General features: G+C 51.2%; 50 protein-coding genes (2 of these 50 cut by a window edge). 28 read left to right on the top strand and 22 right to left on the bottom strand.

Translation table 11 applies throughout. The features are described 5' to 3' along the window. From AC6I8N_RS25115 to AC6I8N_RS25095, 5 genes are all read left to right on the top strand, one after another. On the top strand, positions 1-3,065 hold the 3' portion of the coding sequence (locus AC6I8N_RS25115) for an efflux RND transporter permease subunit (RefSeq protein ID WP_497831530.1). 70 nt of this gene lie to the left of the window's left edge; 3,065 of the gene's 3,135 nt are visible here — the last part of the coding sequence; its start codon lies beyond the left edge, outside the window; the stop codon is at positions 3,063-3,065. 7 nt (positions 3,066-3,072) lie between these two features. Continuing rightward, positions 3,073-3,804: a response regulator gene (locus tag AC6I8N_RS25110; protein ID WP_497831529.1), complete on the top strand. Its 732-nt coding sequence runs from the start codon at positions 3,073-3,075 to the stop codon at positions 3,802-3,804. Continuing rightward, positions 3,801-5,147, top strand: a complete 1,347-nt coding sequence (locus AC6I8N_RS25105; RefSeq protein WP_497831528.1) for an ATP-binding protein — start codon at positions 3,801-3,803, stop codon at positions 5,145-5,147. The genes AC6I8N_RS25110 and AC6I8N_RS25105 overlap by 4 nt, the downstream gene beginning before the upstream one ends. A gap of 22 nt (positions 5,148-5,169) precedes the next feature. Next, on the top strand, positions 5,170-5,661 hold the full coding sequence (locus AC6I8N_RS25100) for a hypothetical protein (protein WP_208727106.1): 492 nt from the start codon (positions 5,170-5,172) through the stop codon (positions 5,659-5,661). Positions 5,662-5,993: 332 nt separating this feature from the next. Continuing rightward, positions 5,994-6,506, top strand: a complete 513-nt coding sequence (locus AC6I8N_RS25095; protein WP_497831527.1) for a hypothetical protein — start codon at positions 5,994-5,996, stop codon at positions 6,504-6,506. A 226-nt stretch (positions 6,507-6,732) separates the two neighbouring features. Here AC6I8N_RS25095 and AC6I8N_RS25090 read toward each other — a convergent pair whose 3' ends face one another. After that, positions 6,733-7,671, bottom strand: coding sequence for an Rpn family recombination-promoting nuclease/putative transposase (locus AC6I8N_RS25090; RefSeq protein ID WP_497831526.1), 939 nt, complete (start codon positions 7,669-7,671; stop codon positions 6,733-6,735). Between the two features lie 368 nt (positions 7,672-8,039). Here AC6I8N_RS25090 and fliB point away from each other — a divergent pair, with 368 nt between their 5' ends. The 8 genes from fliB to AC6I8N_RS25050 all read left to right on the top strand — a co-directional run bounded on the left by fliB (position 8,040) and on the right by AC6I8N_RS25050 (position 16,218). After that, positions 8,040-9,326 carry a flagellin lysine-N-methylase gene (fliB, locus tag AC6I8N_RS25085; RefSeq protein WP_497831525.1) on the top strand — a complete coding sequence of 429 codons (1,287 nt, stop codon included), beginning with the start codon at positions 8,040-8,042 and terminating at the stop codon, positions 9,324-9,326. Positions 9,327-9,470: 144 nt separating this feature from the next. Further along, positions 9,471-10,163: a GntR family transcriptional regulator gene (locus tag AC6I8N_RS25080; protein ID WP_021183942.1), complete on the top strand. Its 693-nt coding sequence runs from the start codon at positions 9,471-9,473 to the stop codon at positions 10,161-10,163. Between the two features lie 173 nt (positions 10,164-10,336). Further along, positions 10,337-11,368, top strand: coding sequence for a C-terminal binding protein (locus AC6I8N_RS25075; protein WP_497831524.1), 1,032 nt, complete (start codon positions 10,337-10,339; stop codon positions 11,366-11,368). Further along, positions 11,352-12,023 carry an RraA family protein gene (locus AC6I8N_RS25070; RefSeq protein WP_021183940.1) on the top strand — a complete coding sequence of 224 codons (672 nt, stop codon included), beginning with the start codon at positions 11,352-11,354 and terminating at the stop codon, positions 12,021-12,023. Before AC6I8N_RS25075 ends, AC6I8N_RS25070 begins: the two co-directional genes overlap by 17 nt. A 49-nt stretch (positions 12,024-12,072) precedes the next feature. Further along, complete coding sequence (locus tag AC6I8N_RS25065; RefSeq protein WP_497831523.1) at positions 12,073-13,005, top strand: 2-dehydro-3-deoxygalactonokinase; 933 nt, start codon at positions 12,073-12,075, stop codon at positions 13,003-13,005. Beyond that, the gene (locus AC6I8N_RS25060) at positions 12,998-13,630 is read left to right on the top strand and encodes a 2-dehydro-3-deoxy-6-phosphogalactonate aldolase (RefSeq protein WP_497831522.1); all 633 of its coding nucleotides are present in this window, start codon (positions 12,998-13,000) and stop codon (positions 13,628-13,630) included. The genes AC6I8N_RS25065 and AC6I8N_RS25060 overlap by 8 nt, the downstream gene beginning before the upstream one ends. 74 nt (positions 13,631-13,704) lie before the next feature. Continuing rightward, on the top strand, positions 13,705-15,054 hold the full coding sequence (locus AC6I8N_RS25055) for an MFS transporter (RefSeq protein ID WP_021183937.1): 1,350 nt from the start codon (positions 13,705-13,707) through the stop codon (positions 15,052-15,054). Between the two features lie 6 nt (positions 15,055-15,060). Beyond that, entirely contained in the window at positions 15,061-16,218 is a 1,158-nt protein-coding gene (locus AC6I8N_RS25050; protein WP_497831521.1) for a mandelate racemase/muconate lactonizing enzyme family protein, read from the top strand. An 82-nt stretch (positions 16,219-16,300) separates the two neighbouring features. Here the strand turns inward: AC6I8N_RS25050 and AC6I8N_RS25045 are convergent, their stop codons facing one another. Beyond that, positions 16,301-16,534: a HigA family addiction module antitoxin gene (locus AC6I8N_RS25045; RefSeq protein ID WP_497831520.1), complete on the bottom strand. Its 234-nt coding sequence runs from the start codon at positions 16,532-16,534 to the stop codon at positions 16,301-16,303. Between the two features lie 348 nt (positions 16,535-16,882). Here AC6I8N_RS25045 and shiA point away from each other — a divergent pair, with 348 nt between their 5' ends. Continuing rightward, complete coding sequence (gene shiA, locus AC6I8N_RS25040; RefSeq protein ID WP_497831519.1) at positions 16,883-18,193, top strand: shikimate transporter; 1,311 nt, start codon at positions 16,883-16,885, stop codon at positions 18,191-18,193. A gap of 104 nt (positions 18,194-18,297) precedes the next feature. Here shiA and AC6I8N_RS25035 read toward each other — a convergent pair whose 3' ends face one another. Further along, positions 18,298-19,197: a hypothetical protein gene (locus tag AC6I8N_RS25035; protein WP_497831518.1), complete on the bottom strand. Its 900-nt coding sequence runs from the start codon at positions 19,195-19,197 to the stop codon at positions 18,298-18,300. Between the two features lie 377 nt (positions 19,198-19,574). Between AC6I8N_RS25035 and AC6I8N_RS25030 the strand changes: the two genes are divergently transcribed. Genes AC6I8N_RS25030 through AC6I8N_RS25020 form a run of 3 tightly spaced genes read left to right on the top strand, consistent with a single transcriptional unit; the run spans position 19,575 to position 23,097 of the window. Continuing rightward, positions 19,575-20,090: a sugar dehydrogenase complex small subunit gene (locus AC6I8N_RS25030; protein ID WP_497831517.1), complete on the top strand. Its 516-nt coding sequence runs from the start codon at positions 19,575-19,577 to the stop codon at positions 20,088-20,090. A gap of 40 nt (positions 20,091-20,130) precedes the next feature. After that, on the top strand, positions 20,131-21,735 hold the full coding sequence (locus tag AC6I8N_RS25025; protein ID WP_497831516.1) for a GMC family oxidoreductase: 1,605 nt from the start codon (positions 20,131-20,133) through the stop codon (positions 21,733-21,735). A gap of 12 nt (positions 21,736-21,747) precedes the next feature. Further along, positions 21,748-23,097 carry a c-type cytochrome gene (locus AC6I8N_RS25020; protein WP_497831515.1) on the top strand — a complete coding sequence of 450 codons (1,350 nt, stop codon included), beginning with the start codon at positions 21,748-21,750 and terminating at the stop codon, positions 23,095-23,097. Positions 23,098-23,383: 286 nt separating this feature from the next. Here AC6I8N_RS25020 and AC6I8N_RS25015 read toward each other — a convergent pair whose 3' ends face one another. Continuing rightward, a complete protein-coding gene (locus AC6I8N_RS25015; protein WP_497831514.1) occupies positions 23,384-24,163 on the bottom strand; it encodes an AraC family transcriptional regulator in 780 nt (259 codons plus the stop codon). A 98-nt stretch (positions 24,164-24,261) separates the two neighbouring features. On the opposite strand from AC6I8N_RS25015, the gene AC6I8N_RS25010 reads away from it, so the two are divergent. The 3 genes from AC6I8N_RS25010 (at position 24,262) to fhuB (ending at position 29,464) form a co-directional block, all read left to right on the top strand. After that, positions 24,262-26,532 carry a TonB-dependent siderophore receptor gene (locus tag AC6I8N_RS25010; protein ID WP_497831513.1) on the top strand — a complete coding sequence of 757 codons (2,271 nt, stop codon included), beginning with the start codon at positions 24,262-24,264 and terminating at the stop codon, positions 26,530-26,532. 65 nt (positions 26,533-26,597) lie between these two features. Then, positions 26,598-27,470 (top strand): ABC transporter substrate-binding protein, encoded by an 873-nt coding sequence (locus AC6I8N_RS25005; protein ID WP_497831512.1) that lies wholly within the window; start codon positions 26,598-26,600, stop codon positions 27,468-27,470. After that, entirely contained in the window at positions 27,470-29,464 is a 1,995-nt protein-coding gene (fhuB, locus tag AC6I8N_RS25000) for a Fe(3+)-hydroxamate ABC transporter permease FhuB (protein ID WP_497831511.1), read from the top strand. Before AC6I8N_RS25005 ends, fhuB begins: the two co-directional genes overlap by 1 nt. A 74-nt stretch (positions 29,465-29,538) precedes the next feature. Here fhuB and AC6I8N_RS24995 read toward each other — a convergent pair whose 3' ends face one another. The 9 genes from AC6I8N_RS24995 to AC6I8N_RS24955 all read right to left on the bottom strand — a co-directional run bounded on the left by AC6I8N_RS24995 (position 29,539) and on the right by AC6I8N_RS24955 (position 39,012). Continuing rightward, positions 29,539-31,089, bottom strand: a complete 1,551-nt coding sequence (locus AC6I8N_RS24995; RefSeq protein WP_497831510.1) for a UbiD family decarboxylase — start codon at positions 31,087-31,089, stop codon at positions 29,539-29,541. Between the two features lie 11 nt (positions 31,090-31,100). Further along, positions 31,101-31,502: an SRPBCC family protein gene (locus AC6I8N_RS24990; RefSeq protein ID WP_497831509.1), complete on the bottom strand. Its 402-nt coding sequence runs from the start codon at positions 31,500-31,502 to the stop codon at positions 31,101-31,103. 367 nt (positions 31,503-31,869) lie between these two features. Continuing rightward, positions 31,870-32,280: a heme-binding protein gene (locus tag AC6I8N_RS24985; protein ID WP_497831508.1), complete on the bottom strand. Its 411-nt coding sequence runs from the start codon at positions 32,278-32,280 to the stop codon at positions 31,870-31,872. 51 nt (positions 32,281-32,331) lie between these two features. Next, positions 32,332-32,847: an SRPBCC family protein gene (locus AC6I8N_RS24980; RefSeq protein WP_497831541.1), complete on the bottom strand. Its 516-nt coding sequence runs from the start codon at positions 32,845-32,847 to the stop codon at positions 32,332-32,334. Positions 32,848-32,987: 140 nt separating this feature from the next. Continuing rightward, positions 32,988-33,848: an NAD(P)-dependent oxidoreductase gene (locus AC6I8N_RS24975; protein ID WP_497831507.1), complete on the bottom strand. Its 861-nt coding sequence runs from the start codon at positions 33,846-33,848 to the stop codon at positions 32,988-32,990. Between the two features lie 31 nt (positions 33,849-33,879). Beyond that, positions 33,880-34,410, bottom strand: a complete 531-nt coding sequence (locus tag AC6I8N_RS24970; protein ID WP_497831540.1) for an SRPBCC family protein — start codon at positions 34,408-34,410, stop codon at positions 33,880-33,882. Positions 34,411-34,694: 284 nt separating this feature from the next. Continuing rightward, a complete protein-coding gene (locus tag AC6I8N_RS24965) occupies positions 34,695-35,699 on the bottom strand; it encodes an ABC transporter substrate-binding protein (RefSeq protein WP_497831506.1) in 1,005 nt (334 codons plus the stop codon). Positions 35,700-35,740: 41 nt separating this feature from the next. Further along, the gene (locus tag AC6I8N_RS24960; protein ID WP_497831539.1) at positions 35,741-37,819 is read right to left on the bottom strand and encodes a TonB-dependent receptor; all 2,079 of its coding nucleotides are present in this window, start codon (positions 37,817-37,819) and stop codon (positions 35,741-35,743) included. A gap of 641 nt (positions 37,820-38,460) precedes the next feature. Further along, positions 38,461-39,012, bottom strand: a complete 552-nt coding sequence (locus AC6I8N_RS24955; protein WP_497831505.1) for a TetR/AcrR family transcriptional regulator — start codon at positions 39,010-39,012, stop codon at positions 38,461-38,463. A 153-nt stretch (positions 39,013-39,165) separates the two neighbouring features. Between AC6I8N_RS24955 and AC6I8N_RS24950 the strand changes: the two genes are divergently transcribed. Beyond that, entirely contained in the window at positions 39,166-39,573 is a 408-nt protein-coding gene (locus AC6I8N_RS24950; RefSeq protein WP_497831504.1) for a nuclear transport factor 2 family protein, read from the top strand. 20 nt (positions 39,574-39,593) lie between these two features. Here the strand turns inward: AC6I8N_RS24950 and AC6I8N_RS24945 are convergent, their stop codons facing one another. Beyond that, positions 39,594-40,250, bottom strand: coding sequence for a TetR/AcrR family transcriptional regulator (locus AC6I8N_RS24945; RefSeq protein WP_208726896.1), 657 nt, complete (start codon positions 40,248-40,250; stop codon positions 39,594-39,596). A 112-nt stretch (positions 40,251-40,362) separates the two neighbouring features. Between AC6I8N_RS24945 and AC6I8N_RS24940 the strand changes: the two genes are divergently transcribed. The 7 genes from AC6I8N_RS24940 to AC6I8N_RS24910 all read left to right on the top strand — a co-directional run bounded on the left by AC6I8N_RS24940 (position 40,363) and on the right by AC6I8N_RS24910 (position 48,935). Beyond that, positions 40,363-41,385, top strand: coding sequence for an HlyD family secretion protein (locus AC6I8N_RS24940; RefSeq protein ID WP_497831503.1), 1,023 nt, complete (start codon positions 40,363-40,365; stop codon positions 41,383-41,385). Then, on the top strand, positions 41,369-43,156 hold the full coding sequence (locus AC6I8N_RS24935) for an ATP-binding cassette domain-containing protein (protein ID WP_497831502.1): 1,788 nt from the start codon (positions 41,369-41,371) through the stop codon (positions 43,154-43,156). The genes AC6I8N_RS24940 and AC6I8N_RS24935 overlap by 17 nt, the downstream gene beginning before the upstream one ends. Beyond that, a complete protein-coding gene (locus AC6I8N_RS24930; protein WP_497831501.1) occupies positions 43,149-44,276 on the top strand; it encodes an ABC transporter permease in 1,128 nt (375 codons plus the stop codon). Before AC6I8N_RS24935 ends, AC6I8N_RS24930 begins: the two co-directional genes overlap by 8 nt. 4 nt (positions 44,277-44,280) lie before the next feature. After that, complete coding sequence (locus AC6I8N_RS24925; RefSeq protein ID WP_497831500.1) at positions 44,281-45,396, top strand: ABC transporter permease; 1,116 nt, start codon at positions 44,281-44,283, stop codon at positions 45,394-45,396. 7 nt (positions 45,397-45,403) lie between these two features. Next, positions 45,404-46,906, top strand: a complete 1,503-nt coding sequence (locus AC6I8N_RS24920; RefSeq protein WP_497831538.1) for an efflux transporter outer membrane subunit — start codon at positions 45,404-45,406, stop codon at positions 46,904-46,906. 214 nt (positions 46,907-47,120) lie between these two features. Then, positions 47,121-47,603, top strand: coding sequence for a YbaK/EbsC family protein (locus tag AC6I8N_RS24915; protein ID WP_208726892.1), 483 nt, complete (start codon positions 47,121-47,123; stop codon positions 47,601-47,603). A gap of 351 nt (positions 47,604-47,954) precedes the next feature. After that, the gene (locus tag AC6I8N_RS24910; RefSeq protein WP_208726891.1) at positions 47,955-48,935 is read left to right on the top strand and encodes a VOC family protein; all 981 of its coding nucleotides are present in this window, start codon (positions 47,955-47,957) and stop codon (positions 48,933-48,935) included. Between the two features lie 211 nt (positions 48,936-49,146). On the opposite strand, the gene AC6I8N_RS24905 is transcribed toward AC6I8N_RS24910, so the two are convergent. The 8 genes from AC6I8N_RS24905 to AC6I8N_RS24870 all read right to left on the bottom strand — a co-directional run. Beyond that, positions 49,147-49,887 (bottom strand): carbonic anhydrase, encoded by a 741-nt coding sequence (locus AC6I8N_RS24905; protein WP_497831499.1) that lies wholly within the window; start codon positions 49,885-49,887, stop codon positions 49,147-49,149. A 660-nt stretch (positions 49,888-50,547) separates the two neighbouring features. Then, positions 50,548-51,231: a GntR family transcriptional regulator gene (locus AC6I8N_RS24900; RefSeq protein ID WP_208726890.1), complete on the bottom strand. Its 684-nt coding sequence runs from the start codon at positions 51,229-51,231 to the stop codon at positions 50,548-50,550. 110 nt (positions 51,232-51,341) lie between these two features. After that, positions 51,342-52,349, bottom strand: a complete 1,008-nt coding sequence (locus AC6I8N_RS24895) for an ABC transporter permease (protein WP_497831498.1) — start codon at positions 52,347-52,349, stop codon at positions 51,342-51,344. 6 nt (positions 52,350-52,355) lie between these two features. Next, positions 52,356-53,336, bottom strand: coding sequence for an ABC transporter permease (locus AC6I8N_RS24890; protein WP_497831497.1), 981 nt, complete (start codon positions 53,334-53,336; stop codon positions 52,356-52,358). Beyond that, the gene (locus AC6I8N_RS24885) at positions 53,333-54,853 is read right to left on the bottom strand and encodes a sugar ABC transporter ATP-binding protein (protein WP_497831496.1); all 1,521 of its coding nucleotides are present in this window, start codon (positions 54,851-54,853) and stop codon (positions 53,333-53,335) included. Before AC6I8N_RS24885 ends, AC6I8N_RS24890 begins: the two co-directional genes overlap by 4 nt. Positions 54,854-54,923: 70 nt before the next feature. After that, a complete protein-coding gene (locus AC6I8N_RS24880; protein ID WP_021183890.1) occupies positions 54,924-55,928 on the bottom strand; it encodes an ABC transporter substrate-binding protein in 1,005 nt (334 codons plus the stop codon). 47 nt (positions 55,929-55,975) lie between these two features. After that, positions 55,976-56,752: an SDR family NAD(P)-dependent oxidoreductase gene (locus AC6I8N_RS24875; protein WP_497831495.1), complete on the bottom strand. Its 777-nt coding sequence runs from the start codon at positions 56,750-56,752 to the stop codon at positions 55,976-55,978. A gap of 11 nt (positions 56,753-56,763) precedes the next feature. Then, positions 56,764-57,671 carry the 3' portion of a mandelate racemase/muconate lactonizing enzyme family protein gene (locus AC6I8N_RS24870; RefSeq protein ID WP_497831494.1) on the bottom strand. 259 nt of this gene lie beyond the right edge of the window, so the window shows 908 of its 1,167 coding nt (coding positions 260-1,167); its start codon lies beyond the right edge, outside the window; the stop codon is at positions 56,764-56,766.

Genomic DNA, 57,671 nt, shown 5'->3' with positions numbered 1-57,671 from the left:
CTGTGGCTTTGTGGGCGTTGCCGGTAGCGCAATATCCCGCCATTACGCCGCCAGTTGTTCAGGTGGTGACCCACTATCCCGGTGCGAACGCGCAAACCTTGCAGGATCAGGTGGCGTTTCCTATCGAGCAGCAGGTGAATGGCGTCGAGAACATGCTGTATATGAAATCGACCACCGGCAATGATGGCACCTACACCCTGAATATCACCTTTGCCATCGGCACCGACAGCAATCAGGCACAGATCCTGGTGCAGAACCGTGTTCAGGCGGCGCTTTCCCAATTACCGGATGCGGTGCAGCAGCAGGGGGTGACGGTACGTAAAAGGTCGACGGCAATTTTGCAGTTGTACAGCCTGCAATCTTCTGACCCAAACCAGGGCTCGTTGTTTTTAAGCAACTATGCCACCAACCATTTGCGCGACTCACTCGCGCGGATCCCCGGCGTGGGGGATGTCACGGTCTTCAGCACCGGAGATTACAGTATTCGCATCTGGCTGGATGCCGCGCGTATGCAGCAATATGGCCTGGTGCCGGATGACGTAATTAACGCCATCAAAGCGCAAAACCGCAGCGTCAGCGCCGGGCAACTGGGCGCGCCACCCGCTAACAATGATCAACAGATGCAGCTGACGCTTAACGTTAATGGCCTGCTGAGCGATGCCAGCCAGTTCAATCAGATCGTTATCAAAAGCAGCACCCAGGACGGCGGCAGACTGGTGCGTTTACAGGATGTGGGCCATGCCGAGCTGGGCTCATCAAGCTACGCGCAGTTTTTCACTATGGACGGTAAACCTGCGGCAGGGATTGCCATTTCGCAACTCCCGGATGCTAACGCGCTGGAGGTCGGCAACGCGGTTGCGGCGGAGATGCAGAAATTGTCTGCCCGGATGCCAGCAGACATGCATTATGCGCTGCCTTTTGACACTACCACCTTTATCAAGAGTTCGGTCAATGATGTCTACAGCACGTTGCTGATTGCCGGGCTGTTGGTGTTACTGGTGATCGTGGTTTTCTTGCAAAACTGGCGTGCCGTGCTGGTGCCTGCCACCACCGTGCCGGTCACCCTTATCGGAACATTCGGTGCCATCTATCTGATGGGGTTTTCCATCAATCTGCTGACGCTTTTTGCCATCGTGCTGGCGATTGGTATCGTTATTGATGATGCAATCGTGGTGGTAGAAGGGGTGAGTCATCATATCGAACAGGGATATGCACCCCGCGAGGCGACACTACGTGCCATGCGTCAACTGTTGCCGCCGATCATCTCCATCACGCTGGTGCTGGTCGCCGTGTATCTTCCGGCCAGTTTCTTACCCGGCCTCAGCGGCCAGATGTATCGTCAGTTTGCGCTGGTGATCGCCGTGACCACCTTACTCAGCGCCCTCAATGCCCTGACGTTAAAACCGGTACAAAGCGCGCAGTGGCTGCGACCCGCTAACAGTGGCAGCAAACCCTGGATTTACCGCAAGTTCAATCAGGTGTTCGCGTGGCTGGAAAACGCCTATCTCAACGGCATTCGCCGCTTGATCCGCCATAGCAAAGCGGCGTTTATCGGCGGTCTGCTGGTCATCGCGCTGACACTGGCGGCCTTTTTCAGCATCCCGACCGGATTTATTCCACTGGAAGACCAGGGCTATCTGCTGGTGTCGCTGCAACTGCCGGACGCCGCCTCGCTGGAACAAACCGCCAGCGTGACGCAGCGGGTAGAGCAGGTGTTGGGGCAGCAACCGGGGGTGGATCATGCCGTCGTGATTGGCGGACTTTCACCGCTCGACAACAATGCGTCCTTGTCCAACGCGGCTCTGATTTACGTCACCCTGAAACCGTGGAATCAGCGTGGCAGACACCAGGATCTGCGTTCTATCTACAGCAACCTGAATAAACAACTGGCGAAAATTCCCGATACCAATGCGCTGGTGATTGTGCCGCCGCCGATTCAGGGCGTAGGTAACGGGGGCGGTATGCAGATGGTGCTGAGCGAAACTAACGGACAACGTCACTATCAGCATTTGCAGCAGGTAAGTGACAATTTTGTCCGGCAGGCGATGGCACTGCCACAAGTGTCGCGGATGTTCAGTACACTGCGTGCGAACGTACCGCAGATCAATGTCACGCTGGACAGAACGCGCGCGGCAGCGATGGGCGTCTCACCGGGTGATGCCTTCGATGCCATGCAACAATATCTCGGGGCCAGCTATGTCAATCAAATCAGCCGTGAAAACCATAGCGTGAAAGTGTACGTTCAGGCGCAGTCTGACCAGCGCCGCCTGCAACAACAAATCTCGGCGCTGACGGTAAAAAATGCCAGCGGCGAGCCGGTTTCGCTGGCAACCCTGGTCAGTTTCACCCCGACAGAAGGGCCTGCGGTGGCTTCTTTATATAATCTTAATCCGTCGGCCACCCTCAATGGTATGCCCGCTCAGGGTTACAGTACCGGTGCGGCAATGCAGGCAGTGAGCGCGCTGGCAAAAGCCACACTGCCGCCGGATATCAGCCTGTCGTGGACCGATATGTCGTATCAGGAAAACGTCGCCGGGAACCGTATCTATCTTGCGTTCGCCATGTCACTGCTGCTGGTTTATTTGGTGCTGGCTGCACAATATGAAAGCTACTGGTTGCCCGTCAGCGTGATCCTCGGTGTCCCGCTTGCATTATCAGGCACAGCGATCACATTGTTAGCGCTGAATATCGCTAACAATCTGTATACGCAGATTGGCGTGCTGCTGCTGGCTGGGCTTGCTGCCAAAAATGCGATCCTGATTGTCGAATATGCCCGCCAGCAACGTCTGGCCGGTAGCAGCATCATCGATGCGGCACTGACGGCAGCCAGGACGCGTTTCCGCCCGATTATTATGACCTCGCTGGCCTTTACGCTGGGCGTTATACCGCTGATATTCTCCAGCGCCGCCAGCGCCAGTGCCAGAAAATCGCTGGGGATTACCGTTTTTTCCGGGATGTTGTCAGCGACGTTGCTTGCCATCCTGTTGGTCCCTTGTTTTTATGTCGTTTTGCAACGTGCACAAGAGGCCTGGCAAGCGCGCCGGAAGCCTGTTCATCAGGGGTGAATGACCTATGAGTGACGCGAAAACCGAGCACAAGGCAAAGAAAATACTGGTCCTTGACGATGAAAATGAACTGCGCAGCATGCTGCAACGCTATTTGCGCGATCAGGGATTTGACGTCAGGACGGCAGAAAATGGCGCCCGGCTCGACCGTCTTTTGCAACGTGAACCCTTTGATCTGCTGGTGCTTGACCTGATGATGGAACCGGAAGATGGCCTGTCCGTTTGCCGTCGCCTGCGGGCAGCAAACTTCACGTTGCCCATTCTGATGTTAACGGCGCGCGGCGATCCGGTAGATCGGGTGATCGGTCTGGAAACCGGTGCTGATGACTATCTCGCCAAGCCTTTTCTGCCGCAGGAGTTGGTGGCACGCATCAAAGCGATCTTCCGGCGTCAGGCGTTGCTGCAGGGTGAAACACCCGCAGGTTCGGGGGCGGTCTGCTTTGGCCCTTACCGTCTTGATATCACGCGGCAAACGCTGTACCGCGAAGATCAGTTGCTGGCGTTGAATTCTGCCGAAATGAATTTACTGATTGCGCTGGCCACCACACCTAACCGGCCCGTCAGCCGCGAGAACCTGCTGAGCCGCGCCAGAGGACGCGAATATGCAGCGCTGGACAGAAGTGTTGATGTGCAGATGTTACGCCTGCGCCAGCAACTCGAGGCGCAGCCTTCCGAACCTCGCTGGTTGAAAACCGTGTGGGGGATGGGTTACATGCTGATCGTAGATAGCGAAACGTGAAAAAATTCTGGCCCCGCTCACTGCTGGCACGCAACAGTGTCCTGCTGATATTGCTGGTGACGTTGACGCAAATCACCACGTTCACGGTGTTTCTGGTTTTTATCCAGAAGCCCAGGGTGAATGATGCCGCCTCGCTCATTGCCTCGCAGATCATCATGCTCGATAAGCTGCTGGCAACGGTACCGGCCACGGATCGCGATCGTTATGCCCAGGCGGTGGGGGGCGTCATTCAACCACCGGCTCATCTGATCGAAATCCCCACGCTGGGGCTGGCGGGTTTCTATCGCCGTTATTATCTCAAAGTCTTTCTTGATAGCCTGCACCAGCAACTTCCGCCCGGCATACCGCTGCGCTGGGAACTGGCCCCCGAAAAAAAATTATGGGTGGAGGTACAGATCGCCGGCCAGCCATATTGGGTGGCGCTGGCGGTTGAACCGTCGAACCACCTTTCCAGCCTGATCAGTGCGATTCTGCTGTCAGTGGGACTGGCCCTGCTGGCATTGCTGACGGCCTATGGCCTGCAACGGCGCATCAACCGCCCGCTGACCTCCCTGGCGCAGGCTGCCACTGATGTAGGGAAGGGAGGATGGCCGCGCCCGTTATCGCCGGAAGGACCGAGCGAAATCAGGACGGTCAGCCTGACATTTAACCGCATGCTGGATGGTCTGGCCGAGATGGAAAATGCCCGCGCGCAGATGCTGGCCGGAATCTCTCACGACCTGCGCACTCCGCTGACCAAATTGCGGCTGGCGATGGCAATCGGCGGGCAGGGAAGCGCTAACCCGGATGATGTTGGCCGGTACTTCGAGGATGTGGATACTATTCTCCAGCAATTCATTGATTATGCCCGCGGCAGCGCCACTGAGCTGAGTCAGCCTGGTGACATTAATCAGATGATTACCGAACTGAATTATGATTTTACCGGCCTGGGCCTACACTTTACCCTGTCCCTGACGCCGCTCCCGGTGTGCTATTTTCGTCCCGTCAGCATGATGCGCCTGTTGACAAACCTGATGCAAAACGCCGCCAAATATGGTCGGACCGGACTTGAAGTCGCCAGTTGGCGGGAAGGTGATGTCGCAAAGATTGCGGTACAGGATCGTGGTCCCGGCGTTACAGAGGAAGAATTGTTGCTGATTACTAAACCCTTCCACCGGGGTAAAGGCGCGGCAGCCCGGCACAACGGTTCGGGCCTGGGGTTGGCTATCGCACGCCAGATTGCCCAGCAACATGGCGGGGATCTCAGTGTCAGCCAGCGGGCCGGCGGGGGATTGTCGGTGATGGTGACGCTGCCTTTGGTTGAGGGAGGAAAACTCGTTGTGTCAACTTCAGTTCGGCATTAATACGTTAGCGACATTGAAAGGAATGACATTGCACGACAATCACGCCAAAAAACTCTACCGCAGAGTCAATACCACTACGCGGCATCATTCGAACAATCCCGGTGCGGAATACCGTCATGGCAGACACAGGAAAAAGCTTGCAGATGATCTGTTACCCCAACGCGAATCTATGCGCGGTAAACAGCAACGTGGCCTGGACTACACGCCATTGTTTAACTTTCTGATGAGTAAAGTGGGTCAACAGTGGGATGATGTTTTCAGTGAAGCCAACAGCCGACTCGACAGGCCCGATCCCATTTTCTGGATGGTGGCGTTGCATGAGCATCAACAGCGGGACTATGTCCGGTGTGGGGATTTCGCCTTTTTTCCGGGTCTGTATGTAGACGAGAACAGAATCCTTCAACAGGTTAATCCGCACATTACAGCAGAGGATATTCCCGTGACTTGCCGATGCTGTACCCACACGTTTGTTGGAGTACCATTGGTATGGCGTGATGAGCCGACCAGTGATTGACGTTTGGCAACTGGTCCAGTGCTTATGCGGGATTATCCGTCAGAGATCAACGTGAAATCGCGCGCATGTTCAGTCTGAACAGCAAGCACCACGTTTCACGTAAGAACACCCTCTACTGCCGTCTGGCCATACTCAAATATCTCTCCGACCAGGTATCGTGGAGTGATGGGCTGAAAGAACAGCTGGACAACCTCATGGCACAACGTCCTGATTGCGTAACATGGGAAAAAATGGGATTCATGGAGGGGTGGCGAACCGATGTTCTCTGGACCCGCCCGATAGCACGATTTGTATGGTAAAGCGACGAATATGACCACGGAAGGTAGCAAAAAATGATGACATCCTCATATCCTAAATTATTTTCCATCACACTCATTGTGTTGGGATGCATCTTTGGCTTTTTCACCTGGCAATATGAGATTGATCGGGAGACGTTCCTGAGACCATTAACTATCAGGAACATGCTGTTATCCAGTTTATTATTAGCCGTGCCATTGCTCTTTGCGATGATTAAATGGGGAACAGGTGCCAAACCACATACAGCGAAGGATTATATTAAATTGTATTCCGGTGTGGTTCTTCTCCTTTGCATGGTCAGTTATTTTCTGCTCACCACACTGACGTGGTTACTTCCAGGACAGGTCAGCACTTACTCCACCCCTTATGAGTATGATTCCGCTGGACGCCATAGCTGTTCAGGCGCTCGCCTGTACGATCCTGATTTGGAAGAAAAAATCAAAGTGTGTTATCCGGCAGGTAATGTGTATGGCGGCAACGTCATTACCATCACTAAAAGAAGCAACGCATTGGGCATGACTGTCATTCATGCCGTAACGAAAAGATAAAACATGCTGTTGGCTGACGATAATTCAGCAATGTAAGACGGAGAAGTAATTAATCATACCGGCAAAGATAACGGACAAAAGACCAATGCTGCCAGGCATCGTCGGCACAAGGCTCAATACCGTGTGCTTCCAGTTTTTACCGGGGAGTGAAACGCTGATTCACCAGCACTACACTTGCGGCAAGTTATGTACCACTTTAACCCTGCCGGATAGCAGGGCAACATCATTAGTGCTTAATATGCTGACGATCCTGCTCGGTAAGACCGGTCATTTTCATGACTGATGCCCAGTCAAAACCGCTTTCAAGCATATTGCGGGCGATTTCCAGCCGGGTATCGCGCTCAGCGATTTGCTTGCCTTCTTGCAAGCCTTTTTGCAGGCCTTTCTGCTCACCTTTTTGCTCACCTTTTTGCTCAAGTTGTTGTGCAATGGTCATAAGTTCATTCTCATGCTGTGGCAAACGTTGGGCCAGTTCGCGAATAAAACCTTCTGCATCGGGCGTTTCGCCCGTTTGCAGCATATAGTTTACCAGCGCCAGCACCTGTTGTCTGGTGATAAATTCCTCAAGCATCAGCTTCCCTAGCTGGTCAAGAAATTCATTGAGATCGCGCTGGCGAATGTGTTTTTGCAGCAAAGTCAGGGCTGCCATACTGCGGTGTTGCATGATTTCATCATCAGGAATGACGGTGATGTCGACTAAAGGGAAATCCCCACTGTAAAGCTCAGTAGCGATTTCACTATCACTGAACAACTCCAGCCAGTTTACCGGATAAGGGTAGGGACTACGTTTCCCCTGGTAAAACAGTATGGGGATCACAAGCGGCAGTATTTTGTTTCCGGCATCAAGATGACGTTGCATGGCGGCAATGGCGTAACGCATGAGCCGAAATGCCATGTATCTGTCAGGTGAACTTTGATGTTCAATCAACACATGAACATAACCATCACCCTGACTGGTTTTGAGCGAGTAAAGAACATCACTGTAATATGGCCTGAGATCATCTTCGACAAAGCTACCTGACTCAAGCTTAAGAGTTGTCAGATCGCAGATCTTCAATAGTTTCGGCGGCAAATGCAGAGTCATAAAATCCCGTGCCATTGTCGGGTGGGACAGGAATGTCTTGAAAACTGCGTCATGAGGCGTTGGAGTGTGTGTTTTCTTCATCCGGTTTCCATCCATCGTTCATCCATTATCTACCCTCGTGATATGAAAGGGCCACATCCCAACTAACGCCTGTCAAGACAATGCCTCGAGCTGGGAAAAACTAAAAATGTATACCCGCTATTCAGAGACTTCAACATTCGCCATTGACTCAGAAGCCGCGGGCATGCCCCAAATGGATAAGAATAATTTTCTTTTCTGAGATACCGGGTTCCTGTCATCTTTAACATTATATGCTTTTAATTCCCTTTCCATGTCTTTATTCCCCACCAATAATGTTAAAAACAAGTTAAATGACACAGCGCCCGCCTTTTATATCGCCAAATCCACAGGCATCCCCTCACTCTAAAACGGTATTTTATGAGCAGAACATGCAGCAATTTGGTTATCATTTTCTACTATCGATTCATTCACCTGTTGCTATCGTTGGGCATTGTTATTTTTTCTTCTTTGAAGAGAGCGCTGCGTTAATGGAAGAGATAGTTATTGTAGAACCGGTATTTTTCAACCAGTTTCAGTGTGTGGGTAGTGCCTGCCCCGACCATTGCTGCAAAGGATGGGATATTGAGTTCGATGAATCAACGGTAAATCGATACATGCAGAGCGAAGCAATTGAAATTCGTCATATTGCTGTTGAAAATATTATTACCACTAAAGAGAGTCAGAGTCGTTGGGGAAAAATAAAATTAACAAGTAATGGTAACTGTACTTTTCTTGATGAAGAGCGCTTGTGCAAAGTGCATAAGTCACTTGGGGAAAAAGCGCTCAGCACCACCTGTGCGATCTATCCACGTCTTTACGCCAGCTATAAATATGAAATCAGAAGTAACCTGACCTTATCGTGCCCGGAGGCGGCAAAAAGACTGTTAACAACCCCGGGCGCGATGCTCTACAGCGAAAAAATCAAGCCAAGTCCCGAGGCGTTGGATGCACCAGACATTAGCGAGCAAGATCGTCTGCTCAATCTGATGTGCACCAACATTATGCTAACCTGCGGTTCAGACATCGAGGCGGGCTTTTACGGTATCATCTTGTTATTCTTTTATCGTGATAAACTGGCAAAAGACAATGAGCCGGAAGGAAATATTTTAAATTATTTCGAGGATATCCAGACGGCGATTCATAACGATCAAATTAGAAAAAGCATTGATGAATTAAATCCGAATTATCAGCTACAATCCGAACTCCTTTCTCGACTGCAAACATACCTGGGTACAAAACATGAAGGTCGTGGGTGGTCCACCCTACGATTTTATTCGCAAAAATTGCATGATTTGCAAAGCAACAATTCCGCAGACACAATGCAGCGAATAAATACAATCTGGCAAGATAAAGCACGCCCCTGGTTCCAGGAACGCCCCCATCTGCTTAGTAACTATATCCAGTATCGTATGTATGAGGATTTTTTCCCACTGAGGAATGGAAGAGAGTTTTTCACCAACCTTTATTTGATGATATCGGAATGGTTATTACTAAAGTGGCTAATTGCTGCAAGTATTGTGCTGAATGATAACTTCACTGAAGATGACGTGATTAATATTGTCTATAGCTATCACAGTATCGCAAGACATGACAAAAATGCAGAGGATGCATTTTTGACTGAAATTGGCAGGATAACGTTTAACGATAATCTTTCATTGGCTTATCTGTTGAAGTGATGGTATTCCCCGAGGCGGATGATGATCCGGGCCGCAGACATCATCTTAACGACCTCTGACTAACCAGTAATAAATGTAAAAGGATTGTTGTCCTGAGTTGATTCGCTAAAATGTGGCATCTCGTCCATCAACAGGGAGTCATCCGTGGCAGATTTTGAGCGACCTAAGTCACTGACAGCGGTGGTAACCGATCACGTTCGTAAGCTGATAGTTCATGGCGATATTCCGTTGGGTGCAGCCATTAGCGAACGCACGGTTGCCGCTGAGTTGAATGTCTCAAAAACACCGGTTCGTGAAGCGCTTGCCCAACTCAGTAACGAAGGGCTAGTTACGATCAAGCCGCAATCAGGCGTGCGGGTGTTTACACTGAGCGCCAGAGAAGTCCGCGAAATCTGTGCTTTCAGGCAGGTTCTTGAAACCGCGGCACTCACTCTGGCTATGCAGCAGAATGCAAAAGGGCTGGCCGATGCATTGGATGCAGTGGTTAAACAAATGGATGTCGCCCAAAGTGAGGGGGATTTTCGCCGTTATCTGGAGCTGGATAATGATTTCCACCAGCGCTTTTTTGATTTCTGTGACAACGCTTACCTGACCAACTCTTATGTGCGTTATGCGGCGAAGATTGCGGCGCTACGTACCCATCTGTCTGCAAAACCTCAGCACACATCCCTTTCTTATCAGGAACATGGTGACATTGTTGCTGCCATCAGAAATGATGCGCACGCAGAAGTTCTGACCATTCTCGAACGCCATTTAGGCCGTACCCGCGAAACCTATGAGATCGGCGTTGAAGATATTGCCGCCGCCGACGCGGCTTCCCTGACGACATCCTCCTGATCTTCTGAGCCAGGGATACCTGGCCCATTCCTGCGTAATCACTAAAAAACCAATCCTGGTCACATTTTTTTAACTTTTCTTTGACTGGTACACCAGATCCCAGTTAGTTTTTTTCAAAACCGGCAGCTAATGCTGGCCACGAAACCTACTCAATCTGGTTAAAGGAGCGTCTGATGAGTCGAAGATTTAAGGTGGTTATTACTGATTACGATTACGGCGACATTGCCATTGAAGAAGAGATCCTCAATGCCGCAGGTGCGGATGTTATTGGTTTACAGGCGAAATCTGAGGATGACCTGGTTGAAGCTGCGCGTGATTGCGACGCCATCATGAATCAGTACGCCCGTGTCGGCGCAAAGGTGATCTCCGCCATGACACAATGCAAGGTGATTGCCCGTTACGGTGTCGGTGTCGATATTGTCGATGTGGACGCCGCCACCAATCGCAACATATTGGTAACAAATGTGCGGGATTACTGCACCGAGGAAGTCGCCGATCATGCCATCAGCATGTGGCTGGCTCTGGCCCGTAACCTGTTTGCTTACAATACCGCCACACATCAGGGCATCTGGCAGTGGCAATCCGGCGCACCTGTCTATCGCCTGCGTGGACAAACGATGGGGATTGTTTCATTTGGCCGCATTGGCCAGGCAATCGCCGAACGCGCTCGCGCCTTTGGCGTGAATGTCATCGTCTACGATCCTTACATCGATCCTGCATTAGCACAGCAACATCAGGTGAAACTGGTCAACAAAGCAACGCTCATCACACAATCCGACATTTTCATGATGCAGGTACCGATGACCACGGATACCCGTCATTTCCTTGGCGAAGCAGAATTCAAAGCCATGAAGCGTCGGGCATTAATCATTAATACCGGACGTGGCCCCACTATCGATAATCAGACGTTGTACCGCGCACTGCATGAAGGCTGGATTACCGGTGCGGCACTGGACGATCCCGAAGAGGAACCGGCAAAACGCGCGCAATGGAATCCTGCGGACAACCCGATTTTCTCTCTGCCAAATGTCATCGTGACACCCCATTCGGCCTACTACTCCGAAGAATCAATTCGTGCCGCACGCCAGTTGGCGGCCACTGAAGTTGCCAGCGTGCTGACAGGCAAAACACCACGATTCCCGGTTAATGGCGAAGCCCTTGCGCTTCGCAGCAAAGGAGCAAATGACCATGCTGAAGCAGTTTAATGATTTCACCCGCCAGCCAGAGCTGTTGGCTCAGTTTGACGCTTTATTGCAGAGCTATTCCATTGCTGCGGTTTTTGCCGATGTGCAGTATCGCACTGGCGTGATGGACAGCGGCATTAAACCCGCATTCCGCGCCAAAGTCTGTGGACAGGCCATTACCGTGCAGCTCTCTAAAGGCGACCTGGTTGATCCATTGAAAGCACTGGAGATGGGACAACCTGGTGATGTGATCGTGGTGGATGCCGGCGGTGACGGTAACACCTCCGTTTGCGGGGGGCTGATGGGGGGCCTGGCGCAGAATCGTGGGATTCGCGCCATGATCATTGACGGGGCCGGGCGCGACACCGATGAACTGGAAGATATTAACTGGCCAATCTGGAGCCGGGCGATCACGCCTCGCGGTACCCACACCATGTTTTCCGGGCGTAAAGAAGAACTGTCCATCAACGTTCCCATCGCGGTCGGCGGTCAGTTAGTAAAACCTGGCGATTTTATCGTGGCTGACCTGATGGGGGTGGTGGTGATCCCCCAGGAAAATGCGCAAGACGTTTTAAATCTGGCGAAAGAACAGGTTGAGCGTGAACAGGCCACGCGCGAATGGGTGAAGCAGGGCAAAACCGTTGAAGACCTGCTGGCAGAGTTTGGCCGTATCTGACCGTTTGCTCTGCACCCAGGGTGCAGAGCATGTGAACCCGGAGATAAAGATGAGCAACACTGCGGAATTTGGACTCTGTGACTGGGGCACCTCAAGCTTTCGACTGTGGCTGGTGGACGGGCAGGGCAAAACCCTGAGTGAGGTGCGTACCCACCAGGGGTTAGGCAGTATGGCTGACCGGTCGTTTTCACGCGTGCTGGAGCAGCATCTGGCGGAACTTGGCGCATCAGCCGACCTGCCGGTATTGATTTGTGGGATGGCGGGCTCCCGCCAGGGCTGGCAGGACGCCGGTTACAGCACGGTCCCGCTGACGGTGAACGAGCTTCTGATGTCACCGATCAGAATTGCTGGCGAAAGAGACATCCGTATCTTGCCAGGCGTGTGCCAACGTTCACCGGCTTACGATGTCATGCGTGGCGAGGAAACCATGTTGTTGGGTGTAGTGCGATCAGGCCAGCTTAAGAACGGATTGATCGTGATGCCCGGCACTCACAGCAAATGGGTCTCGCTGGAGGATGCAGTTGTCACCGGTTTTAGCACGTTTATGACCGGGGAACTGTTCAACCTGATGAGCACGCATTCTATCCTGCGCCACGCGGTCGCCGATACTGTCGGTGAAATTGATGAACACTCTCCGGCGTTTATCGCGGCAGTGAAGCTGATGTTAAGTGGGGGATCACTCACTCAACAGTTGTTCACTGTTCGCTCAACCACCTTACTGAGTGACTGCACCCCGGCAGCAAGCGCCTCGCGCTTATCGGGATTGTTGATAGGTGCAGAGGTAGCGGCATGCTATCAACAGACGTCGCAGCACCAGGTAATGTTAATTGCATCAGGCTCCCTCACCGCGCTTTATCGCCAGGCTTTAACGCTGGCGGGCTTTGCTGTCACCCTGGTGGATGCTGACGAAGCGGTACGCGCCGGGCTGTTCCAGAGTGCACAAACCCTGTGGCAGCGGCAGGAGGAGCAACATCATGTCTGAATTAAATTTATCAGGTGCTAAGCGGGGGCTTATCGCCATATTGCGCGGTGTTAAACCCGACGAAGTGGTGGATATTGGCTATGCGTTGGTCGAAGCGGGAATCGAGATCATTGAGGTTCCCCTGAACTCCCCGCAACCGTTTGAATCCATATCTCGGCTGATAAAAACATTACCTTCGAACATTCTCATCGGTGCTGGCACAGTGCTGAACCCACATGATGTCGACCGACTGGCAGACTGTGGTGGCGGCATCATCGTGAGTCCCAACGTCGATAAGGCCGTCATTGAGCAAACCCGTTCACGGGGCATGTTATCTCTGCCGGGCGTGTTGACAGCGACCGAGGCTTTTACGGCGATTGCCGCAGGAGCCAGCGGCCTTAAGTTCTTTCCGGCATCCGTGATAGGGGCCAGTGGTATCAATGCGCTGCGCGCAGTTCTACCTTCAGACATCCCATTAGGCGCGGTTGGCGGGATAGAGGCTGGACAGTTTATTGATTATCACCAAGCCGGTATTCATTTTTTCGGGCTTGGTAGCAATCTGTATAAAGCCGGAGATAACGCACGAATGGTTTCGCAAAGAGCAATAAATCTGGTGCACGCCTGGGACGCCATAAAAAACCAATAACTATTTTCCCGTAATAAAACGGCTACGGCATAAAGAACGTAGCCTTATTCTCTCTACCCTACAGGAGAAAATAAATGTCTGGATTTACTCTGTCAAAACAAAGCTCGACCATGAAACCTCCAGGGCGGCAACGCTGGGGAGTGCTAGGGTTACTGTGCCTGCTGGCGATCATTAATAATATTGACCGCCTGACGCTTTCTATCGCAGCGCCGGTAATGCAAACTGAAATGCATATCACCGCTACGGATATCGGCCTGCTGGGAAGCGCCTTTGCTTTAGCTTATGCATTTGGTCAATTACCTTCCGGCTGGTTTGTCGATCGTTTCAGCCCGCGTATCCTGTTGGGCGCGTCCGTGATCATCTGGAGTGCCGCGACAGTCGCGATGGGTATGTCCTATACGCTTACTGGCTTTATACTGGCCCGTATCTGGCTCGGTCTGGCTGAAGCACCCTCCTTACCAGCCACGAATAAAATTGTTACCCGCTGGTTCCCAAAAAAGGAGCAGGGCATCGCCAATGCCAGCTGGGATGCTGCACTTAAAGTAGGACCGGCCTTCTTTACCTTTTTACTGATCTGGATCGTTTCAGAAATTGGCTGGCGTGAAATGTATTTCATTGCCGGTGGGGCAGGAATTATTGCCGCAGTGATATTTTTTGCCTTCTATCGGGATATTGAGAAACATAAATCCCTGACAAAAGAAGAACGGGAATATATTCAGCATGATGCCACCCCCATAATTACAAAAAATAACTTACCCTGGAGGGAGTTATTCAAACATCAAACGATGTGGGGCATGATGGCGGGTTTCTTTTGTAATATGTGGGTTTACCAGATTTTCCTGGTCTTTATCCCACTTTATATTATTAACCAGTTTGGGATTAAATTTTCCTCTCTAGGACTGGTCGCCAGCGTCCCGTGGATTGGTGCGATCATCGGTGATCTCGTGAGCGGTGTGATTTCAGGTAAGCTCTCCGAACGTTCCGGCTGGAGCACACTTAAAGCCAAGAAGGTCACCATCATTGGTGCGCTGGTGTTACAGGCGATCGTCCTGGCGCTGCTGCCATTTAATGGCATGTTCGGTGAAGGTGCGGGCCTGACTGTCGCGGTGATCTTAATGGCTTTTGCGCTCGGTTTTAATGGTGGCGTAGTCGCGCATGCCTGGTCGATTCCAGCCGAAGTCACGGCCCCTGGCACCGTAGCCTCTGTCGCCGCAGTGCAGAATTTCGGTGGCTTCCTCGGTGCGACAGTTTCACCGCTGGTCGCTGGCGCGATTGTCGATGCTACTCACAGTTTTACGCTGGTGTTTCTGATTTCCGCGGTTGTCTCTGTGCTTGGCGCAGGTATTTATTTCTGGTTCGTCGGTAAGCCGGTTATCCGCGAAGAAAAATCCTCATCCCTTATGGCACAAGCTACGCAGGAGTAATCTGAGATGAAAATTACTGAAGTGGAAACCTATATCCTAAAGAGCAAACTGGATCGGCCATTTGCCTACTCACAAGGCTGGGTGCAGGGACGGTCCACCGTGCTGGTGCGCATCGCCACCGACGAAGGCATTGAGGGGTGGGGTGAGACGTTCAGTGTTGGCTTGCAGCCTCCTGAAATCGCTGCCGCCGCCATCAACAGCGCCCTGAAGCCATTGATCATCGGTAAAGATCCACGCAATACAGAAGTCTTGTGGCATGACATGTATGTCAAAACGCGAGATTACGGCCGTAAGGGGGTGGTGCTGGGGGCCATCAGCGCAGTTGATATTGCGTTGTGGGACATCTGCGGTAAAGCGGCAGGGTTGCCGCTTTGGCAACTGCTTGGCGGCGCGTTTCGTGAGCGCGTGCAATGTTATGCGACAGGTTTTTTCCGTACGGAAGGACGCGGCCAGGCGGATGCTATGGCCAGTGAGGCAATACGCCACAGTGAAGCCGGTTTTTCCCTGATGAAGGTGAAGTTAGGCTTTGGTGTTGATGATGACGTAAAAGTGATGTCTGCTATCAGGGAAGCCGTTGGCGAACGCAGCAAATTTATGATCGATGTTAACCACGGCTATGGTGCCAATGATGCCATTCGCCTTGGACGCGCCCTGGCCGATTACGATTTGCTGTGGATGGAAGAGCCGGTTATTCCTGAAGATTATGTTGCTTACCGCCGGGTGAGGGATGCGCTGGATATTCCCATCGCGGGTGGTGAAGCGGAGTTTTCATTGTTTGGCTTCCGTGATCTTATTGCATCTCAGGCCATTGATATTGCCCAACCGGATATCTGCCTGGCGGGTGGGGTGACTGCATTACGTCATATTAACGTGTTAGCCACGGCAGGCGGCGTTCAGGTCAACCCTCATGTCTGGGGCACTGCGGTGGGCCAATACGCTTCTTTGCATCTGATCGCGTCAACCCCGGTCACCCACTATGCGCTCTATGCCAGCCAACCGCTTTTCGAATACGACACATCATCACATCCGTTCCGCACCACGCTGGTCGAGAATCCGCTTGAACATGAACAGGGTTGGTTAGCGTTACCGCAAGAGCCTGGGTTGGGCTTCACGATTAATCGTGAATTTTTAAAAGAGAATGCTCTGACTGCTAACATATTTTGACGTAACACTCCTGAAATCTGGGCAGAACAGGTAGCCTGCCCAGTTCGGGAATGTCATTAAGAAACAGTGGCTTTGGAGCCTCTTAATCGGCACAGTTGGCAGCTTGAATACGTAACCACATCGCGGGAGTACTGCCGATTACAGCTGGCAGCTTGATAGCCATTTCTGGTGTGATAGCAGTCAATCCAGAAACCATACGTGAAGCTGTGGAGGGCGCAACGGCCAGAGCACGGGCTAGCTCTCTGATGCCGATATCAAGATCCTCCATAATATCGGAAATAATTTCACCCGCGTGTGGGGGGTTATGCATAGTCATCAGTGATAATCCTCATAATTCAGAAGTTACGGGTAGGGAATGATGACGCAGACTGGCCGTGATAGATGGACAGATAATTTAACATAACTATCATTTTGCGTACTTTTATATATTATTGATAAATATGTATTTTTATCAATTAAGACTTGCGTGACCGATTTGGATAACTTGTACAGCCTCTCAGCTTAGCCTTATGGCACAGACAACTTCGCGCAAGTATCCCCGGATAAGGGTTTCATCCTGGCTGATGACAGAGTAGTCTCTTGGCCGACTCTGAATGATGCCCGCTTTGATAAGAATGACTTGCTGCTCGTTCTAACAACTAAAAATAGTGCAAACAGGACAACTATGGATTCTCCACTTATTTCACCATCAGCCATGAACAAAACTCCGTCTCTGAATCGTGCCCGGCGTGCTGCCTGGGGTAGCTTTGCCGGTGCGGTGGTTGACTGGTATGACTTCTTGCTTTACGGCATCACTGCCGCCCTGGTCTTTAACCATGAATTCTTTCCACAGATTAGCCCAGCGATGGGAACGCTCGCTGCATTCGCCACCTTTGGTGTCGGCTTTCTGTTCCGGCCGTTGGGCGGGATAATCTTCGGCCATTTTGGAGACCGTCTGGGCCGTAAACGCATGTTGATGATGACGGTCTGGATGATGGGTATTTCCACCGCCCTTATCGGCCTGTTGCCAACCTTTTCCAGCATTGGCTGGTATGCACCGGTGTTGCTGGTCACATTGCGGGCCATACAGGGCTTTGCCGTTGGTGGAGAATGGGGAGGTGCAGCGTTGCTGTCAGTAGAAAGTGCGCCTGAGCGGAAAAAAGCCTTTTACAGCAGCGGTGTTCAGGTCGGCTATGGCGTGGGACTTCTACTCTCCACCGGACTGGTTTCACTCATCAGTCATTTAACATCGGACCAGCAATTTCTGAGCTGGGGTTGGCGCATCCCTTTCTTATGCAGCACGATCCTTGTTCTTGCCGCGCTGTGGATACGAAAAGGCATGGAAGAATCCGCTGAATTTGAGCGCCAGCAAAAAGCAGAAGTATCAAAGAAATCACGCATACCTGTCATGGAGGCGCTGCTGCGTCATCCGGGTGCGTTTTTAAAGATTATCGCACTGCGTCTGTGTGAATTACTGACAATGTATATCGTTACCGCGTTCGCACTGAGTTATTCCACACAGAATCTTGGCTTGCCACGCGAACTGTTCCTTAATATCGGTCTGCTGGTCGGTGGCCTTAGCTGCCTTACCATTCCCTGCTTTGCCCATTTAGCGGATCGCTTCGGTCGTCATCGCATTTACATCATCGGTGCGGTGATCGGTATGTTGAGTGCCTTTCCTTTCTTTATGGCACTGGAGGCAAAATCTCTCGTCTGGATAATATTCTTCTCAATTATGCTGGCGAATATTGCGCATGATATGGTCGTCTGTGTCCAACAACCCATGTTTACTGAAATGTTTGGCGCAGGTTATCGCTACAGCGGCGCAGGGGTGGGTTATCAGGTCGCCAGCGTAGTTGGCGGTGGTTTTACGCCGTTTATTGCGGCCTCTTTAGTCACCCTGTCAGGTGGCCAATGGCATAGCGTGGCAATTTACCTTCTGGCTGGCTGCCTGCTCTCCGCAGGCACCGCGTTGTTTATGAAAAAATCTCACTAACTGCGTATGCCTTGATGATCGTCCGGCGATCAACCTTGTTGTAGTTGATCGCCATTGGCGTTATTTAATGCTCTTGCCGGGGGGCGTGCCACAAGCGACGCCATTCAACCGAGAGCGATACCTGTCAGTGGTTCGAAGCTGGCGATACGCTGGAGTGGCTCATCTGAGTTCAGTTTGTACTGCCATAAATTACCGCCCAGGTCAGTAATCCAAATCACTCCACGAGGATGATCTATGGCTAATCCGATACCTTCGTCCAAACCCGTAGCAAGGATACGATGATCGGTAAACTCGCCGTTTTGCACCGAAGCACAGTTTAGCGTGTTTCCCCCTTGCAGCTTGTCTCCCCTGTCTGTCCAGTACATCAGGTTATTGTGGAAATCGAACTCCAGATCTATCGGTTCCGGTAAGTTTTCCATTACAGACTTAATATCCTGCCGTGTTGATGCCGTTTTTCCTTCAGGAAGAGCGAGTGATGCACGCATAATGCGCCCCTTCCCACCTTTTGACGGTCCTTTCTGGGTCCAGTAGATAAAATCATTTTTCAGATCAATCGCGATCCCAACACAATGCCGCGTATAGTCTCTGGAATCTTTGGGAAACAGCCCCGTCTGAATAAGTACCGTCAGATTTGAGCCATCATCATTTGAGCGAAGAACGCGCATTCCTTCTCGATCGCACCAGTAAAGATGACCATTGTCGCTGTCGTGGAGAAGCTGCTTACCCGTAACAAACACCCCATTTTCAACCAGGCGCTTACGGCCAGAACCGTCCAGGTTCGCGGTTTCAACGCTGCCATCGGCCTGGAAAAATTCCAACGTATCAGGCTCTTTGTGCTCCCCCATATTTGTCCAATAAATCCGCTTATTTATAACATCTATGGCAATGCCATCGGGATGGGATCCTAAGTCGGAAACAACAGAAGCGCGTTCCCCGGTTTCAGGATTAAATTCAATGATGTCGCCTGAAAGCGGCTGTAGCAGGAAAAGACTGCCTGTACTCATGAAACCCCCACTCAATTCATACTGAAATGTTCGAACGCCGTTGTATCCCGCTCGGTGAAAAACTCACTGCGGAATCAGGAACTGGCAACGTAGAGGTAATTCTGACACAACTGGCTTGCAGGCTCACCGCTCTTGATAAATCTGGCAGAAGGGAGGTGAAGAAGCGTAATACATAGATGTACTGACAACATAAGCCGCACAACACACAAAATGTTACACCTCCTTAAGAAAAGATCACATTAAATGTAATTTGTGAAATTTTACTGTCAGTTTTGTGATACAGGTTAAGTTTTTATATCCCTATAATTATTGAGAGATTGAATTTATGTCACCACACCTGTGGCTGGCAGCATTCAGTCATAACAATAGAATCACACATGGCAGGTCATTTATTTATGGTTGAGCAATCAAGTCGTGTTTCGCGCAGGCGTTTGTTGCAGGGAATGGGTGCACTGGCTGCACTGACGGTTATTCCTGCATTCCCTTCCTATGCCAGTGCCCCCGAAGACAGTAGTTTCGCAAAATTATCCACCCTGCTAACCGGTAAATCACAATTACCGGAAAACTTTACCAGGGTCCTTCTTGCCGCATTCTCCAGAATTGACAGCAGTTTCAGCAGTAAAACGTCCAGACTTCAGCAGTGGATTGACCAACACGCAGTGAGCGCCAATGAAATGAGCAGCAAGCTGGCAGCCGATCCCTCAGTAGCCGATTTAGCCCACCTCCCTACCGACATTTTGACTGGTTGGTATCTCGGGGTCGTCGGCAAAGGAGACAACGCCATTTGCGTGGCTTATATCGAAGCGCTCGCGAATCAGGTTGTGGCCGACAAGCTCAGACCACCGACCTACGCTTACGGCGCTTATGGCAGTTGGGCTGCAAAGCCGCTCTAACCCCTGGGTTCAATCTATCCATTGAGATTAAGTAACTAATATGTCTGAAACTATTACTACTGATATTGTCGTTATCGGTTCCGGGGTCGTGGGCGCATTAACCGCCCGTAAGCTGGCGCTGGCGGGACGCCAGGTTCTGATGCTGGAGGCTGGCCCGCGTATTGAACGAGACACTATTGTCAGCAATTTCCGTCATTCTGCCCGTAAGGACGATTTCATCGCTCCCTACCCAAATTCAAAAATCGCCCCGTTTCCGGATTACAAACCTGAAGATAACGGTTATCTCGACCAAACAGGTCCAAAGGACTATAAACCCGAATATCTGCGCGTTGTCGGTGGGACCAGCTGGCACTGGGCAGCCCAGGCATGGCGATTGGTGCCGGCTGATTTTCGCCTGAAAACTCAGTATGGCGTTGGACGCGACTGGCCGATCAGTTATGACGATCTCGAACCGTATTATTACGAGGCCGAACTCCTCTGGGGCGTATCAGGCCCGCCAGAAATGGCGAAATATTCACCCAGAAAACAGCCATTTCCGATGCCTCCCGTCACCAAATCGTGGCTTGAGCAGCGAATTACCGACCGCCTGGCACCGAAATATGAAGTGCTGACGAATACCACCGGGCGTAACTCACTGCCTTATGATGGTCGTCCTCAATGCTGTGGTAACAATAACTGCATGCCAATCTGTCCGATTGATGCGCAATATCACGGTGGCATTGCTGCAGATGCCGCTGAAAAAGCGGGTGTCAAACTGCTGCCACAGGCAGTGGTTTACAAACTGGAGCAGGACGGGAAAGGCAAGATCTCGGCCGTTCACTATTACGACTGGAACAAACAATCTCACCGGGTAGAAGCGGAGATCGTCGTGCTGGCGGCAAATGCGGTTGAAACACCCAAAATATTGTTCATGTCTGCCGATGCGAAAAACCCTCATGGTCTGTGCAATAACTATGACCAACTGGGACGTAATTTGATGGACCATCCATCAAACTCCGTCACCTTTTTCGCTGATGAACCCCTCTGGCCCGGACGCGGCCCCATGAGTCCCTCTTCTATCCAGCAGCTGCGTGATGGTGCTTTCCGTTCTGAATCCGCCGCGTTTCGTATTGATATTTCCAACTCATCGCGGGTCGCCGGCGTCACTGCGGGTGCAATTAAAGAAGGTCTTACCGGTCAGGCACTGGATGACGCTATCCGGTTTCGCGCCTCCCATGAACTGAGTTTTAAGAACGTGTTAGAACAATTGCCCGATCCTAACAACCGTACCATGCTGAGTTCCACGAAAAAGGATGCATTGGGTTTACCCACCCCGGCATTCTCTTATTCATTCGACAGTTACGTTGAAAAAGGGATGCAGCACTCCTTAGCGGTGTATGCCGATATTGCCAAAATGCTGGGTGCCACCAATGTGCGTTACTCCACGCCGGGCGTGTATAGCAATAACCAACACATTACCGGCACGCTGGCGATGGGTTTTGATGAAAAGACCTCAGTCACTGACCATCATGGCAAAGCCTGGGAATACGACAATCTCTACATGGTATCGACGGGTGTCATGCCAACCGTTGCTACCGCAAACTCAACCCTCACCGCTTGCGCGCTCGGATTACGTACTGCCGACGCCATTCTTGGCAAAATTTAAGGAGAGCCGTAAATGAAAAAGACGCTTTCTTTAAGTCTGACAGGCGTGGCGCTGGCTCTCTCCTTGAGTGCAGCAGCCCAGGCTGATGAGTCGGCATCCGCTACACTTATCGCCAAAGGGCAGTATCTGGCCACCGCAGGAGATTGTGGTGCCTGTCATACTGCGCCGGGTGGCAAACCCTTTGCCGGTGGATTATCACTCCAGACGCCGCTCGGTAGTATCTACAGCACCAACATCACTCCGTCGAAAACAGCAGGTATCGGTGCTTACAGCCTGACTGATTTTGAAAAAGCGGTACGTCATGGGGTACGCAAAGATGGCGCAAACCTCTATCCAGCCATGCCTTACACCTCGTACTCGAAAGTTACTGATGAGGATATGAAGGCGCTGTACGCGTATTTCATGCAGGGTGTCCAACCCGTCGATGACAAAGGGCCGCAAACCGATCTGCCCTTCCCCTTCAATATTCGCCTGTCGATGGCAGGATGGAATTTGTTGTTTGCAGACGATAAACCGTTTACGCCGGATAACAGCAAATCGGCTGAATGGAATCGGGGCGCATATCTGGTTGAGGGGTTAGCCCACTGCTCCACTTGCCATACACCACGCAACGCCCTAATGGCTGAAGAGTCGGGTAAGGCGCTGGCCGGTGCTTCTCTCGGTACCTGGTTTGCACCCAACATTACCTCGGATGTCCATGCAGGTATCGGCAGTTGGTCAGATCAGGCATTGTCTGCTTATCTCACTACCGGTAATTCAGGGGAAGGATCGCAGGCAGGTGGCCCGATGCTGGAAGCCATCAACAAAAGCTTCAGTCACCTGACGCCCACCGATATCAAAGCCATTACCGCATATTTGCGCGATGTACCCGCACAGCAAATCAATCCAACGGCAACGAAAACGCAGATAACCCCGGCAAAGCAGGTGAATGAGCTGGACCTGTTATCGGGCAATGCGTCCGAAGGCGCAAATCTGTATAACAGCCACTGCGCCAGTTGCCATCAGCTGTCGGGAGAAGGACGTAACGGACTCCCTGCCCTGGCTGGCAACGCGGCACTTCGACGCCCGGTGGCGGATAACGCTGTCATGGCAGTGCTGGATGGTCTGGTACCCGACCACGGACAAGCGATGCCAGCTTTCTCCCGGCATATGAACGACCAACAGGTTGCCACGTTGGTTAACTATCTGTTCGATAATTTTGGCGATGCCCGTGTTCAGACCACACCCGAGCGCGTGAAAGAGTTAAGAGCAGGCGGTAAACCTTCGCCGCTATTAGCCGTGGCGAAAGGCGGTATGGTCGCTGGTGGTGTTATTGTCCTGGCGATTCTTCTGTTTTTCGTACGCAGACGACAACGAAAATAGGGTAAATATCAGGCGATGGTTTTTGCCATCGCCTGATGTGTTCTGATAACTAGCTACTGAGTTTACTCAAATGAGTAAATGAGCATTTACGGTAGATTGCATGAAAACCCTCTTTTGCCAGTATCCGGCTGGCAATGAGGTCAGGTGCTTAGTTCCCGAAACGAAACTCAGACGGTCATCATACTGGGGTTTATAAAGATGAAAAAATTACCATTATCAATTGATTGCAATCACCTGACAGTTATCCCATGAGCTGATTAAAACGCTCACAGTGCGACATTAATTATTATTTTTTGAAATAGCCTTGTGGTGTATCACCCATTGCCTTCTTAAACATGGTGATAAAAGAACTGGAGCTACGATAGCCAAGCTCATCAGCAATCATCGCAACTGACATCCCTTTGGCAAGTCGGGTCATCGATTCCACCAACCGTAACTGCTGGCGCCATTGGCCAAAGGTATAGCCGGTTTCTTTGATAAACAACCTACTCAAAGTTCTGTCGCTGGTGCCGATACGGTTTCCCCACAACTCCAAAGACTCGTTGTTTGAAGGTGAAAGCATCAGGGCCTTACAGATTTTTTGCAGACGCCGATCTTCTGGTAGTGGCAGACAACCTTGTTGAAGCTCTTGAGCCTCAAGTAATCCTCTCAACAACAGTGGAACTATCATTTCTGAGAGGTGATACTTTTTCTGTCTGCGTTCTTTAACCATTTCAAGTATCAGCTCGCGCAGCAGCGGAGTCACCATCAAGACACAACATTCTGTCCTGTTATGGCACCAGACATCGGGTTCAATATACACACTGTGCATGAGGGTTTCGCCAGAGGCATAAAGTTCATGGCCTGTGCGAGGTAGCAATAATAAGCCACAATGAGGTCCCAGCGTCCATGAGCCATGCGTGGTGATCACTCTCAGCACGCCCCGAGTGGTGAAAATAAACTGTAATTGCTCGTGAGAATGCCATGCTTGCCGGTCCCCGTTTCGGTATTCATAGCTATTAGCGATGACCGCGCGAGATTGTTGTTGATATTGCCCCTCCGAAATGTAATGCCATGTCTCTTTCACAATATTTCTGCCTCCAGGCGGAAATATCCGCCAAAACATGTCTGTTTTACAAAACTTATTGGCAATACACCCTAGCAGCCCATCTGATATGATTCAACATGAAAATAAAAATGATTTTCATTCTTGTTTGCACTACGAAACTCGGCAAAATATTCGTTACAATCGGAATTGTTGAAATGAAATCTTCATTAATTTATGGGGTTACCTGTACCGTTTCACCTGCATCAAAGAAGTATCCACTTTTAATTTTCTTACTACTTCCGATTGTCGCACAGGCTCAGGATCACGTCGTTCCTCAACAGTCCGGTGACACTGTAACGACCACAGGTCAGATGGAAGTGGACGCTCAGGATTATAAAGAAACAGGCATTGGCCCGGTTTACGGTTATGTGGCCCACCAAAGCACTGCCGGTACCAAAACCGATACCCCGCTGATTAAAACACCGCAGTCAATTTCCGTCGTTACACGCGATCAGATGTCGATACAAAATGTCCAGAGTGTTGCGCAGGCGCTGCGCTACACCTCCGGTATCGCGTCGGAGCAACGCGGCGCGAATACCGATTCTCTCGAGTATCTCTATTCCCGGGGATTTTTGGTCGACGAGCTTTGGAACGGCCTGTATACCCCCGGCCCCTCTGGCGGCTTCGGATATAACGTCACCAGCTTTGATCCTTATATGTTTGAGCGTATTGAGGTTCTGCATGGACCCGCATCCGTGCTTTACGGACAGGGATCACCGGGTGGTGTGGTCAATATGGTCAGCAAACTGCCAGAAAAAAATCAACTGAATGAGGCAGGTGTTCAAACAGGAAGTTACGGCCGTGCTCAGGGATTTTTTGATATAGGGGGGGCACTCAATAATGAAAATAGTGTGCTGTACCGCATCGTGGCTGATGGTTTTAATACCAATACACAAACCGATTTTGTTAAGGAAAGGCGCTTTTCTATCGCACCAAGTCTTGCGTGGCAAATAAACGACGATACGCATTTCACGCTGTATGGGAATTATCAGACCGACCCGGATGCGGGATATTATAATTCTGTCCCCATCGGTGGACAAATAAAGGTGTCACGTAGTTTTAATCCCGGCGATCCCAGCTTCGATAGCTTCCGCAAGACTCAGGGGGCTATTGGTGAAGAACTGACTCACCGGTTTAATGATGTCTGGTCAGTAAAACAAAGCTATCGCTTCCTGCGTAACAGCCAGAAATTACAGTATGTCGGCAATGACGGGTTTAATGCTGATGAGAAAACCCTGAACCGCACCGCCTATCTTAACTATGGTGATGTTGACGCACATACGCTGGATAATCAGGCACTGGCTAAGTTCACTACTGGCGCGTTATCACACCAGGCAACGTTCGGGGTGGATTATCAACACATCAGGTTCAGCCACTGGTTTTACAGCGCAGCCGCGCCTTCGTTAAGTATCAGTAATCCACAATATGGACAGGCGATTCCCACACCCAATTTCCTCTACGCCACCTCTACAGAAGCCACACTTGAGCAGCTTGGTGCCTACGGACAGGACCAGATTGATGTAGGTAACTGGTCATTTTTATTAGGGATGAGGGAGGACTGGACTAACAACAGCACGCGTTCATTTAAAACGCAGGAAACCCAATATCAGTCTGCCCGAGCGTTCACCTGGCGTACTGGTGCCGTTTATCAGTTTGCTAATGGTATCGCCCCTTACATCAGTTACTCACAATCCTTCCAGCCACAGGTGGGAACAGATTATGAAGGCAAAGCATTTACCCCTTCAAAAGGTGAACAATATGAAGCAGGCATTAAATTCCAGCCAAAACAAAGCAACAGCTTCGTAACGCTTTCTCTGTTCCAGATTAATAAAACTGACGTCCAGACCAGCGATCCGGAACATTCAGGGTTTAGTGTATTAACCGGTGAAGTGAGATCCCGAGGGGTGGAAGCCGAGGCACATGCCAGCCTGACCGATCACTTGCAGCTCATTGGTAGTTATACCTATACCGACATCACGAATACCAAAAGTAACACAGCAGAAGGCAAGGCCCCTGTCGGGATCCCGCATAATGCGGCCTCGCTCTGGGCTGATTACACACAATATACCGGCGCGCTTGCAGGCTGGCAGTTCGGTGCGGGCGTACGCTATATCGGTGGCTCTTACGGCGATACTAACAACACATTTAAAACATCATCAGCAACCTTAGTGGACACAGCACTGCGTTATGACCTTGGTCAGCTCAATTCATCAATGACAGGGTGGACGGCAACGTTAAACGCCAGCAATTTGTTTGACCGGCACTATATTGCCAGTTGTATCGGACAGTCATATTGCTATTGGGGAGCAGGTAGAATGTTCATCGCGGGTATTAAATATCAATGGTGAGTTCCACAGGCTTATCAGCCAGCCGACGTCATTTTCTGCGGATGTCGGCCTTATCAGGACTACTGTTGAGCATTGCACAGGGAAGTGCAGCCGCAGATAAAGCAATTTCAAGGAAGGGAATCATCGTGCTTGACTGGATGCTGACAGAATCATTGTTGCTGTTGGGGATCGTTCCGGTTGCGATCGCTAACCCTGATGGATTCAGACAGGTTTTTCAGGCAGTCAAGTTGCCCGATTCAGTGAAAGACGTGGGATTGATTTATCAACCCAACCTGGAGCTTCTGTCATTATTAGCGCCGGAACTGATCATAATCACGCCAGCACATGCGATGATCGCACCCTTACTACAACATATCGCACCCATTCTCACCGTGGGAGAAGCAAATTCTTATGGGCACAACTCGTTTGAAGAGTCCTGTGCAGCATTAACCACCCTGGGCCGATTTTTCGACCGAGTGGCGACAGCACAAGCACGGCTTCTCAGGGCGCGGAATCTGTTCGAAATGGCACGCAAGCGTTTAAATAGGCTTCCAGGTGCAAGCCAGCGAAAAGTGTTCATCGTACAGTTTATCGACGAGGCATTTATTCGTCTGGCAGGTGCCTCTAGCTTGTATGGTGAAATGCTTTCCCGACTTGGTGTGATAAATGCTTGTCATTTACCCACCTCTGCTTCTGGTTTCATCACAACCGGATATGACGCGCTCTACGCCGAGCCCGAAGCCTTATTAATCGCTTTTTCCCCGTTGCCTGTAACGGTTAAACAGATGTTACAGAAAAACCCGGTATGGCAGGCGCTGCCTTTTCAGCAACAAAACCACCATTATTATATTCCACTCATACCGGCTAATGGTGGTGTTCTTTCTGCAATGTCATTCGCTGATGAGCTGGCCGATGCGATTGCCTCTTCGGTAAATCAACAACACCAGCAGGTACGTTGATGAAACGCACTCTCGCCATTTCAATGATAATGGTTGTATTCATGCTGGCAGCGTTTCTTTTCTGGCAGAGAGTGTCTCTCTACCTGCCGATGTCATTATGGTACACCGCCCTTTTTGCACCATCTTACGGTCACATCAGTGCGCTCATTTTTCTTTATAACGACCTGCCTCGCCTGGCGATTACCTGTATCTGCGGAGCAGGGCTTGCCTTTTCCGGCGTGGTAAGCCAGCAAATATTGCGTAATCCGTTAGCAGAACCCATGACCCTGGGCATAGCTTCAGGATCCTATCTGGTTTTGTCTCTCGTCACTGTCTTTCTACCGGCACTTTTTATCGCAGGAAGAGAACTGATTGCCCTTATGGGTGGCGCGCTGAGTCTGTGCTTTATTTTCTTTATCACCACACGTCGGGGTAGTTCGGGAATATCCATGATTCTCGCAGGAATGATACTGAATCTTTGTTGCGGTGCTGTCGGCGTTATTCTCGCGATTTTATATTTTCGTCAGTTAAGTTTTATGGCCTTGTGGGGAGGAGGGTCCCTTGCACAGTATGACTGGCAAACCACAACACTACTCCTCCTTCGACTGTTACCTTGTGCTGGTCTTTGCCTGGCCATGTCCCGGCCGCTGAGCATCTATACAACCGGCGACGCTCAGGCAAAAAATCTGGGTATTTCGTTGCCCTGGCTTCTTGCAGGGACAATGGGATCAGTTTTGCTTATCACCGCGCTGATCGTCAGTTCTGTAGGCGTTATCGGTTTTGTCGGGCTGGGAGCACCACATCTGGCACGACTTGCAGGAGCACGTCGTTTACGTGACCGTCTGTTCTGGAGCTCAATATTGGGTATGCTGCTTCTGTGGCTGGCTGATGAGGTAGCACGCCGCCTTTCTGTGCTATGGGGAGTGATGATTCCCGTCGGGGCGGTGACGACTTTACTTGGCGCGCCGGTAATGCTCGGTTATTTATCTCAGATGAAGCCTTCCATAACCGCTCTGAAAAATCATGTTATTGCCACCATTGCGGAACCACCACAACAGGAGAAATCACCCTACGCACCACTACGCGCTAATCTGCTCATCCTGCTGATGTTTAGCCTGGTGTTCCTCTTGCTTGGTAAAGGCTTAGATGGGTGGGCATTTGAATTTCCCTGGCATTCTACGTCACTGGCCTCACTGCGAATAACACACATCGCAGCCGCTATTGCGGTCGGTGTTTTGCTGGCGATAGCAGGTGGAATAATTCAGAAGTTGTCTGGAAATCCTATGGCAAGCCCGGATTTACTGGGCATTACAGCCGGTGGCGCGCTGGGGATAACGGCGACTATTTTTCTCTCGTACACCACTACAAATGCGATAGTCATCGGCAGTGCCATTGGTTGTGGTGTGGTATTATTACTTCTGTTGTTTGCGGGTCGCCGATCCCAGTATGCCTTCGAAATTCTGGTGCTGTCGGGTGTTTCATTGACACTGATCTTGCAAGCCGTAACAACAATCGCATTCGCAAGTGGTGATCCCAGAGTCATGCAGTTATTCAGCCTGCTAATCGGATCAACTTACAACGTCAGACCACATCAGGCTGAAATTGTCCTCCTGGCAGCGATACTGCTGCTCGTTACATTACCGCTTATTCAACGCTGGTTACTGATATTGTCCTTAGGCACTCAGGTCGCTCATGGACTGGGAATAAACATTCGCTTTACTCGTTTATCTCTGCTGTTGTTAAGTGCCTCAGCCACGGCGATGGCGACAATGATCGTCGGGCCACTGTCATTTATTGGCCTCGTCGCACCCAATATGGCAAGAGTTAAGGGAACGGATAAGCCATTGCCCTTTCTTCTGACGTCTGCATCTTATGGTGCGCTACTGATGTTGTTCGCAGACTGGATAGGTCGCTGGGCGATTTTCCCCAGAGAAATTGCAACAGGCGCAATTGCATCACTGGCGGGAGGGGTTTATCTGGTCATTTTCTTACTTAAGAGCAGGAAGGGGAACTGAACAGAAGGCGTCTGTGACGGGTGCAGCTACAGGAAAACTGCGCCGATATGGCGCAGTGGTTCAGGTAAGAATTGTCATTTACCATTCATGAAAGACGGTAGCCAAAGGGTCGGATCCACCTCTTTAAACTGCGCACGTTTAAAATGCTCTTTCAGATGAAACGGCACGGTGCAATCAAAAATAGTTTTGGTGGTTGTCCCCTTCGCCGTAATGCGCGGATCGTAAAATGGCTGCTGCGTGGGATCAAGGACATGCCCTGCCACCCCGGGTACAAACAACGTGTCAAGATCGCCTACGTACCGCGTCTGTAACGCCCACATCACATCATCGGTATCAAACAGATCCACATCCTCATCCACCAGAATCACGTTTTTGAGTTCCCGGTAAACCGCTAACGCGATGAGCGCTGCTTGTCGGGTCATACCATCGTCACCGGCATTCTTCTTTTGCACCTGGATTACAGCCAGGAATTTACCGCCGCCAGCGCTGTGGGCATACACATTTTTAACCAGCCCGGGTAACGCATCCTCACATTCGATGTGAATACTCGCCTCTGTTGGAATGCCTGCCAGACTCACATGCTCCTCCCCCGGCCCCACCAACGTTTGCAGTATCGGGTTTCTCCGCGTAGTAATCGCCTTCACCTTTATGACCGGTAATGACGGGTTTGCGTCACCGGTATAACCGGGAAATTCCGGCATAGCCTTGCCCGTTCGGCTGTTTTGATCTTCAGCCACACGCACTCCCGGCATGATCTCACCTTCGATCACTATTTCGGCTCGGGCGATGGCACGTTGCTTCACGGTCAGGCATTCCACCAGCTCAACAGGCCGTCCGCGTAATCCACCGGCAACACACAATTCGTTGAACCCATACGGCGTTGTCGGAGCTTCGAACTCAGCACCGATATAAATCGCCGGATCCAGTCCCATATTAATAGATATCGCCAGCGGTTTGCCTGCCGCTTCGGCCTTCTGCCTGAATGCATCAATATGACGACCTGGCGCAAAGAAAATGGAAAGCTCGTCTTTACTTTGAACGCACAGGCGATGGATCGTCACATCAACGTTGTCACGATCGTCTGGGTCACTACCCAGCACCAGACCCAGACAAAAATAGGGGCCAGCGTCTTCAAGCGTATTGGTGGGTGCAGGCAGTATCTGCCGCAAGTCAAATCCCTCATCTTCGGCGCGATACACCACTTCCTGACAGGGGGCGTTCTCTCGCTCAACAACGATGGGGGGTGTGACATTCTTACGCGCTTCCGCCATTTGAATGCCCAACTCGCGAACGGGTGCCCCCAAAAGTGCACTGACGCGCTCACGGCTGGCCATTAATCCCACCAGCACACGCGAGCCAGGAAAACCTTTGATGGTGTTAAAAGTCATTGCCGGACCGATACGCGTGGGCCGCATAACTGTACCGCCAGCACCGACATAACGATAGACACCTGCCAGTTCAGCAATGGGATCGACCTCGCGATCCGTCTCAATATATTGCCCCGGAAGGGTTTTTAGCAGTTCAATCGCGGATCGGAGATCGTTGACTGGCGGAACCCGCCAGCCCTGCGGGTGCGGATCACCGGGCTTAACAACGTGATAACTCGTTGGCTTTTTCTGTGGCATTGGGTCACTCCTCAGGCGTCTTCAGCGAACGTTTTCAAATGCATCAGCACTTCTCCCCAGTAGGTATTACAAAATGGCAGGTGGGGATCGTTCTCAGACCAATCGCCGTGGGTCAACCTGACCAGCGTGCGACCATCGTCCAGATCAGAGAGCGTAAAACAAAGGGTCTTCCCTGCATGGCTATCGGTCTCTTCCAGTGAAGTCTGAACAATCAATGCATCCGTTTCGAGTTTTTCAGTTCGCCAACTGAAACGCGTTTCCGGTTTAGGACGAAGCGTCAGCACCTTACCGGGCAGGATTTCTCCTTCGACCTTACCGGTATGCCATGCTGCCATTTTTGATATGTCAGTAAGTGACGAATAAACCTCATGCCGTTTGGCAGAAATTTTGATGGCGTGATGAAGCGTAATCATCGAATTCCTTCCTTCTGTAGGGAAAACATGGGGAGTTCAGGGTGACAGAAGTATAGGAAGGGTAAATAGCCCGTGCCCGGGTAAGTCAAACCCAGTTAGTTTCAACATTTTTCAAACAACGCTTATCCCACATTCAATCCATTGATTACGTTATTGAACATCGCTGGTTACGAAGAAGTGCGAGAAATATGGTTATTGAAAGCGTGAGAGGTGAAACATACCCGTGGTTCATCTTTCAAAGGTCATGATAGCGACAGGATAAAAACCGATGTCAAGGCGGTGGCGCACGCCGTAACGAAAACGCTGGATGTCCCAATTTCGACCAATCGCCTGAACAGAATACAGACAATAAAGACACTTTTAATGCTTAACCATGAGATAGTGCATGAATACCGTATTCAGCGATTTGTGCATCCTGATGAGACTGAACACCTGAAACACCCACTGCCCCCACACACTCACCGTCAATCATGACCGGGATTCCACCCTGCATCATTCCCTGCAGAACGGGCAATGACAGGATAGACGTACGCCCGGCGTTAATCAGGTCTTCATAAACTTTTGATTCCCTTCGACCCAGTGCGGCTGTCTGTGCTTTGGCCGGTGCCGCATGCGCTGATATCGGTGGAGCACCATCCATACGGTGAAGACCCAACAGGGTTCCACCATCATCCACCACCGCGATAGTGACCGCGAAATTATTGCGCGAAGCTTCTTCCTCTGCATGAAGAAGAATTGCCTTAACATCCTGAGAATCCAGGTACAATTTGCTTTTCATTTTATCCCTTATTTAACAGGTGCGGGAGTCACCCCGCACCAGAATAAACAGTTATGCCTTTTTAGCTTTGACAGCAGCAACCAGACCATCGAGCCAATCCTGATGACCATTGATCATCGGATTAGGGTGTGCATTTGCCAAATCTTTGGCTGGATTCCCTTTCTGGCTTTCCTGAGTCAAAATACGCACACGATTTTCGGGCAAATTTTCCACCAGCCATGCATGAAGCACATCAAGGCGGTCAACCGCACCTTCTTCCCCTGCCCATCCATGCCAGGAGACGCGGCCCGGTTCATTTTCAGATGGCGCAACATATTCAGTCACCAGGGACTCAACCGGGAATCCGAAGGTTTCGAAGTAAAAGCGCACGTCCTGCTCCAGCACCGGTCCTTTATTATCGTAAAAACGAGCATTAGCAGAATTTTTATAATACGTTGGCCACAATGATGGCGTTGCCAGCAATGGCCAGATTTCTTCTGCAGTTAATCCGGCTACAATGACTTCATTTGAGCAGAAGTTATCCGTGAAACCTGGAGTGAAACTATCCGGCCAGTTAATCGCGTTCATTTTCATTTACGTATTCCTCTGTTATTACCATTCAACGGTAAGTAAAGACACCAGTCAGTGAGATAAGTCATCCCACCAGGATATTTCGCGTTATCGCTTTCATAAATGTGTCCCGCATTACAGGTAATCAGATGCTGTTTTCAGCGAAATAGCCTTACCACACCTGACATATTGTCCGCGCCCTGTCCGGCATCGATCGCTCGCTGGAATACCGCGCGCGCACCATTAAGTGTCGGGGCATCCTGACCAGAGGCAGTGGATTGCAAAATGTATCCGAAGTCTTTTTCAATCAGTTCTGAGGGGAACTGCGGGGTATAATTTTCGCTCATCATTAACCCGGAAATACCGCCAGCCAGCGGACTCCAGCATGACGTGCCGGAAACCGCATTCAGTACGCGGGCCACATCAGCTCCCTCCTGATTAAGGATGCCAATGATCTCAGCAATCGCGGTGACCTGAACGCCCATCAGGGCATTGGTGGCCAGCTTGGTCAGTGCCGCTGAACCGTGCGCACCGGTGTGGTAAACCACAGACCCCATCTGCAGCAGCACAGGCTGGATTTTTTTGATCACATCCTGTTCTCCGCCAGCAAACCAGAGCAGGGTTCCTGCTTCAGCCTGAGGCCGTGAACCTGACACCGGTGCTTCAACGAAGTGCCTGCTGTGCGTAGCCATTTCTGCGGCAAGCGACTTAATCCAGCCCGGCGTAAGAGTACTGCTCTCTATAGCAATTGAATGCGGTTGCATACCGGCAAGCGCACCGTGCTCGGCATCAAGCCAGACCTCATGTGAGGCATCATCATCGCGCACCATTGATAAAACCACATCAGCACTGGCTACCGCTTCACGCGGCGTTTTGCCGATGATAGCCCCGGCAGAAGCCAGTTCCTTAACAGCCGCCGGCGTGCGGTTCCAGACAGTCAACACATGCCCGGCTTTCAGCAGATTAGACGCCATACGGCTTCCCATCGCGCCCAACCCGATAACGGTGATATTTGCCATTGTCAGTTCCTGTTTTTTTCAGGCCAGATAATTACTGTTTTGCTTGTTCTGCAGCCTTGACCAGACCCGTCAGCCAAAGTTGGTGAGCATTAAGCATAGGATTAGGTAATGTGTTGTGCAGTTGTTGAGCAGGAACACCAATCTGGCTTTCTTCCGTCAGAATGCGCAGACGGCCACCCGGAAGATTCTCCAGTAACCAGGCATGATGGACATCGAGATGATGCTGGGCATCACCTTCCACCCAGCCATGCCAGGCGATGCGTGCTGGCCCACCATTAACGGATGGCTGAAACTCAGTGACCTCAGACTCAACCGGGAAACCAAATGTGGTGAATTTAAAACGGGTTCCCATATGCAGTTCTGTTTCACCTTTCTTATGAAAAATGATGTTTGCTGCGTTTTTGTAGTAGGTCGGCCATTCAGATGCATGAGTGAGCAAAGGCCAGACATCATTGATAGTGAGTCCCTTAACTACCACTTCATTAGAAACATAGTTATCTGTGGTGCCCGGGGTAAACTTTTTGGGCCATACAATGACAGGGCCATATCCCTCAGTTTGCATCTGTGGAGATACCTGTTGCTGTGCGGCATGACTTCCCACGGCGAAAAGTGAAGCAGAACTCAGGAGGGCAGCCAGTAGTGTTTTTTTCATTTCTTAATCCAGTCAGTGTGTCGATGAATCAATGGTGGCAGCACTTAAGAAATAAAGAAAATTATGATTTATGATTTTTGATATCAACTTATATGATATCAAAAATCAGAGGATGGTTATGATCTGGCAACACCTTCATCACAGGGTCGAGCTCAGCCGTACTGAAAATCCGACCCTGACAGATACAACTCATTTCACGACTCAGGATTAAGGATGTCTTCAACCTGCTGCGATGACAGGTCTACACCAAAGAATTGGCTATAAAAATCATGCGTTTCCTTAGCCATATCGATATCAGCAAATCGCGTCGGGTAAAGGGTTTTCGCCAGCCATAAGATCTGTATTGCCTCTTCACTGGTTTCCCTGCACCACCAGAACATCCCCTGCGGATTGACATACACCCGGTGTTGTTTTACCGCAGACACAGCCTGCCACGCGGGAGAATGCATGATTTCATCGGCATCGCGTCTGTTCATGGCAACAATTGCCTCAGGATTACTGGCGATGACTTTCTCCAGCGGGACTTCACCCATGTTGTTTCGTTTTACGCCAAACCAATGTTCTGCCACGTTGCGCGCGCCAGCTAAATCCATCCAGTCCTGGTTGAGAGAAGGACGACCACTGGTCGTTAGTGGGCTTCCCATGCTGTGATAAAGTGTTACCTGTTCACTTTCCGGCAGCCCTTTCAGTCGTTGCTTTATCAGCGCGATATTGCGGTCAAAATAGTGCTGATAACGACCGTTAATAACCTGTGCAGATGGCCCCAGTGCCTGCGCCGTCAGTGATACCCGCTCACGCAAGGCATCCATAGAATTCGCTTTCAGCTCCAGCGTCTTAACACCGGCCTGAGATAACAGTTCGGGTTGTGACAAATGCATATTGGCGGGGATGATCAGTAGCTGAGCATTGAGTGCGATAACCTGCTCAGGATTGATTTCATGCGCACTGTTCACACCAATGACCGGTACTTTTTCGATGCCTGGATAGATCTGGCGAAACAAAGGAATGCGTTTGGCAATTTCTGAGGTGCCAACAATATTGGGTCCATAACCCAGCATGGCAATAATGGTATTTTGTGCAGGCCAGGGAGACGCGACCCGAATATCGCTGTGCGTCTCATTTGCAGCATTACCATACAACGGCCAGGCTAACAGTGCGGCGAATAAAACCGTCGTTAATCGACGAATAAAGTTTTCCATAAAATCCCGGTGCCTCCTGGCGGGAGACACCGCTCCAAATATTAGAAATCGAAAGTGACTGAAGCGCGAACTTCACGGCCGTTGCCGACAAAGGCACTTGCCGAGCTGCCACTCCCGTCGGTATCACCCGGGAAAATAGACGCCCAGTAGTGTTCATTCGTCACGTTATTTACCGCAACACGCAGTGTGGTGGGGATATTTCCAACCATCGTGGTGTAGCGGGTACCGAGATCCAGGGTGGTATAACTGTCTGCCCATGTGGTATTCAGGTCATTACCTGCACGCTTGCCGGTATAATGCACATTGGCGCTGTACACCAGTTCTGGCATGGAAGGCAGGTTGTATTCCACCAGCACATTTCCCTGAACTTTCGGCACGCCGACCACCCGTTTATTACTGGTGTCTGCCGAAACGGTGTTTTTCAATTTCGGATCAAGGAAAGTGACGCCGCTATAGATATTCAGCCCGTCAAACACATTTCCGCTGGCGGTGAGTTCGAGTCCTTTATTGAGTTGATCACCCTGCTCTTTGTAAACCATGTCAGAAGGGTCAACGTAAGCAAAGGGACGTTTCAGGCGAAACAGCGCGGCACCCAGATTCACCCCCTGAACCTGCGCTTTCAGCCCAATTTCATATTGCTCGCTGCGGTAAGGGTCGAGTGTCTGCCCCTCATTTTTAATGCCTTCACCTGTTGCCGCCGTGCCACCCTGTTCAAGCGAGTCGGCATAGCTGATATATGCCATCAAGGCTGGGGTGATCGAATACATCAACGCGACATTCGGGCTTAAGCCATCCTGGCTAACCACCCCGGTTTTCTGGCCCGCATTACTGTAGTTGCTGGTCTCCAGCCAACTCTGGCTGAGATAGAACATCGCTGACCACTGTGGATTGAAGGTGACGGTATCGCCTACGGTGATATTTTGTTGCGTGGTCACACTCGATTTATAACGCGCACCATCAGTGATAATTTTACCATCACCCGGTTCCTGCATAGCCGACGGATCATAATAGTTAGTCGTTCCCAGACTATAACGTTGGGTACTGCCTTTAGCGGTCCAGATAGACCATACATATCCTCCCGTGGAGAAGGCCAGATCATGACCGATACTGCCCGTATCGACGTGTCCGTTCAGCGTCAGCGTATTGCTTAATACTCTGAATCGCCCCGCAGCCGCAGAATCAGAAAGGGAGCGACTGAGTGTCCCCGAATTATCGGTAATCGTGTTAGATACGGTGCGCATTGCCCGGTCAGCCTGCTGGAAGCCAACCCCGGCATTCACTGACCAGTTACTGTTCAGGTAATGAATCAAGTGGGTGCTGATGGTGTCAGTGGTCAGGTCATTACCTGACGTCGGCAACGTATAGTTTTTATTATTCGGATTAGGTGCTTTCGGCAGATTTATGCTCTCACCATAGCTGAAGCCACCAACATAACCTTTTTGTATAAATTCATAATGGCTGGCATCAAGTTGCAACTGCGTCCCCGGTCGGATATTCCAGTCAAACGCGACTGCGACCAGTTTGCGGCGTAACGTGCTGTCCTTCACGTTACCCTCACCCTCTTCATTAAGAAGATTCACCCGGTAGCCAAACTTATCGTCATCGCCAAAATGCCCCCCCAGGTCGACGTGACCACTGTAAGCATTACGGCTTTGATAACCCAAAGTGACCCGATGCAGCGGTTGTTCAGTGGGACGTTTGGCAACAAAATTAAACTGACCCGCCGGGCTGGCGGGGCCATAAAGTGCTCCCGTCAAACTGTTCAGTACATCAAGTCGTTCTAACATCTCTACCGGAAATGCGGTGGTTGAAACGATATTGAGACCATCAAGACGGCTGTTTGCCACCACGCTACCCTGCATCCCCCGGCTTTGTGGCCGTCCAACGTCCATGCCACCGCGTGCCTGCATCTGCGTACTGGGTGAATATTTCAATAATTCGCTGACGCTTTTCGCCTGCTGATTATCAATCATCTGGTGAGTGACAGTCGTGGTCGAATAGGGCGTTTCAGTCCATGACTTATTGCCAATGGGACCCAGGTTGACATCCGGCGTGGTAAACCCTGCCCCACCCTGACTGTCTGAATAAATGTCCCCCGAGGGCACTGCGTTAACCACCATCTGTTCATCATGGGTGGGTTCTTTTGCCGACGTGCTTTTATCTTTTGTCGCAACAGGTTCATTCGTTACTGCTGCACCGACCATCCCAGGCAAACCGGCGAGTAGTATCGCGATTAATCTCTTGTTCATATCATTGCGTTATATAGTTATTTATATTACGAAAAAGGAGCAAGGAGAATACATCTGCAATTAATGATTAGCAATTATTAAAAACATTGAAAAAATGCAACAGGAGTAATCACTCACAGTAAATAACAAGATCTAAACAGGACGTTTATATGTATTTACTATATGATTCCGGGCGTAAACTTAGATGGTTGCATATCATTATATTTTCTTTCATACGCGAAAATAAAAAATACAAATCAATAATTTAAGTAAATTACATTAATAAGGAGATAATAGTTAAAGGCCAGAAAGACCAATGGAGTGATATAAATCACATAAAACAAACATTAATTTCGACAGTTGAAAACACGCCATACACAGACACGTTCTGCATATTTAACCTTCACATGTGACTAAAATCGCCATCAGACATTAACATTTTTTCTATTTACTCTTGCGGTAAAATTTCGACAGGAAATATTCCATTGCCCTGATGGCTGCGCAGAGCATTCTCTCTTCTTTATCTGACCGCTTTAACCTGTAACCACCACTGTATCCAGCGAACGAAGGGCAAAATCAATCATGGCGATAAGCTCTTCTCTGGATGATCCATCACGCGCCTGCAAGGAAATCGCCTGGGTTATGCCATAAAAAAACGCCGCCATTTGACCTATATCGGTATCAGCGGGAATGTCGCCGTCATGACGTCCACGTTCAATACGTGCGGTAATCGCCTCAACAATCTTGTGCCGTGCCTGCTTAAGGTACAGCCTTGCCTGTTCATTTCCCGGCAGGCAATTCACTACCCCGAGGATCAGCATACATCCCCCCGGTTGATGGGCGAGCGCAGCCTCAATACTGGTCAGGAACATATTACGCAGCGCCTGCCGCAGCGTTGGCGGCGTCTCCAGCGCCAGCCGCGACCCTTCTCCGACTGTCACCAGGTAATGATCCACCGCCTCACAAAATGCGGCTTCTTTGGACCCAAATGCAGCGTAAAAACTGGGCGGGTTAATACCTGCTGCGGCAGTTAAATCAGAGAGTTGCGCGCCTTCATAACCGCGAATCCAAAAGACTTCCATCATCGCCTGTAAAGCCGCTTGCCTGTCAAAACTGCGGGGTCTTCCGCGAGAAGTCATAGCACACCATTTCTGTAAATATCACTACAAAATTATTGACTGCATCATCCAGCCGGGTTAGAACCAATTATATATTTTTGACTACAGAATAGAAGGCGCATGATGTCTGAGCGACAACCGGTTGAGGTTATTGAGGAATTTTTGCAACGTGCGGCAACATCGCCAGATGTTTCAACCATTGCTGAGCTGGTCAGCGAGGAGGTTGACTGGTTCGTGGCGGGAGATGTGGCGGTTGTGCCGTGGATTGGCCGCAAGCACGGCAAAGCCGGTGCCGTCGAGTTTTATCGGCAGATCCGCGCGCAGATTAGCTCGGAACACTTTGAAGTCGGCGAGATGTTGGTGCTCGGTGGCAGAGTAATGATCCCCGGCAGGCTGGCCTCCCGGGTGAACAAAACCGGAAAACTGATCGAGAGCGAGTTCGTGCTTGATTTTACGGTGACTGATGGCCTGATTACGCGTTTTCGGCTGTTTGAAGACAGTTACGCTGTCGCACAGGCCTGTGTCTGAAACGCTGGTTAAGCTGACAGTTAACTTTTTTGCGGCGATTCACTGCTGTTCTCGCCACGTATCGCCTTTAACCCAGCCAGAGAAAAAAGTTTGAAATGCGCAGTCAGCGCTTGGGTCTGCATCGCGACAATTTCCTGCACCGGGCCAGGTATCCGGTTCCCGGCCACCATCAGCATCATGCAGGGTGCCACGACACTGAGCATGCAGGGAAGCAGGCGGGGATCATCCTCTGCAAGACCGGCTGCCTGCGCAACAATCCGCCTGACTGACTGAATTTTTCCTGCACCTTCTGAGTTGATAAAATCACCGAGTTGTACCGAAGGAGACAACAGTTCTCGTGCAAATACGCGTCCGTGCCAGTCATCCGGATTGCTGAGTTTCGCCAGAAACGTTTCCAGAAACACACCCAGTTTATCTTCAGCGGGAAGGTCTGATGCCGCTAACTGAGCAAGCTGATCACCATCCAGGTAATGATGATGAGCCAGTGTCAGCACAGCCAGATATAGCCCATCTCTACCGCCAAAGTGATAGTTGATCGCTGCCAGGTCAACATTGGCTTTTTTGGCGACCTCTTTGTTAGTGGTCTGAGCAAACCCCTTCTCAGCAATCAATTCCCCTGCTGCCTCCAGAATGCTCTCGCGGGTGATATCTCCATCGCTGCGTCGTGCTCTGCCCATTATTCAAAATGCCCGGATAAGTTATTTATGACCATAAGGGGTTTATTATCACACAATTAAAGTTTAAATTAAATTTAAACTAAGCCTCAGGGAGCGTCAGGACGCAATGTCTATGAACAAAAAAATCATCGCTGGAGGGATCGTGGTGGTTCTCATCGTTGTCGCAGGCGCTTTCTGGTTGTTTGGCAGAAACAACCAGAATACGGGTCAACTGACACTGTATGGCAATGTCGACATCCGTCAGGTCTCACTGGCATTTGAGAATAATGGCCGGATCAGTACGGTTGCCGTAGATGAAGGCGACCACGTCAAAGCCGGGCAGATTCTGGCTACGCTGGATACCAAAGCGCTGGAAATTCAGGAACAACAGGCAGTGGCGCAGTTGGATGTTCAAAAGCAGACCGTTCGTGAGCAGCAGGCAGGCGCGCGTCCGGAAGAAATTGCACAGGCGAAAGCGCAACTGGCATCCGCTCAGGCACAACTGCAAAAAGCCACTGAGGATATCACCCGGATCCAGCGGATTTCAGCCACCACGGGTGGTAAAGGTATCAGCAAGCAGGAACTGGATATGGCCAGAAGTTCCCTGCTCATTGCACAGGCGAGTGTGAAAGAGCGGCAGGCTAACCTCACGTTAATGGAAAAAGGGGTTCGAAAAGAGCAGCGTGAGGCATCGGTCGCTCAGGTCCGCGCCACACAGGCCCAGTTGGCACTGATGCAGTACCACATTTCACAGGCCGAGTTACGTTCTCCTGTCGATGCTGTGGTACGTGCCCGTCTTCAGGAGCCGGGTGACATGACCGGACCTCAGAAAGCGGTCTTCACTCTGGCACTGAGTGAACCCAAATGGGTTCGGGTATGGCTGAACCAAAATGATCTTGGCCGGGTGAGGTCAGGCATGACCGCCCAGATCAGGACAGACTCCTTTCCTGATAACCCCGTGCAGGGCAAAGTCGGCTTTATCTCTTCTGTCGCCGAATTCACCCCAAAATCGGTTCAAACCGAGGAGCTACGAACCAATCTGGTATACGAAGTGCGAATTGTTGCTGAAGACCCGAATGATGTATTGCGTATGGGACAGCCTGCAACGGTCACTATCAACACTCAACCAGAGAAACAACATGATGCCACTCACTGATCGTCAGGACGTGGTGGTGGCTCAAGATTTAGTGCGCGAGTTTCCTGCCCCTGGGAAAAATATGCCAGACCTGCGAGCGCTGGATGGACTCACGCTGAGGATTCATGCCGGTGAAGTGACGGCGCTCGTCGGGCCGGATGGTGCTGGCAAAACCACCTTTCAACGACTGATCGCCGGACTGTATACCCCCACATCGGGTACCCTGACAGTTCTGGGGACCGATGTAGTTGCTGACCCGCAATCTGTGCAAAACCGCATCAGTTATATGCCGCAACGATTTGGTCTTTATGAGGATCTTAGCGTGCAGGAGAATCTTGACCTGTATGCTGACTTGCATGGTGTCCCAGCCGGGGAAAGGCAGTCACGTTTTGCCCGTTTGCTGGCTATCACTGACCTTGAACGTTTCACCGCTCGCCCGGCAGGAAAGCTGTCTGGCGGTATGAAACAGAAACTGGGTCTGGCCTGTACCCTGGTGCGCTCCCCGGATTTATTGTTGTTGGATGAACCCAGTGTCGGCGTTGATCCGCTTTCCCGTCGCGATTTATGGAAGATTATTGAGCAACTTGTCCAGGAAGAAAACCTGAGCGTTATCATCAGCACAGCTTACATGGATGAAGCTGAACGATGTGCTCAGGTTTACATTATGGAGCAGGGTAAAATTCTCGCCTCTGGCACACCAGACGAGCTTCGACAGGTCGCCAATGGCAGCACATGGCAGGCAATTCCGGCATCCGGAATCAAATCACGTACATTGCAGGCACATTTACTTGAACAACGGGAAAAGATTGCTGACGCCGTCCCTAAAGGGGATGCCGTAAGGTTCATTTGTCAGTCCCCTGAAGACAGATCGACTCCTGCCGGGATAAACGCTACACCACGCGAACCTGAATTTGAAGACGGCTTCATGCTGTTGCTGCATCGTGCACAGCTGAAGGAACAACCCTCAACATTCTCTGCCCCGGTGAAGCCAGAAATGGTGTCATCCCGTGATTCCGCAGATGACAACGATAACCCTGTCATCCTTGTAAAGGATCTGGTCCGTAAGTTTGGTGATTTTACTGCGGTTGCCAGCACCTCTTTTGGGGTAAAACGTGGGGAGATTTTCGGTCTTCTCGGACCGAACGGCGCTGGAAAGACCACCACCTTTCGGATGCTGTGTGGACTGCTGCCTGCTACCAGTGGTCAGCTGGAAGTCGCCGGAATGAATCTGCGAACCGCAAGAGCAAAAGCGCGTGCCCGCATTGGCTATGTGTCGCAAAAGTTTGCTCTGTACGGCAATCTCAGCGTCAGGGAAAACCTGACATTCTTTGGCGGTGCTTATGGCTTGTCCGGGGACGTGTTAACTCGACAAATTGAAGCCTCTCTTAAACAGTTCAAACTCAATCCTGATGCTATCAGTGGTGAATTGCCGGGTGGGTTTAAACAACGTTTGTCCATGGCTGTCGCATTACTGCATCAACCCGAAATCGTCTTTCTTGATGAACCAACCAGTGGTATCGATCCGCTGGCCAGACGCCTTTTCTGGTACACCATCGGGGAGCTGGCAGATAAGGGGATCACCATCATTGTCACCACTCACTTTATGGAAGAAGCCGAGTATTGCGACCGCATCGCGATTCAGGATGCAGGAAAAATGCTGGCACTGGGTACCCCAGGAGAAGTACGACAGTTTGCCGGGCTGCATCACGATGTCGATATGAATACGGCATTTATTGCGATTGTCGAGAATGCACGAGCCAACGCCATAGAGAGAGGGTCATCACATGCATGACTCCACATTCGTTCATCGTCTTATCTCGCTGACACGGAAAGAGACACGTCAGTTGGTTCGTGATAAAAGCAATCTGGCCGTGGGTTTCCTGTTACCCGTGGTGCTAATTCTTTTATTTGGTTACGGTATTTCTTTCGACCTTGCCAATGCCCGTGTTGCTGTCGTTCAGGAACAACATACTCGGCAAAGCTATCAGGTGATTAGCGCATTGCAGGGGAGTCGCTATCTGTCAGTGCAGGAGTATCCAAACTTCGTTACGGCACAGAGGGCGCTGCAACAGGGGAAAACGGATGCCATTGTCCGTATTCCTTCAGATTATGCACAGAGTAGTAGCGTCGGCACAGGACAGTTGCAGGTAATCCTGAATGGGGCGGTGACCAGCGTCGCATCTGCCGCTCAGAGTTACATTACCGGGGCACTGGCCGTGCAGTCTGCCGTTGAATCAGACAGGCAAAATACCCCCTCGGTGACGGGTTCTGTTTCCATCGAGCAGCGTATGTGGTTTAACGAAGCCAGCAACAGCACCTGGTTCATCGTTCCTGGGATCATTGTCCTGATTCTGACGCTCATTGGTGCCTTTCTTACCGGGTTACTGATAGCCAGGGAGCGAGAACGGGGAACGCTTGAAGCGTTGTTTGTCACCCCGGTTCGCCCACTGGAACTTGTACTCGCCAAGCTTGCCCCGTATATGGTGATAGGCACGGTTGACCTGATGATGTGCCTTCTGGCTGCACATTATCTTTTCGACGTCCCCATCCGTGGCTCTCTGTTCGCTATCATCATCGCCTCTTTGCTCTACCTGCTGGTGGCACTGGGTATGGGACTGGCAATTTCTGGGTTTGCGCCGAGTCAGTTCATGGCAAGTCAGGTGGCACTGATTGCGAGCTTTATGCCAGCCATGATGCTGTCAGGATTTGTCTTTGATCTTCGCAATTTGCCAGTGGCAATCCAGGTAGTCAGTCAGATCCTGCCTGCCACACATTTCATGTCTCTGATAAAAACGCTTTTCCTGGGGGGGAATGACTGGCCATTGTTTTTCCGCCAGTGCGGCATTCTTTTGCTTTACGCAGTGCTGCTTATTAACGCTTCGCGGATCTCACTTCGTAAACGGTTGAGATAAAAAGATGACGAATTCATTAATACAGTGGCTGCGACATATCAGCTTTCTGATAAGAAAAGAAATGCTGACGATCATCAAAGAACCCGCCAACCGGGTGATCCTGATTGCGCCGGCATTTTTGCAGGCCGTACTCTTCGGTTATGCCGCAACCTATGATGTCAATCATGTTGACTACGCCGTCCTGGATCAAAGCAGAAGTCAGTCTTCCATCGAGATTCTGTCGCATCTTGATGGCACCGGTGTTTTTAACCGTACGGCGACCCTGACTTCATCTGCCCGGATAGCGCAAACTGTCATGGACGGTAAAGCGCTTATGGTACTGACTTTCCCACCCGACTTTGAGGATAAACTCAACCAGGGCTTAACATCCCCCATGCAGGTAATTTTGGATGGGCGTAACTCTTCAACGGCCGGGGCCGCAGCGAGTTATATCTCTGCGGTAGTCACTGGCTTCAATCAGAGAAGTGCTGGCCCTTCTGCCATGAACGTCGTGGTCAGAGCCTGGTATAACCCGAATTTTGAGTCTCGCTGGGGAATAATGCCTACTCTGATTGCGGCCCTCAGCATGATTCAAACCCTGTTACTTTCTGCTCTGTCTGTCGCCAGAGAACGGGAACAGGGAACATTTGATCAGCTGCTTGTGACCCCTTTTACACCCATGCAGCTACTGGTTGGCAAAGCCATACCACCTGTATTGCTGGGCCTGGTACAGTCGACGATAATTTTACTGATCATTCTGTTCTGGTTCCGGATACCGATGAACGGCTCGTTTCTGGTGCTCTACACCGGCCTGTTGTGCTTCAACATTGCAGCGGTTGGTCTGGGGCTGTCGATCTCGGCAGTTTCCATCAATATGCAACAGGCGATGCTTTATACCTTCTTGCTGATTATGCCGCTCATGCTGCTTTCCGGGCTGCTGACCCCGGTACAGACCATGCCTGACCTGCTTACTACCCTCACCTATGCCAACCCCTTGCGCTTTGCCATCGATCTGGTGCGACGGGTCTACCTTGAGGGAGCCGGATTCGCTGATATCGCCTTTGATTTTATCCCAATGCTTGCCCTGGCTGTTGTCACAATGCCGCTGGCTGCATGGTTGTTTCGTAACCGACTGTACTGATGCAGGAATGAAGATGAATCTCAGTGTTTCCCACTTAAATCGTCCTGGGTTGTCCGTCGTGGCAACATTGCTGGCGATAGCACTCGTTAGCGGTTGTACCGTTGGTCCTGATTTCAAAAAACCAGAGCAGAAAGCCCCGGCTGACTGGACAAGCTGGCGTAGTGCTGATCCGGCGTTGCTTCATGTTCCCGGTGCCGCTGCGGTGGCGGATAACCAGTGGTGGAAAAGATACGATGACCCCACGCTCAATGTGCTGGTTGAAAAGGCCTTAACTGCCAGTCCTGATATCAGAACAGCCGCGCTTCGGTTTGCCAGCGCACGCGCACAGCAACACATCACGTCGTCGCAACAAACGCCAAATGTCAATGCGACAGCCAGTATCACCCGCAATCAGCAAAGCGAAAACAGCCCTTCGACCAGAGCGTTAAAAGAGGTTCTGCCAAATCCGGATGAGCTCATCACGCTGATGACCGATCCCTACAACTGGTATCAGGGAGGACTGGATTTTAGCTGGGAAATTGATTTCTGGGGGCACGTCCGTCGCGCCATTGAGGCTTCCGAAGCTGACAGCGCCGCGCAGCAGGCACAGCTTGAATTTGCCAGATTGAGTATTGTTGGTGACGTGGTTAACAGTTACTGGACTTTGCGGGGGATTCAGCAGCAAATCAGCCTGGCAAAAGATGATGAAAGAGCACTTGATGAACGTCTGTCGTTGATTCGAGCTCGAACGCTGAGTGGTGCACAGGATAATACGGACCTTGAACGGCAACGCAGTGAACTGGCAGCGACGCGGGCAAATCTTATTGAATTACAGGCACAGGAGGGGGTGACGACAAATCAGCTTCTTCTGCTGCTGAATGAACGTCCTGGTGCATTGAAAACGTTGCTGCAATTCAAACCTGGCAGCTTACAAGCGGGCAATCTGCCGCCTTTACAGTTAGGTATCCCCTCAGAGGTCGCGTCAAACCGACCTGACATCAAAGCTGCGGGAGCACATCTTCATGCTGCCACAGCCAGAATTGGCGTGGCTGAAGCAGAGCTCTACCCCAGTATCACGATCGGTGCTCAAATTGGTATGGATACCTACAGTGCGGGTAATTTCGGTGAATGGGGCAGCCGCAGTTGGTCCGTTGGCCCAAGCCTCAATTTACCGATTTTCGATCGAGGACGGCGTAAAGCGACTGTTGTATTGCGGGAAACTGATCAGCAACAGGCCGCTGTCGATTATCAGAAAACTGTCCTGAGAGCGTGGCAGGAAATCGATGACGCTTTAAGCCGCTATAGCGCAGCCCAACAAAAACTCGCTGAACAACAAACGCGGGCTGAGAGTTCTGCTCAGGCTCTGGCCCTGATTGAGGCACGCTATAACGGCGGATTAACCAGTTTTATTAATGTCCTGGATGCCCAACGTAGCGATATTCAGGCACGTCAGGCATTGGCAATGAGCCAGCGGGATCTTAAGACGGCATGGGCGGCGGTGAATCGTGCTGTGGGTAACTATCCACGTTAATCCACACCAGCAACGTTATACACCGCGCTGATGTTGGGATCATCACGTAAGACTTGAGAATACCTCCACCACCACAATTAATCTAAATAGCAGGAAATGAGAAAGTCAGATCCCGTTGCCGGACTGGTAAAACAGAAAACGATCTGATTTCATAACAATGATGAGCTTTCTTTCATCATATCGTCGAGCTGAAATCAGCAACATGGAGAGCAATATGGGGATTCAACGCGTTCGCAGCTTCCTGCAAACACACGCACCAGAAATTACCGTGACCGAATTGGAAGCACCGACCGCAACCGTGATTCAGGCTGCCGAAGCATTTGGCGTTGAACATGGGCAAATCGCAAAATCGTTGTCCTTCCGGGTTAATGACCAGGTCGTGCTGGTGGTTATGGCGGGCGATCGTCGACTGGATAACCGAAAATACAAAGAATTTTTTGGTGTGAAGGCGCGCATGCTGGCAGCCGATGAGGTGGAGATGCAAACGGGCTTTGCTCCGGGTGGTGTCTGCCCTTTCGGCATCAACCCGGAAGTTAACATTTACTGTGATGAAAGCCTGCTCAGTTATCCTGAAGTGCTGCCTGCAGGCGGCAATGCACGCTCAGGGGTGCGTATCTCACCCGAAAAGTTGGCCAGCATTACCGGGGCCAAATGGGTGAGCCTGAGTGTTGATGTAAACCAGAAACTGCCCGGGTAAGGGTAAAGTCATTTTAATTATCTGTAGCATCAATCTCAGCACCCGACAGAATCAACGCTATCTGGAACGGATTTCTTTAGAAATCCGTCAATCTGGCCATGAGATGCCCTCACGCTTTGTTCAGTTTGCCGCCAGCCACTCTGCCTGATCAATTTATGAAATTTATACGCTATTGGCATTTTCCCGCCGATCCGCCGCGTTTTGCCCCTATCCGGTGATACATCCGTCACAGTATAAATGGAACTCATACCCTGAAAAGCGAAAGCCACCTGCTTTCCAGTGCCGCTTAAAGATACCCTGACCGAAGGATAAATAAACCTCTACGATACGATCAGATTTTGGGAGCCTCGAATGACAAACCATTTAGCCGAGCCATGTCATGATATTGCACACCTGGCACATGTTGAGATGTTCTCAAATAAATTTGAGGAAAGCCTGGATTTCTTTGTCAACGTGTATGGTCTTACTGTCTCTGCGCAAGATGAGAACCATGCCTGGCTCAGGGCATGGGATGACTACGAATTCCATACCCTGAAACTGACGCGCCACTCAACGACAGGTGTGGGCCATATCGCCTACCGCGCCAGTTCAGAGGCCGCGTTGATGCGACGGGTGGCGGCGATCGAGGCCAGTAAATATGATGTTATTGGCTGGGTTGATGATGAACCTGGACATGGACGTGCTTTTCGCTTCTCAGATCCCTTCGGACACGTATTTGAAATCTATTACGATACGGTACGTTATCAGGCAGATGCAGCTGAGCGCCCTTCACTAAAAAACTTAGCGCAACGCTATCATGGCCGCGGTGCTTGCCCACGTCGTCTCGATCATCTCAACCTGCTAGCAGCCGATGTGAGCGAGTTTAAAACCTTTATGGAAACCTGCCTCGGCTCGCGTGTCACCGAAATGATCCAGCTTGATAACGGACGCATCGGCGGTTGCTGGTTCACGATCAATAATAAAACATACGATCTGGCCTGCACCGAAGAGCATGGTGGGGGTAATGCTCGTCTTCATCATGTCACCTATGCGACAGATACCCGTGAAGATATTTTGCGTGCCGCAGATATCTTTCTCGAAAATGGTGTACATATCGAAACCGGACCGCATAAGCATGCCATTCAGGGCACATTCTTCTTATACGTATGGGAACCTGCTGGCAACCGTGTTGAGTTGGCAAATTCTGGGGCACGGCTGATTCTGGCTCCTGACTGGCAGACAGTCGTCTGGACGGAAACCGAGCGTAAAAAAGGACAGGCATGGGGCCTGAAGACGATCGAAACTTTCCATACTCATGGCACACCGCCAACGCCGAAACAACTGGAAGAGTGACAGGCTTGTGCTGCGCTGCTACCAAGGCTGCTGTCGTTAAAAATCGACCATACCGAGAATTTTTGATGCGAAGGCACGGAAGATTTTAGGTTTGAAATTTTAGCTATTGGGAATCTTTTAACACCCAACAAAATATCATCGGGTCTTGCCCTGAAGTCATGGCCTCCGAGCCATCAGGGCAATTCCAATAAAATAATTCACTCGCAAGATTTTACACCTCAAAAAAATCAACCTTGCCACCCACGAGGTGATACATGCTGCCAACAATTTTAATCTTTTTCTCGTCTTCCAGACTTTTCAGCACCGAGCTATTTTTTCGAATATTTAAAATCGTCATTTCGACATTTTGCCTGGCAACCGCATCAACAAAATCGTAATTACTGCCTTTACGCTCGCCACTGTATTTTGTTTTTTCAATTGCGGGTTTAATTTCATCGAGCAACCCCGTCAGATTGCCTAACTCTGCATTATCAATTGCGCCCCGAACAGCACCGCAGCTGGTGTGGCCCATAACCAGTACTAACTTCGCTCCGGCAACTGCACAAGCAAATTCCATGCTACCCAAAATGTCCCGGTTGCTGATATTGCCCGCAACGCGAGCATTAAACGTCTCCCCTATCCCGGCATCCAGCAAAATCTCAGCCGGTGCGCGCGAGTCAATGCAACTGAGGATCACTGCTGCCGGATACTGGCCTGCCGCGCTGCTGCGTTTCTGCGCCAGATAATCATGTTTTGCAGGACGGTTTTCCCTGAAACGGGCATTGCCCTGCCTGAAATGCTCAATAACCTGATCAGGCGTCATCGCATCGCGTTCTGCTTTGCTAAGCGATGCTGCCAGGCTGATAGTGGGCACGAACAAACCTGCCAGTCCAGTGATCGAGAGAGCGGATACAGCAAGGGTATGTTTCAATAATATCCGACGTGATGATTGATTCAGGGGGTTATGGCTCATTATGTACTCCTTGCAAGATTGAAATGTATCATTTCAGGCAAGCCTGACTCATCCTCTCGCAGAGGGAGTCACCACTTCATACCTGATTTACACGGTGTTATTCTGTCTGGTTTCGGGAATAAATAGCCTCAGTGCTGTTAATGCCCGGTGAAATTAAGAATGTCGACATCCAATGATATATCAGCCTGGCATAAATTGCGCTTTCATCACCTGTTAAAATAAAATCAAATAATGCAGTGACATTTTCTTTCGTTGTTTTCCTGAAAATAGATTTACCTGGTTACACTGAGTCTGCCACTGCCATTATTTGTGCATTTACTTATTTTTCAGGCATATGATTATCGCCCTGGCTTAGAGATAAATATAAAATCAGTACCAATGCAGAGTTGGGGGTAGGACAATTTTCCTGAGGAAAATTTATTTAAAGCGAACCGCTAACGAAAGCCTTTCATCGGCTTGCTGATTGAGATATCAGCCATTGAGCATCTTGTCACACCAAACGACTGACATTAAATTAACAAGGCTGAATCCATTTATACCCAGCATAAGACGTTGTGCGTGAGCCTTGTTTACAGCTCCGGGCAGCATGCCATTGCCGAAAAAGGTTCTGCCAAATGAACCTTTTCCGGTCCAGACCGCTCAACGTCGCCCTCCAGCCCCTTACATTTGCATCAATAAGTGTTGAATGCGCTCAGCAGTCAGCGTGAGATGACGATACATGGCCTGCGAGGCCGCCTCCGCATCTCCTGCTATAACGGCATCACATATCGCAATATGTTCAGGTAACGTGGTGAGGAAAGGCTCCTGCAATTGTGAGGCGATGGTATTCTGACACCACTCAATCTGACTCCACATCTCCTGCATCATCCGGGTTAATCGGGCATTGTCGCAATATTGTAATGCCAGCTTATGGATCAGCAGATCTACTGCTGGTAGCGATTGCTCAACGTTCTGTTGATGCAGTTGTTCCCCCGCCTGGAGATAGAGGGCGCGCGTTTGCTCGGCCTCTGCACGCGGAATATTGGGCGTCGCCAGGCGAATGGTGGCACTCTCCAGCGCAATACGCACATCAAACAACTCTTTGACATCTCTGGCATTCAGCGTTGCCACAAATACACCGCGACGAGGGAAGATCTCCATTAACCCCAACGCTTCTAATTTTCGCGCCGCATCGCGTACCGGTGTGATACTGATGTTCCATTGCGTCGCGTAGTAACCGAGATCAACACGCTGTCCGGGCGTTAATCGGCCAGAGATAATCTCCTGACTCAGTGCATCGACAATTTGATTGCCGAGCGTTTCCAGAGAAATCGCGGGAAGCGCATCAGTTTGCGTTTTTGTCATTATCGTCATCCAATACATCGCTCGTTAAGCAGCTTACCGTCAAACCGGCTGAAATCTTATATATCAGTCTACGTAGCGATTCTGGGTGAAACAAGTCCACCCATTTTCTGTTACGCGCGGTCGTGGTGGATATGGCTATACACCGACACCGCGATAAGAATAACAAAGCCGTTGATCGCATTTTGCACATAGGGCGAAATCAGCAGGATATTCATTAAATTACTCAGCGCAGCCAGTAGCAGAACACCCGAAATCGCATGTTTGATGCCACCAAAGCCGCCAGACAAACTGATGCCGCCCACCACCAGCGAGGCGATGGTGGTCATCAGCATATCCCCGCCCGACGCGGCGGCAATATACCCGGTACGACTCAGGAACATGAAGCCCGCCACCCCAGCCGCCAGCCCGCTCAGCATATACACGCACAGCCGCACGTTGTTCACGGCCACGCCTGAGTAATGGCTGGCACGCGCATTCGCGCCGATAGCGTAAAGTTTTCTGCCAAAACGGGTGCGATTCAGCATCCACCAGGTTATCAGCGTCATGGCGATAAACAGATAAATGGGTGCAGGTAGCCCAAGCCAAATACTATTGCCGAAGTGGGTGAAAAAAGGATCAGGGTAATAAATCGGCGCTCCGCCGGTGGTGAGCAGGATGATGCCTCCCAGCAGCAATGTGCTGGCCAGTGTGGCAATGAACGCGGGAATATGCAGCCGCGTGACCATCAGCCCGTTCAGCAAGCCAAACAGTAAGGCCGTCAGAAATCCGGCGATAATCGCTGGCCATAAACCGATATAAGGCAAGCCGCCCAGCAGCATCATCGATTGTTGTTCCGAGCCGGCTCCGCCCATGATCACCGCTGATAGGATCAAAATGCCGACCATAGAGAGATCCAGGCCGCCAGAGATCACCACCAATGATTGTCCCAGAACCAGCACACCCACAATCGATGCCTGGTAAGCAATGGTGATTAAGTTATCGGGCCGGATAAAAACGCCCCTGGATACCGCAGTCGCCAGGATGATAAAAGCGATCAATACCACCACCGTGCCGTTGTCTTGCCAGAAGGCCGGATTGCGCAGATTCAGGCCCGTTTTCGCCGTTTGCGTTGTCATCATCTTCTCCTACACCTTTTCTGCACGCATGACCGTCGCGCCGACCACGGTGATAATGACCAGCGCTTTCACAATGTCCTGATAGAAGGGATCGAGGCTCGCCAGGTTCATCACATTGGCGATGGTTTGATAAATAATCACCCCCATCATCGCCTTGAGGATATTGCCTTCACCACCAAACAAGCGTGTCCCACCGATGACGATCGCCGCGATTGAATCCAGCTCCCAGCCTTGTCCCACATGGGGAACCCCGGATGAAGTGCGCACCACCAGCATCAGCCCAGCCAGCGCGGAGAGCGCACCGGCCAGGGTGTAAACAATGATTTTATGGGTTCGCACACCGATCCCCGCCAGACTGGCGGCACGTTCATTGCCACCAATGGCATACAGATTTCGGCCAAACCGCAGTGACCGCAGCATCCAGTAAAGTAAGCACGCCGCGATTAGCCAGGTCAGCACCGGCAGGGAAAGCACGGAAAAACTGAATTTGTAAGCGGCCAGTTTAGCCATCGGCACCGCAACGCTTTTCTCCGACACCACGAATGCCAGACCGCGCGCAATACCCATTACGCTCAGGGTGGCAATCATTGGCGGCACACGGCCCCATGTGACAGCAATACCACTGAGCAGACCCAACGCTGCGCCAGCCAAGCAGCCTGACACCATGCCCAACCCGGTTGAAACCGGAACCGTACTGGCAAAGATCACCGAGGAGAGCGCCAGAATGGCCGCGACGGAAAGATCGAAACCGCCGACCAGCACCACCAGAAACTGGGCGCACGCCAGAATGCCGAGTATCGATGCCTGGTTGAGAATGTTACTGAGGTTGATACTGGTGAGAAAAACCGGCGAGATGATCGAAGCCACAATCGCCATTGCCACCCAGATAAACACCAGCGCCCAGGCAGAAAACAACTTCCTGAGCAGACTTTCGCCGGGGAGACGTTCCAGGGTCAGCGTCTCCTTTTTGTTAAAGGTCGTCGAATTCATGCTTCCTCCGGTTGCGGCATGCTGGTAGCAGCCACCGCAAAAGACATAATCTCTTCCTGACTGGTTTCCGCGGTGTTGAGTAGCGCCGTCTGACGACCTTGCGCAATCACCAGGACGCGATCGGAAATGCCCAGTACCTCGGGTAATTCAGAGGACACCACCACCACGGTGACGCCGGTTTGCGCCAGTTCGTCAATCAGACGGTAGATTTCGGCTTTGGCATTCACATCTACCCCGCGCGTCGGCTCGTCCAGCAATAACACCTTCACACCGGCTGCCAGCCATTTACCGATGACGATTTTTTGCTGATTACCGCCTGATAAGCTCCCCGCCTTCGCCTGTCCTGAAGGGGCTTTAATGGCTAACTGCTTGATAAGGCGATCGCTGACCACGCGCATTTGGCTGCGGCTGAAATGCAGGACATTGCCCAACCGATTGATGATGGGATAGATAAGGTTGTCGTTGATGGCACGGTTGAGGACAAGACCACTTTCGCGGCGTTCCTCTGGCACCAGTCCCAGGCCCAGCCGGACCGCGTCCCGTGGATGGCGTATATTGACCGGCTTACCGTCGATGGCAATGCTGCCGTTATCCGCCTTACGCAGGCCAAACAGGGTTTCGAGCAGCTCACTGCGTCCGGCACCAATAATCCCCGCGATAGCCAGCACTTCGCCTTTATTAACGCTGAAGTTTATCTCTGCAAATTCACCGTGGCGCCCCAGCCCGGTGACCTGTAATCCAACCTCCGCCGTTTTACGGGAGCCTCGGGGGAACTGCTCGGCCAGCGGTCGTCCAACCATCGCTTTAATGATGTCGCTGTGACTGAGCGCGGCAACATCGGCCGTCAAAATGTAGTGTCCGTCGCGCAGCACGGTGAGACGGTCTCCAATTGCGGTCAGCTCTTCCAGCCGGTGAGAGATATAAACAATCCCCAATCCCTGTTGCCGCAACTTACGCAACAACACAAACAGGTTCGCGACCTCATTGTCGGTGAGCGAAGCGGTTGGCTCATCGAGGATCAGGATACGGTTATTATGGCTGAGCGCTTTGGCAATCTGCACCAGTTGCTGCTGGGCCGGAGCCAGGCGATCCACCCGCGTATCGGGGGACACGTTAAGGTCAAAATTGCTCAGCAGTTTCCGGGTGTTGTCGCGTAAGGCGGCATGATCAACGCGCCCCATACTCAGCATCGGTTCATGGCCGATATAGATGTTTTCCGCCACGCTCATGGCAGGGATCAGATCCAGCTCCTGCCAGACAATACCAATGCCGTGATCGAGCCGGGTTTTGGCATCCAGAACGGTAGGTTTCTCGTCAATAAAGATGGTGCCACTGTCCGGTTGTGTTGCGCCGGTCAGAACGCGCATCAGCGTCGATTTACCCGCGCCGTTCTCGCCCACCAGACAATGGATCTCGCCCGCTAAAACGTCAAAATCGATTCCACTTAACGCTTTCACGCCAGGATAGGTCTTTTTTATAGCTTCAAGTCTGGCCAGTGGTTGCATGTGAGGTTGCATAGTGCAGTTCCAGGTGTTGTCGCCAATGAGGAAAGCAGGCAGCCCACTTGGCTACCTGCCATTAACGGGGTCAGCAGCAGCCGACACCCATTGCCTTCAACTCCTGGATACGCAGCGGTAAACGCGCCCGATGTTGATCGGTATCGCGCTGGAAAATCTCTTTAGGCACGTATTGCGTCTTCGGTTCAATCGGTTTGCCCGCACGGAACAGCTTGAAGACCTCCAGAGCTTTTTCGCCAAAGAACGGCGGCGTTTGTACGCTAAAACGCGCCTCACCGTTGATCATGGCTTGCAGGCCATCAACCGTGCCATCTTTGCCCCACAGATAGCCCAGTAACTCGTTTCGGCCTGCCGCTTTGATGGCCTGGATACCGCCAATCATCATGTCATCACTGTCAAACACGATGCCGTCAATTTTGCCTTTCGGGAAAGCCTGGAACAGGTCTTCCACACACTTGCGCCCGGGTTCTCGCGAATAAAGTCCGTCGCAGCTGGCGACGAATTTAATATCGGGATACTTGCTCAGGACGTTATCCAGCCCTTTTTGTTCGTCAACCACCGGCGATGCGCCTTTGTTGCCGGTGATATGCAGCAAGTTGCCTTTGGGTGCGCCGTTCTTCTCGGTCAATCCTTTCACCACGTCTTTCGCCACCAGCTCACCGGTATCAACAAAATTGGTGGTGAGGAGCGCGAGCCACTTGCCTTTACCGGGTTCTCCGGGAAGTGCCCTGTCCACCACAATCAATGGCACATCTGCCTTGGTGGCCATATCCGGCACCGGTGCCAGCGGCTCATACTCGATAGGGGCCACGATTAACAACGCCGGTTTGCGCGCCAGCAAATCTTCAATATCGGAGATCTGTTTGGCGGGATCGGAATTTGCGTTGGTCCAGACAAAGTCGTAACCCGCATCCTTGAAGGTTTTTTCCATATCTTTGGTGTCCATGACGCGCCATTCGTTTTCCATACCAGCCTGGGAAAACGCCACCAGTTCTTTTGCCCAACTGGCAGCAGAAGCTGAAAGCAGGGCGAGCGTCATTGCGCCAGCGAGGGCGTATGTTGTTGTATTTTTCATTTTGACTTCCTCGGGTGTAGGGTAGGTTTGGTGTTGGGAAGTTGTTCTCAGGTCATCAAGAATCCACCGGTGACATTTAATGCCTGACCGGTCATCGCACTGGCGGCGTCGCTGGTGAGAAACATCATGGCGGCCGTCACTTCATCAGCAGTGACAAAGCGCTTCATCGGGGCCGCATCTTCCCAGGCTTTACGCATGTCACTCAGGCTCTTACCTTCGGCTTCGGCCTGACGCACCATCACGTCTTCAATGCGATCACCTTCAATTGGCCCTGGACAGACAGCGTTGACGCGGATGTGGTCATTGACCAACTCCAGTGCGAGCGTTTGATTCAGCCCCAGCAGTGCCCATTTTGAACAGACGTAGTCGGCACGATAAGGTAATCCCCGGCGAGCCACATTAGAGGCGGTGATGCCAATAGCCCCACCACCGCTGGCTCGCATATGCGGGATTACCGCCTGCGTCACCAGCATGGTGCCGGTAAGATTGATATCCAGCGTTTCACGCCATTGTGCCAACGGCATGTTTTCCACCAGATTGTAATGCCCGTTAAAGCCGGCATTGTTAATCAGCACATCAATACGTCCTTCAAAGAATGCGGCCGCCTGTTGTATTGCGTCCTGAACGGCAGCCTGGTCACGAACATCGGCCTGAAACGCCACGGCTTTCTGACCCAGTGCCTGCACTTTTGCCACGGAATCACTGGCATCGGCAAAATCGATAATGGCAATGCTGGCCCCTTCACGCGCATAGGAGGTGGCGATAACCTGACCCAACCCGGCGGCGGCACCGGTGATAAGCACGTTTTTTCCCTGATATCTCATGGTTGATCTCCTCAATATGAAAACTGGCTAAGAATGTCGTTGCGCACCGTGACGCCCAGTCCTGGCGCATCAGGCACGGCCAGACAACCATCAACCAGCTCAAAACGCTGGTGAAGCAGGTCATCACGCAACGGGTTATGTTTACGATCGAACTCAATCACAGGCTGATTTAGTAGAGGGAGTCCATTCGCGGTAAACGGGAAAGGCGGAATAATTGCGACAGCCTGCAACGCGGCAGCGACGGCGATACCTGAACCCCACACATGCGGCACGGTGGCTACGCCCCAACTGTTAGCCAGCGCCAGGATTTGCGTGAAGGCGGTGAAGCCGCCGCAGACGGCCAAATCGGGTTGAACAATGTCCACACAACCACCCGCGATAAAATCACGGAAGCCATAACGGGTGAACTCACACTCTCCACCTGCTACCGCAATCGGGTTTTCAGCGCGTACCTTGCGGTAACCGTCGCGATCCTCGGGCACCACGGGTTCTTCAAAAAACAAGACCCCCAGTTCCTGCATCATCCGTCCCATACGCACGGCGGTCGCCGCGTTGTAGGCGTGATTAGCATCCACCAGCAAACCAATATGCGGGCCAACCGCTTCTCTGATGGTACGCAGCCGGGCAATGTCATCTTCCAGCGATAGCAACCCAATCTTGACCTTCAGCAAACCGAATCCGGCATTGGCATAGCCTGCGGCCTCAGCCTGCAAGGAGGTTAAAATTGAGGGCAAATCATGGAAACTTTCCGGGTAATAACACCCGGTGGCGTAGGCGGTGATTTTGTCGCGAAAGCGCCCACCCAGTAATTTCCACACCGGCAACCCTGCCGCCTGTCCGGCGATATCCCACAGCGCGATATCAATGGCAGAAAGCGCTTCTATATAGGTGCCTCGCTGACCGAAATCCCGTGAAAAGG

This window comes from Pantoea sp. X-Soil-TKNS-1279 (assembly GCF_059730565.1).
Note: the sequence above shows the minus strand (reverse complement) of the source record. Positions and strands in the feature narration are given on the sequence as shown.

Excerpts from the sequence above, each read along its gene's own strand:
- AC6I8N_RS25110 (WP_497831529.1), top strand. The coding sequence starts at position 3,073 with ATGAGTGACGCGAAAACCGAGCACAAGGCAAAGAAAATACTGGTCCTT.
- AC6I8N_RS25100 (WP_208727106.1), top strand. The coding sequence starts at position 5,170 with ATGACATTGCACGACAATCACGCCAAAAAACTCTACCGCAGAGTCAAT.
- AC6I8N_RS25095 (WP_497831527.1), top strand. The coding sequence starts at position 5,994 with ATGATGACATCCTCATATCCTAAATTATTTTCCATCACACTCATTGTG.
- AC6I8N_RS25090 (WP_497831526.1), bottom strand. The coding sequence starts at position 7,671 with ATGAAGAAAACACACACTCCAACGCCTCATGACGCAGTTTTCAAGACA.
- fliB (WP_497831525.1), top strand. The coding sequence starts at position 8,040 with ATGCAGCAATTTGGTTATCATTTTCTACTATCGATTCATTCACCTGTT.
- AC6I8N_RS25075 (WP_497831524.1), top strand. The coding sequence starts at position 10,337 with ATGAGTCGAAGATTTAAGGTGGTTATTACTGATTACGATTACGGCGAC.
- AC6I8N_RS25070 (WP_021183940.1), top strand. The coding sequence starts at position 11,352 with ATGCTGAAGCAGTTTAATGATTTCACCCGCCAGCCAGAGCTGTTGGCT.
- AC6I8N_RS25065 (WP_497831523.1), top strand. The coding sequence starts at position 12,073 with ATGAGCAACACTGCGGAATTTGGACTCTGTGACTGGGGCACCTCAAGC.
- AC6I8N_RS25060 (WP_497831522.1), top strand. The coding sequence starts at position 12,998 with ATGTCTGAATTAAATTTATCAGGTGCTAAGCGGGGGCTTATCGCCATA.
- AC6I8N_RS25055 (WP_021183937.1), top strand. The coding sequence starts at position 13,705 with ATGTCTGGATTTACTCTGTCAAAACAAAGCTCGACCATGAAACCTCCA.
- AC6I8N_RS25050 (WP_497831521.1), top strand. The coding sequence starts at position 15,061 with ATGAAAATTACTGAAGTGGAAACCTATATCCTAAAGAGCAAACTGGAT.
- AC6I8N_RS25045 (WP_497831520.1), bottom strand. The coding sequence starts at position 16,534 with ATGACTATGCATAACCCCCCACACGCGGGTGAAATTATTTCCGATATT.
- shiA (WP_497831519.1), top strand. The coding sequence starts at position 16,883 with ATGGATTCTCCACTTATTTCACCATCAGCCATGAACAAAACTCCGTCT.
- AC6I8N_RS25035 (WP_497831518.1), bottom strand. The coding sequence starts at position 19,197 with ATGAGTACAGGCAGTCTTTTCCTGCTACAGCCGCTTTCAGGCGACATC.
- AC6I8N_RS25030 (WP_497831517.1), top strand. The coding sequence starts at position 19,575 with ATGGCAGGTCATTTATTTATGGTTGAGCAATCAAGTCGTGTTTCGCGC.
- AC6I8N_RS25025 (WP_497831516.1), top strand. The coding sequence starts at position 20,131 with ATGTCTGAAACTATTACTACTGATATTGTCGTTATCGGTTCCGGGGTC.
- AC6I8N_RS25020 (WP_497831515.1), top strand. The coding sequence starts at position 21,748 with ATGAAAAAGACGCTTTCTTTAAGTCTGACAGGCGTGGCGCTGGCTCTC.
- AC6I8N_RS25010 (WP_497831513.1), top strand. The coding sequence starts at position 24,262 with ATGAAAATAAAAATGATTTTCATTCTTGTTTGCACTACGAAACTCGGC.
- fhuB (WP_497831511.1), top strand. The coding sequence starts at position 27,470 with ATGAAACGCACTCTCGCCATTTCAATGATAATGGTTGTATTCATGCTG.
- AC6I8N_RS24995 (WP_497831510.1), bottom strand. The coding sequence starts at position 31,089 with ATGCCACAGAAAAAGCCAACGAGTTATCACGTTGTTAAGCCCGGTGAT.
- AC6I8N_RS24990 (WP_497831509.1), bottom strand. The coding sequence starts at position 31,502 with ATGATTACGCTTCATCACGCCATCAAAATTTCTGCCAAACGGCATGAG.
- AC6I8N_RS24985 (WP_497831508.1), bottom strand. The coding sequence starts at position 32,280 with ATGAAAAGCAAATTGTACCTGGATTCTCAGGATGTTAAGGCAATTCTT.
- AC6I8N_RS24980 (WP_497831541.1), bottom strand. The coding sequence starts at position 32,847 with ATGAACGCGATTAACTGGCCGGATAGTTTCACTCCAGGTTTCACGGAT.
- AC6I8N_RS24975 (WP_497831507.1), bottom strand. The coding sequence starts at position 33,848 with ATGGCAAATATCACCGTTATCGGGTTGGGCGCGATGGGAAGCCGTATG.
- AC6I8N_RS24970 (WP_497831540.1), bottom strand. The coding sequence starts at position 34,410 with ATGCAAACTGAGGGATATGGCCCTGTCATTGTATGGCCCAAAAAGTTT.
- AC6I8N_RS24965 (WP_497831506.1), bottom strand. The coding sequence starts at position 35,699 with ATGGAAAACTTTATTCGTCGATTAACGACGGTTTTATTCGCCGCACTG.
- AC6I8N_RS24960 (WP_497831539.1), bottom strand. The coding sequence starts at position 37,819 with ATGGTGGTTAACGCAGTGCCCTCGGGGGACATTTATTCAGACAGTCAG.
- AC6I8N_RS24955 (WP_497831505.1), bottom strand. The coding sequence starts at position 39,012 with ATGATGGAAGTCTTTTGGATTCGCGGTTATGAAGGCGCGCAACTCTCT.
- AC6I8N_RS24950 (WP_497831504.1), top strand. The coding sequence starts at position 39,166 with ATGATGTCTGAGCGACAACCGGTTGAGGTTATTGAGGAATTTTTGCAA.
- AC6I8N_RS24945 (WP_208726896.1), bottom strand. The coding sequence starts at position 40,250 with ATGGGCAGAGCACGACGCAGCGATGGAGATATCACCCGCGAGAGCATT.
- AC6I8N_RS24940 (WP_497831503.1), top strand. The coding sequence starts at position 40,363 with ATGAACAAAAAAATCATCGCTGGAGGGATCGTGGTGGTTCTCATCGTT.
- AC6I8N_RS24935 (WP_497831502.1), top strand. The coding sequence starts at position 41,369 with ATGATGCCACTCACTGATCGTCAGGACGTGGTGGTGGCTCAAGATTTA.
- AC6I8N_RS24930 (WP_497831501.1), top strand. The coding sequence starts at position 43,149 with ATGCATGACTCCACATTCGTTCATCGTCTTATCTCGCTGACACGGAAA.
- AC6I8N_RS24925 (WP_497831500.1), top strand. The coding sequence starts at position 44,281 with ATGACGAATTCATTAATACAGTGGCTGCGACATATCAGCTTTCTGATA.
- AC6I8N_RS24920 (WP_497831538.1), top strand. The coding sequence starts at position 45,404 with ATGAAGATGAATCTCAGTGTTTCCCACTTAAATCGTCCTGGGTTGTCC.
- AC6I8N_RS24915 (WP_208726892.1), top strand. The coding sequence starts at position 47,121 with ATGGGGATTCAACGCGTTCGCAGCTTCCTGCAAACACACGCACCAGAA.
- AC6I8N_RS24910 (WP_208726891.1), top strand. The coding sequence starts at position 47,955 with ATGACAAACCATTTAGCCGAGCCATGTCATGATATTGCACACCTGGCA.
- AC6I8N_RS24905 (WP_497831499.1), bottom strand. The coding sequence starts at position 49,887 with ATGAGCCATAACCCCCTGAATCAATCATCACGTCGGATATTATTGAAA.
- AC6I8N_RS24900 (WP_208726890.1), bottom strand. The coding sequence starts at position 51,231 with ATGACAAAAACGCAAACTGATGCGCTTCCCGCGATTTCTCTGGAAACG.
- AC6I8N_RS24895 (WP_497831498.1), bottom strand. The coding sequence starts at position 52,349 with ATGATGACAACGCAAACGGCGAAAACGGGCCTGAATCTGCGCAATCCG.
- AC6I8N_RS24890 (WP_497831497.1), bottom strand. The coding sequence starts at position 53,336 with ATGAATTCGACGACCTTTAACAAAAAGGAGACGCTGACCCTGGAACGT.
- AC6I8N_RS24885 (WP_497831496.1), bottom strand. The coding sequence starts at position 54,853 with ATGCAACCTCACATGCAACCACTGGCCAGACTTGAAGCTATAAAAAAG.
- AC6I8N_RS24880 (WP_021183890.1), bottom strand. The coding sequence starts at position 55,928 with ATGAAAAATACAACAACATACGCCCTCGCTGGCGCAATGACGCTCGCC.
- AC6I8N_RS24875 (WP_497831495.1), bottom strand. The coding sequence starts at position 56,752 with ATGAGATATCAGGGAAAAAACGTGCTTATCACCGGTGCCGCCGCCGGG.